Raw genomic sequence first — 55,365 nt, 5'->3', positions numbered from 1 at the left:
TCGGTACCGGCCCGCATTCCCAGCGCTGCCGCGATCTCGCGCCCGAACAAGTAGCCGCGCATCGCGTGGTTGTAGATGAACTCCGGTGACACCGATCGGGCCAGTTCGTCGGCGGCGACTGCCAATTCCGTTGTCGGCACGCTGAATTCCGATCGCGCGTCAGCGTCGATGGTCATGATTTTTCCTCCGATGTCAGTGGTTGAAGAACGGGTGGTCGACCGCGTAGAGCCATCGACCGTCGGGCTGGCGGCGTGCGACCTCCGTGGTCGTCGTGACCAGCGGATGTTCGCCGAAACCGACCACCGTGGCATTGCTCGACATCAGCGCGATGTCCTCGATCACCGCGATCCTGTGCAGGTCGAGGGTGATCCGAGCACCGGCACCGACGTAGTCGGCCAGCTGCTCACGGATCGCGGCGCTGCCGCTGACCTCCGTCGCCGGGTTCGGCGCGAACAGCGCCCCGGCTTCGTACAGCTCGACCAAACCGTCGAGATCACCGGTGGCCAGGCGTTCGACGAAAAGTTCCGCGAGCTGTTGCGGCGTTTCGGCGAACTTCGCGGTCGGTGCACTGTTCGCGGTGTGTTGACCTGTCACGTGAAGACTCCTTTTCCGTTCGGCACCCTCGATTCTGGTGGGATCGACCGCGCCTCGACAGTGGCCAGAAAGACGGATATCGCTATAATCTGGCCATGAAGATCGTGGCGGTTCTCGCGCTCGACAACGTGGTCGGCTTCGAGCTCGCTGTCCCCGGCCAGGTGTTCGGCGCCGCCAATCTCCTCGCGGCAGTGCCCACCTACGAAGTCCGCATCGTCGCCCCCGGACGCCGGGCGCGCACCGATTCCCTGTTCGGCGCAGTCGATTTGCGTACCGACTGGGACCTGGACGCGCTCACTGAGGCACACACCATCGTCGTTCCCGGCCGCGCGCCCACACACGCCGATCCGCCGCCGAAGGTGCTCGACGCGCTGCGAGCTGCGCACGCGCGCGGCGCACGCATCGCGTCGGTGTGTACCGGCGCGTTCATCTTGGCCGCCGCCGGTTTGCTCGACGGCCGCCGTGCCACCACACATTGGGAACACGCCGACACCTTGGCGCAGCGATATCCCCAGGTCGATGTCGATCCCGCGGTGCTCTATGTCGAAGACGGCACGGTGTGTACATCCGCGGGCGTGGCCGCCGGACTCGACCTGTGCCTGCAGTTGGTACGCCGCGATCTCGGTGCCGCGGCCGCCACCGATACCGCACGCCACACCGTGATGCCACCGCAGCGCCAAGGCGGGCAGGCGCAGTTCATCGCCCACCCCGCCCCGGCCGACACCGACATTCTGCTCGGCGACACGCTGCAATGGATGAACGCCAACCTGCACCGTCCCCTGACCCTCGCCGACATCGCCGACCACGCGTCACTCAGCGTGCGAAGCCTCAACCGGCACTTCCGATCCCACTGTGGGACCACCCCACTGCAGTGGCTGCTCAACGCGCGCGTGCGCTACGCCCGCGAACTGCTCGAAACCACGGACACGACCGTCGAAATCGTCGCTCGCCATGCGGGATTCGCCAACGCCACCGCCATGCGCCCCCACTTCGTACGCCAGACCGGCGTGCCACCCCTGAGCTATCGAGCGAATTTTCGGGCCGCGCATCCGCCCGCTCCGACGTCAACACCGGAACCCGCACGCACCGTACCCCCGATCACTGCGGAACCTACCTGGACTCGGCGAGCCAGCCCCCCGGGAAAGCGATGACATGCGTTGCGGCCCTGGGCAATCTGTCCGTTCTCGTTACTCCGAGATGACCTGGCGCCCGCAGCTCGGACACCTGGGGCCAGATCTGCGTGGTCGCGATCACCGCATGACCCGCCCGGGCAAGCCCGATCGCGGTCCCCTTGCCCAAACCGCTTCCCGCACCGGTTATCAGGACCTTCTTCATCACTTGACCTCCTGGAAGAGTCGGGCAACGCTGGCCCGGGCGACGTCACCGTCTTGCACCGGCAGCCCGCCGGACACGCCGATCGCCCCGAGCAGGGCATCGCCCTCGTCGTTGATCGCCACACCACCGGCGTATGGAATCAGGCCACCGTTGGTAAGTTCGGTGGCCGGCGCGGGCCCGCCCGGTTTGCAGAATTCCCACAGGTTCTCGCTGGGGCCGTTGAAGAGAACCGACGTCTTCGCTTTCGTCAGCGCAATGTCGATCGACCCGAGGATCGCACGGTCCATGCGCGCGAACGCGAGCAGATGACCGCCGCCATCTACCACCGCGATATTCATCGGCACACCGATCTCGCGCGCCCGCTCCTCGGCAGCGGCCACAAGCAACTGCGCCTGCTCGAGTCCAATAGGCACTCCATTCTCCAATTCTGTTCGCGCCCAACACCTTCGATTGGGATCGATTCGATTCTGCGGGAGATCTCACGCTCTGAGAAGCGGCTAAAAGGTCCCATATCGCTAGGATCTGGCCAGTCCAGAATCTGAGTGACACCGCGTACGCGCGGTCATACCTCGCTTAGCGTGGTGCTCTAGTGCTCCCGTTCCCTCAGGCCGGAGACGCCGTGGTCGATACTCGGCGTACAGAAGCCGACCATCAGGTGTTCGTCGAGCTCGCACCCAGCGACCGAATCCGGGGCGACCCAGGCACGCTCTACTCGGCATTCCGTGCATCGTCGGCGTCGAGCACTCGGTCTAAGTGGGGGTTTCGTTTGTACGAATCAGGCGGCTGTCCTTCGCCTCAGCGACGCGGCGTGGGCACGCTCACCCCGAACGACGGCGCTAGCATCCGCCACGCACAACCGCTGGTCAGCACGTACGCCACCGCTGTGAACACCGATCGTTGGTCGATCGGGACGACCCCGCTGCCCTGCGGACGCGGCGTGAACTTCGGCAGCAGAGGCCGACCAACTCCCACAACTCGTCCGGCACCAACTGCCGCGACAACGCATCCACCACGACCGAACGTCATGCAACACAACCACATTCAGCGCATACTTCACGAATCGCATTCATGTGAGACACGGTCTTAGGCAGTTGACCGGCCCCGCTCCTTCAGGAATGAACCGCGGAAAAGCGCGCACCGGGATTCAGCCCGGCAGGTCGCACCCCTCCTCACATCCCAAGGTAGTCGACCGGGTGGGCGGTTCCTCCCTGGATCGGATTTATGCGGGGCTTGGATTTGGGCTGACATAGGTCCCCTGCGATGTGGGCCGGATTGCCCTGGCCTGCGCGTATGCCGCCGGACACGCTATGTGTGGTAGCTGAATCGGTGTCCCGGTGAGGCTCTGCATTTTGGGTGTCAGTTGAGACATCTGCCAGGTTTCGAAGTCGCCTTCAGGGCGATTTTCGAAGTTCTCTTCAGTGATTGCTAGGAATGCGATGACCACAGCTACTCTCCGCCCGCCCGCCATCCGTCGGTCCGCCGGGACCCGACCGCGCGAGGTCGGTGTGATCGCTCGGGTGCAGGATGCGGTGCGCGCACTGCCTGCCCCGCTCCTCCCGGGGGACACCGTCCGCGCCGCCACCGTGGGCGACCTGGCTTCCATCCACGTCATCGATGTGCGCACAGTCGCGGTCGTGGCCAGCCGTGACCGCCATATTCAGCCGATCGCCGCGATGATCGCTCGGCATATGCCTGATCTCATCGTCACCGTCATCCGCAGCGCGATCACCGTCTCCATCGCCTGACCGACCCTGGCCACCAGCAGCACGGCAGATGCCTGGCCACAGACCGGCACCGGAACCGAGGAAGTGCTCCAGGGCAGCACCGAAATCGCCGGTGGGCAGCCCGTGCAGATACAGCAGCGGCAACACCTCGGTCATCTGCGGCGACTTGCGTGCCCAGCCTTGCTGCGGCCAGCCCGCCGGACTGAAGCCGGCGGCATACGTCCACAACGAGCCACCGGGAAGCTCGGCGGCCTCGTCCCCGCTCGTGCTCGATCAACCGGGCACGAGCGCATCGGCTCAGCTGCCGATGACGGAGTTCATGATGGTTCCGGCGCTGGTGACGGTGGCGCCGCCGATCATCGCGCCCGCCACCATCTTCGGCGACTCGAGGCTGCCGCCGTTCCACTTCTCCCAGGCGAACCGGCCGCCGCCGTAGGTGACGGCGCTGACCCCGGACAGCAGAGTGAACCAGGTGAAGTAGTGGACCATCTTGAGCAGCTTGTCCGCCACCGGCGGGGTCTCCGGGGTAGGGTTGCCGATCTGGGCAAGCACAGTCGTGTACATCTCGTGTGCGGCGAGAACCATGCTCACGTTCGTTGTCCTCTCGGGATGCTGAGGTGATGTGGGCGCGATCACCGGCCCGAATGACACTCAGAACCGGCGGGAGCATGCAGGTAGAACTCGTCGATCACTTTTATTGAACCGCATGTGCCGCCCACTGCGCGGACAGACACGCCCGATCCGACGCCTTCCCTGCGCGTCGAACGACCATGTGAACCCCGCCCCAGAAGGGCGTGAGCGATTCACGCCTCTGGTGCGGATACCGGCCCGAACTCAGGCCAGTTCGGCGAGTGCGCCGGTGATTACGGCGGCGACCTCGTCAGGGTGGGTCTGCATAACCAGGTGGGGTGCATCGAGCTCGACGACCTTGCGCAGGCCGGCCCGCTGGTAGCCGAAGCGCTCGACCTCCGGGTTGATGGTGTGATCGGCCGCCGAGACGATCCCCCAGCCGGGCTTGGTCTTCCACGCGGCCGCCGAGGCGGGCTCGGTGAAGGCGACTGCCGACAGCGGGCGCTGGGAGACGGCGAAGACCCGAGCGCGTACTGGGTCGACCCCGGCGGCGAAAACCGCTGGGAAGGCGTCGATCTCGACCGATACATCGGTGCCGGGTTCGGCCGCTTCAACCGGGTACGGGGTGTAGACCAGGTGTGCGGCCAGATCGGAATCCGGGAAGCCGCCCTGCAATTGGCCCAAACTCTCCCCCTCCTCGAGCACGTAGCCGGACACGTACACCAGCCCGACCACGTTCTCGGCGACACCGGCGACGGTGATGACCGCACCGCCATAGGAGTGACCGGCCAGCAGCACCGGACCGTCGACATCCTCGGCCACGGCGCGGATGGAGGCGGCGTCGGCGGACAAGGTGCGGTTGTAGACGGGCGGGACCAGCACCGACACGCCCTGCGCGAGCAGCCGTTCAGTGACCGGGGCCCAGCTGGCGGCATCGGCGAAGGCGCCGTGGACGAGGATGACCGTGGGGGCGGGCATGGGTTTCCTTTCGTCGGGACACGGCAGGTAGCGCAGTGCCCCTTCGAGTTTCGAGCGGCGACGGGGATGACCGCCCCGCTTCACCGGCCAGGAATCCGCCCGATCAGGACACCGCCAGCTCCACGTCGTCGGGCAGCATGCCCGCCGTGGTGCCCGTCGTGCGGAATCGCTGCTGGTATTTGCGCGGCGAGATGCCCAGCCGTGCGATGAAGGCGCGACGCAGGGCCTCACTGTTGCCGTATCCGGCGGCGACGGCGGCCTCGGTCACGGAATGCCCGGCGTGCAACAGGTCTCGGGCGCAGCTCAGCCGCCTCAACGCGCCGCGCGCCCGCCTGCACGACATCGCCGAGGTGTCCCTGGCCACGCTGCCCGCACACTGGGCCGATCACCGCGAGCCCCGAGCAGCACACGCGCGCTAGCCGGGCGGGCCGTGTCCCGATTTCAGGGAATCCTGGCCGCTGAGGCGGGGCCGTCACCCACTCCCACGGCGAACACTGAAGTGGTGTGCGCAGTGTCGCGCGCACCTTCGACGCGACCCTAGGGAGACAACACATGGCAGGTAATCCGCACGGCATCTCACTCGAACCCGCCGCCCAGGCCTTCGTGGACGCGACCTCGGAACCGCCCTTCCTGTACCAGCTTTCACCGGAGGAGGGCCGCAAGACCGTCGACGGCGTGCAGGACTCCCCGATCTTCAAGCCGGAGATCGACGAGGAGTGGATCACCGTCGAGGGCGGACCGACCGGGCAGGTGCGAGCACGCATCGTCAAACCCAAGAACGCCACCGGCACCCTGCCGGTCATCATCTACACCCACGGCGCGGGCTGGGTCTTCGGCGATGCCCACACCCACGACCGCCTCGTGCGCGACCTCGCGGTCGGCGTGAACGCGGCCGTGGTGTTCCCCGAGTACGACCGTTCCCCCGACGTGCACTACCCTGTCGCCAACGAGCAGTCCTACCGCGTGGCCCAGTGGGTCACCACCGACGGCGCCGCCAAGGGCCTCGACACCACCCGCATCGCCATCGCCGGTGACTCCGTCGGCGGCAACATGGCGATCGCGCTGACCTTCATGGCCAAGGAGCGCGGCGACGTGTCCTTCCGTCAGCAGGTGCTGTTCTATCCGGTCACCGACGCGAACTTCGATACCCCGTCCTACCGGAAGTTCGCCACCGGCTACTTCCTGACTCTCGAAGGCATGCAATGGTTCTGGGATCAGTACACCACCAGTGAATCCGACCGCGCCGAGATCACCGCGTCGCCGCTGCGCGCGTCGCTCGACCAGCTGACCGGCCTGCCGCCCGCCCTGGTCATCACCGCCGAGAACGACGTCCTGCGCGACGAGGGCGAGGCGTACGCCGCCAAGCTGCGCGCCGCCGGCGTCGAGGTGACCGCCGTCCGTTACGGCGGTATCGTCCACGACTTCGTCATGCTCAACACCCTGCACGACACCAACGCCGCCAAAGCCGCTGTGGCGCAGGCGGTCAGCGTCCTGACCCAGGCCCTGCGGGACTGACTCCAGCCCTGACCCCGGCGGGCCACCTAGGGCGGACGAAGGTGGCCCGCCGGTCGCCGCACGCCCGCATTAGATCGAGCCCGCTGCCCGACAACAGAATCCGAGGGACCACCAATGACGCCATCGCAGACCGTGTTCGATCCGTCCCGATTCGAGATCGTCCCGCCCCGTACCTTCGAACAGCTGCGGATCGGCGAGGTGTTCCGCGCTCCCAGCCGCACCCTGACCGATGCGCACGCCTCCGCTTTCCAGTCGGTGTCGGCCGACAATCATCCGGTCCATTACGACGTCGAATGGGCACGCGCGCTCGGGCATTCGGCACCCGTGGTGCACGGCCTGCAGGTGCTGGCCTACACCGCGCCCGGCGCTACCCTGTTCCCGCACGTGATCGGCGAGGTGTTCATCGCGTTCACCGGCCTGTCGTGCGCCTTCCACGCCGAGGTCCACAGCGGGGACACCCTCTACTCCGAACTCGAGATCATCGAGCTCACACCCGAGGGCGACAACGGGGTCGTCACCGCCAAGGTGACCGTCCACAATCAGCGCGCCGAACTGGTGCTCTCGGGACAGCACACCTATCTGTTGCGCCGCACCCCCGCCCCGGCCACCGAGAACGGCCGGCACTGATGGGCGCGCTGCGCCGCGCCGTGGCCGACGACCTGGTCGAGGTGCTCGCCCGCGGGCCCGTGGACGGGTCGTGACGCACTGACCGTGGTCCCCGAAGCGGCTGTGACACAACCCATGTCGCCAGCCGCGCGAGCCAATGCCTTCCGTGCGTTGCGGTCTCGGCCGCTCCGGCTGTACTTCGGGGCCAGATCACTTCCGCCAGCGGCACCTTCGTGCAGGCGACGCCTGGCTGGCTGGTACTGCAACTCACCGGATCTCCCGCCTCGCTGGGGATGGTGCTGGCGGCCGGCGGAGTGCCGCAATTGCTGTTCGGGCCGTGGGGCGGTGTGGTCGCCGATCGGGTCGACCTGCGGCGGTTGCTGATCGGCACCCAGATCGCCTACGGCCTGCAGGCGGGACTGCTGTGGCTGGCGGCGGAGACCGGGCGGGCGGGAGTGCCGCTGGTCATCGGAATCACTGTGTTGGGGGGACTCGTGCAAATCGTGGACTCACCGGCCCGGTAATCCTTTGTCGCGCAACTGGTTCCGGCTGCGGACCTGGCCAGTGCGGCCAGCGTCAACGCTGTCGTGATGAACAGTGCCCGCGTTATCGGCCCCGCACTGGCCGGGGTGCTGATCGCCGCCTCCTATCTCGCGGTGGTCATCGCGCTGGCCGCGGTGCGCCCGCTCACCGCCACTGCCGCGACCCGCGCCCCGAGGGGCGGCGTGTGGTCCGCGCTGCGGTATGCCGGGACCCGCCAGCGAAACAGCCGTCCATATGCTGCGCATCGTCTACGGCGGTGCGTTTGTGACGACTAGCAGGCGTGCTCTCGCCCTCGTCCCTGTTCGCTGCTCGTCAGCGGTTGGGATTGATCGAGGTGATCCAGTCGTCGATGGTGAGGACGTCGGCCTGCACGGGGAAGACTTTCTCGGTGAGCGCCCAGTGCACCTCGGCGTCGGTGTCGAGGCAGCCGTCCTCCAGCACGGTGAGGCCGAAGTCCAGGTCGGAGGCTTCACGCAGGGTGGACAGCACCACGCCGCTGGTGGCGATGCCGGTGAGGACCAGCCCGTCGATCTCGCGAGCGCGCAAGAGCAGGTCGAGGTCGCTGCCCGTGAAGGCGCTGACACGCGTCCGCGTCACGACGAGATCGGAGGGCAGCGGCGCGACGTCCGGATGGATCTCCGCGCCCGGGTCCTGGTCGGTGAACCAGACACCGTTGCCGAGGCCACGGAGCATCTTGTTGCGCGCGCTGGCTTCGGGGTGCCCGGCGCGGAATCCGACGACCACGTAGATCACCGGTATCTCCGCGGCGCGGGCTGCCTCGATCGCACCGTGCAGGCGTGCTAGATATCCGGCACCCTCGCCGAAGCGGTCCACGATGCCTCGCTGGACGTCCATCACCAGCAGGGCGTTCTGCGCCATTGTTTCCGCCCTCTCATCGCGTCGGCCCACCGGGCAGGTAGGAGGCGAGGTTGGCAAGCACGGCGTGCGGATCGGCCGGAACCCCGTGGGCAGCCAGGTAGCCGTCCGGACGGATCAGGAGAGGCGTCTGCAGCCTGTCGACGAACTGGAAGCTCAGAGGACCGATTCGGCCGCTGTCAGTCGGTCCGGTGGAGGGATTCGGCAGGGCCAGGGTCCAGTCGAGACCTGCGGCTGGGACGAGCGTAGGGGAGACACGTTGCCCGACGTGGCTGGTACCGTCGGCCGGCTCGGGCGAATAGCTGACGTCGAGTTGGGACAACCGCCTCGCCAGCCAGTCGGTAATGCCCGGTGCCTTGGCGGCTGCGGCGATGATGTCGTTGCGCCGCTGGCACAGTTCCGGATCACGCATGGTGGCGACATTGGTGATCTGACTGGTGAAGGCGACCAGACCGGAAGCCACGGGATGGCGCTCACGGTGGTAAGTGTCCAGGAGACCCTCAGGGGCCAGCCCGGTGAGCACGGCATGCAGCTTCCAAGCCAAGTTGCCGGCGTCCTGAACCCCGGTGTTCATGCCCTGGCCCCCGGCCGGGCTGTGGGTGTGCGCAGCGTCCCCCACGAGGAAGACCGGACCGTCGGAGAGCCTCTCGGCCACGCGCTCCTGCACGCGGTAAGTGGATGCTGTGCTGACCTCGACGACCTTCGGCCCACCTTCCCGCGGGCCGCGGGTGGCCAGCAGCGTCTCGGTCTCTTCGGCAGTGGGCGCCGTCGAACCGGGAGCAACGGATGCAACCACCCGGTGCTGGCCGTCGGCCAGCGGTATCGTCACCAGCATTCCCTCGGAAGAGAAGAAGAAAGCGGTGTCCTCCAGTGGCACGGAAGCCGAACCCGGCTCGAAGCGGACATCCGCCAATGCGAACAGCTGCTCTCGTGTCTTGCCGGGGAAGCCAATCCCTGCCGTGGAGCGCACCCTGCTGTGAACGCCGTCGGCTCCGATCACGTAGCGGGCGTACACGGCACGCACCGAGCCGTCGGGAGCGGCGACGGCGACGGTCACACCGGGAAAGTCGGGGCTGAAGGTGATGAACTTGTGGCGGCGGTGGACCATGCCGCCCAGCTCGGTCAGGCGGCGATCGAGATGTTCCTCGGTGGTCTGTTGGGATACCAGAAGCATCATCGGAAACGGCGTGTCCAGGTTGTCGTAGGACCCACGCAGCAGAGTGCGCGAGTCGTCGTACATGCTGAAGTGGTGGCCTCGAATTCCTGCGGCCACCAAGCGGTCGGCAACACCCACACGGTCGAGGTACTCCAAAGCGCGGGGCTGGACTAAGGCGGCCTTGGTGCCGGGCTGGACCGAATCGGTGCGTTCGATGAGCACGTGCTCCACGCCAAGCTGGGTAAGGCTGGCGGCGAGGGTGAGCCCGGCGGGGCCTGCACCGACGATCAGGACATCGGTCTGCGTGGGCAGTACGTCGTTATGAGAAGGAGCCATGACCTGGTCCTCCTTCGGTGTGGAAGCGGGGACTCAGCACATCTCACGCTACGGTCGGCGGGTCATCCGGCCGCAGAGTCGGAAGTCCTCACTGGCCCGCGCCCGGATCGATTATCACCGCTGAAGGTTTATAAGGCCCGGGTGACATGTTCGGCCTGTCAGACGAGCGTAATGCCTTGTGCCAGCGGTGGATCGTGGCCTCGGGAACGCGGTTTCGACGGTTCGCTGCGTGAGCAGCCATGCAACTAGAGGTAGGAGCCGCTGATCAGTAGGCTCGGTAGGCAGCCGCTCTCATAACGGCCTCACCTTCGAGGGAGAGGTATTGATATGCGCGCCATCCAGATTGAACAGTTCGGCGACCCTGCACAGGTGCTCCGCGTCGTCGACATCGAGGAGCCGCCGCCACCAGGTCCGCATGAGGTATTGGTGAGCGTTGAGGTCTCGCCGTTGAACAAACACGACCTGCTGGTTGTCAGGGGTGTGCTGACGCAACCACCCCTGCCCCACATACCAGGCGCAGAGGGGGTCGCCCGCGTGCTTGCCACTGGCCCCGAGGTTGATGGACTTCAGGTCGGCGATCTGGTCGTGCTACCCCTGTATGCCGGTGCGTGGCGTGAGCGGCTCGTCGTGGCCGCCGACGGCCTGTTCGCAGTCCCCGCCGGCGACATCGAGCAGTACTCGATGCTGGGCAGCAACCCCCCGACGGCAGGGTTGATGCTCAGTGAATGTACCCCCCTGCAGCCCGGTGACTGGGTGGTTCAGAACGCCGCGAACTCCGGTGTGGGGCGGTCTTTGATCGCACTAGCCAAACTTCGTGGACTGAAGACGATCAACCTGGCCCGTGACGACGCAACGTTCGCCGAGCTCACAGAGGCCGGGGCCGACGTGGTCCACGGCGATGACCCCGATGCGGTCGGCGATGTTCGAGCAGTGATCGGCGACGCGCGAGTCGCGCTGGCAGTGGACTCCGTGGGTGGTCCGGTGGTGGCGCGGCTGCTCGAATTGCTGTCCGACGGTGGATGGTTGGTCAGCTATTCCTGGGCCAGGGACGAACCCATGTGGGTCGACACCTCGACACTGGTCGGCAAGCACCTCACCGTCCGCGGATTCTTTGTCGGCGACTTCGACTACCGCGACAAGGTGGCGCCTGTCATTCGTGAGGCGGCACCGCTGGTGGCCGACGGCTCCCTTGTTGTCCCCGTGGCGGGCGTGTACCCCCTCGAGCATATCCAGGACGCGGTGCAGCATCTCCTCCGTGGCGGCAAGATCCTGCTGAAAGTGGCGGGGTGATGAAGGTGCGTCGACGAACGCGGGGCAAACGCAGGTCGGCCCCGGCATCCAGCCCGGCCGGTGAGGCGAAGCGGTGTGACGCTGACCCTCACTGGATCGGCCCACGCCCCCGCCGAACCGGTGACCTGCCTGTCGAATCGGCAGGTGGACGGGCAGGCCACCTGTGCGGTGTGCGGCTAGACCGCGTCGGCGGCGGTGCGGATGAGGTTTGCGACGACTTCCGGCCGGGAGACGTAGATGGCGTGGCTGCCGGGAGTGTCGGCGACGGTGGCGCCGATCCGTTCGGCCATCGACAGCTGTGCGCCGGGCGGGATCATCTTGTCTTCGGTGACGTGCAGGTACCAGCTGGGCTTGCTGCGCCAGGCGGGTTCGCTGATCGCTCCGCCGAGAGCGTCCAGCCCCCAGGGGACCTGGGAGTCGGCCAGGAACGCGGCATCCTGCGCGGGGAGATCTCCGGCGAAGGAGTAATGGAACTTGGCCCGGTCCAGGAACAGGTAGCCGTCGACCGGCGGCAGGATCGGTGGCTGCGGGCCGTCCTGCGGGAAGCCGGTGATGAGGCTGTTCACCGATTCGCCCTTGTCGGGGGCGAATGCGGTGATGTAGACCAAGGCGGTCACCTTGTCGTGGGTGCCGGCCTCGGTGATGACCGCGCCGCCGTAGGAATGTCCGACCAGGACCGCGTCGCCGTCGATGCCGTCGAGGATCTGGCGGGTCGCCGCAGCGTCATCGGCCAGGGATTTGGTCGCGTTCTGGACCACGCGCACGATGAAGCCGTCGCGGGTGAGTTCGTCATAGACGTTGCGCCATCCGGCTCCGTCGACGAATCCGCCGTGGACCAGCACGATTGTCGGTTTGCTCATGGCAACCTCCCTCATTGGCGGGGTGGCGCGATAGCACACCCCGGAACTGCCGGTCACATCGTCGGTCACCGAGGATCGTTCTGACGCGGACGACCGTGCACTTGATGTGGACGAGAGCGCATCACTGTCTCGTCGGCGGCGTGGGTACGCCCGGGGTTGAGCCGGGCTCGGAGTGGCCTCGCCGCATCTCGCCGGGGCTGATTCCGTAGGCAGCGCGGAAGGCCCGGTTGAAACCGCTGATGTCGCCGAATCCGCTGCGGTGCGCCAGCGTTGTGATGTTCAGATGGGCAAGTCGGCGATCGAGTAGTTCCTCGCGGACACGCGCCAAACGACGACGGCGGATATAGAGCGCGACCGACTCGTTCTCCGCCTGGAACAGCTTGTGCAGGTAGCGGGTCGAAATGTTGGCTGCCGCAGCAATTTCGGTCGGAGTCAACGCCGAATCCTGAAGGTGCTGCTCGATGTAGGCTTTGATGCGCGTCATCAGGCTCCGCTGCGCGGCATCGGCATGCCTGGCCTCGTCGGGTTCCGCGAGCAGGCACACTGCCAGATCGGTGGTGCGAGCCAGTATCTCCTCGGACTGGGACTCCGCCACATCGGCACCATGACGAATCAGGTCGAGTACGAATCTGCCGACGACTCCGGATAGTCCGTGCTGTCCCGACAACACGCGCCCGCTGACGGTGCGGCGCTCTCTATCGCTGAGCGGCACCGCATCCGAGGGCACCGAGAGCACCGATACCGACCACGGTCGGGTGAACGTCCAGGTGAACGGCCGTGAGTTCTCGTAGACGACGAAGTCGCCCGGCGTGAGCTCGGCGATCCGACTGTCCTGCTCCAGTGACGCCGCACCGTCGGTGAGGACCGCGATCTGGAAGAACGCCGTATCCGACTTCTGGATGCAGCGCGGAGTCCGCCGATGTATGTGCGAGCTCGCGGTCAGCTCGGCGAACAGCAATCGCCCGCGGACCGTTCCTTCCAGCCGCGCCACCGGATCGGGGGAACGATCCCAGCCCTCCAGATTCACCGGTGCGAAGGTGTCGCCTAACACATGATGCCAATAGTCCTCGCGCTCAGGAGGATTGACCTCATCGGTCGATGCAACAATATCGGGCACAGCTCCCCATCTTCCTCGCCGCCGCGCGATGACGTCGGGTTTGGAAGTGACGAATCCATGACGCCCTCGACGGGCACTCGCCATCAACAACTCGATCCATTTCGCGCCCTGGAATCGGCTACTTAAGACTTGATGCCAGGGCTTGATCCCGGCCAGGATCAGTCCCAATGAGTTCGACCCAGCGCCCAAAGTCACGAAGCAGATATTCTTTGACTTTCGGATGCATTTTTGACTCCTTGTCGACTCCTCTTAAATTCTGACACCTGCCCTGCTTTATTCGAATCCCTACGAATTCCGGGCCAGCCCAGCGGTAACTGGAGATGTCCCCAGCGTATTTCGTTCACCATGTCCGCATAGCCTTCACGAGCCTCGCTCAGATGGAACCATGCCCGGTGTCGCGTCTCACCGTCGGCCGAATGCAGCACTGTCCACCATGCCTCGGTATACATTTTGGCTATGCGGCTGATCACCTCGCCGAGCGTATGAGTATGATGGCGCGCACCTTTCGTGCGTGGTATATTGCGCGCGGTCCAAGCATCGATTTCATTGACAGCATGATCGATGGCTGCGCGAATTTGCTCCTCAGCAGGATTTCTTTGCCGCAGCGTATCCTCCAGCTTAAACGGGATGAGTTCGGCATGCATATCAGCGAGTTCTCGCGCCCACTCGGCCAGGGGAGAGATACACGAGCTGCGTCCCGCGATTGCCTGGAATAGATGTGCAGGTTCCAACAGCGGCAACGGCTTGGTCGGAGAAGACGGGTAGTTCGGTTGTTTTATCGTCGGTCTGTATCCCTTCAAGTACCTCGATCATCATCCATACCGATGCCTCTTGTGTGGCTTCGAGTTCACGCATATCTTCCCTGCACACGCACGGCGGTCCCAGTCGTGCACCCAGCCCGGTACCGATGACACCGCAGCGACCTTACGAACAGGTTCGCGGAGGAAGCCGAGTTGCAAGGTCGCTTCCGCCGACGGTGGCCGTACCCTGCTGAATATGCGCTATACGACATCTATTTAAGTGCCGGTGTATCGACATCGGGATGCCAGCGCACCCCCGGACTCGGCTGACCGAATGTGCGACCTCACACCGTCGTCCAGAGATCACGAGACGTTGCACCGCTCAGCGCTACGCTCGCGCGAGCCAAGATTGTGCAGGCAGTGGGCGAAAATCCGGCCAGTCGCAGCCGTTTGGCATCGAAGGGCCGGCGATGAGCCGAGGTCCGCCGCGCCCCACTGTCGTTAACATGCATGTAACAAGGCGTCGACACTGCTCAGGACAAGGCCAGCAACGCCAGTGCCGCGTCCCCGGGGATAGTGACGTCGAGTCCGGTGAGGTCCCGGAACCGCTGCAGGCGTTTGAGCACTGTGTTCCGGTGGCGGTAGAGCCGGGTCGCCACCTGTCCGACGTTGCCGGACTCGAGGAATGCTTGCACGGTTTCGACTATGCGGTGGCGTTCCTCGTCACCGAGGATGTCGAGTCCGTCGGTCACACGGTCGACCGGATCGGCTCCGCCCTCGAGTTTGCGGCGGGCAACTCGCGCCCAGACTTGTGGAAAAGTGACCAACTCTGACTCGTCATCTGTCAACACGTGTGCGATGTCCAGGGCGGAGTCGGCGGCCGACGGTACCTTACCGAGTCCCGCGACCTCCGGGACGAACCCGGCACGCACTCCGGACAAGAGCCGGTACTGCAATTCGGTTTGCGGCCCTTTCGACTTCCGAGGGGCCTGCCAGAACCCAACAATCCCGCCATTCCATTCGACGGTGAACAGTTTCTCTGCGCTGGCGCGGGCCTGTGATTCAGCCCGGTGGATCGCATCCGCCTCCGGCATGAGTGCCATCACCACGCGATAGAACGCGGACTCGTCGGTCCCCAGTGCCGCGGCGAGTCGAGAAATATTCGAAGGCAGATGCGGGGGCCGGAGCAGTTCGAGGAGGAAGCCGCGCTGTTGATCGCTCTCTTCCCGGGCAATGATCGCCATCTCCTCCAGGTAGCTCTGCTCCGCAGTGCGGGCGTAGGTATCGACGGCGCCGCACAGGTCTTCGACGTGCATCGCCAGCACCATCGCATCGCGGTGGTGGCTGCGCCACAGGATGTACGACCAGATCACACCGAAGCACTCGCGGACGGCGGCCACCAGGCTTTCGACCGGCAGGCCCTGGCGTGCGCGGCGCCGCCCGAGTTCAACCGGCAGGTCACCCATGCAGGTCGTGCTGGGTGCGGTGGTGTTGCGCAGGATCAACTGCAGCGACTTCCATGCATCATCACGGACTTCGTCCCGGTCGACCAGTCCGCTGTCGTAGGGGGGGATTTGCATGATCTGTTTGAGGTAGGAATCGGCGAGTTGATCGATTTCGGCGGCCGCGCCTGCGAGCAGTTCCCGCCACCGAGGCTGAGTGTCCACTTTCAATTTCGGTAACCCCTGCACGGTGTCACCACCTTCCCGCGATCGCGGCTGTACACGCGGCTTGATCGCCTGCGTCGACAGAGGGCGCCCGCGTCGGCCTCGATCGAAATAGCGCGCAGCAGGCGTATACGCCGTCAGGATAGCTCGCAGGAGGCGTAAGCCGCATGGAGGAGTGTGAACAGCTTGGGACTGCGCCTCCACAGCATCAGGCAACTATCGGCACGGAGTCGTCCTTTGTGCTGTGTTCACCTGACACGCACGACACCAGGTGCAGCCGGAGCAGTACACCAGCTAGATCGCTTCTCGAGCTCACTGCGGGCGAGCAGCTGCTCAAATCATCGCGTTGCACGCAGTCAGCTATTGGTGCGAGTATCGCCATGTTTGCGTGTCTATAGTTGCTGCGCATTCGGTGCTGTGCGGGTGATCGGCAGCGGGTGCGCGGTCGGGCTCCGTTGGATTTCACCGGGCACGAGCGGGCGACTAGTTCGAGGTCGTCGATGTCGACCCGCAGCAGTTCCTCTGCCCCTACCAGGACCACGCCGCTGCGCCCGGATCGAGGAAACCGAATAGTTTCAGCTCAATAAGCATGTGCGAGTAGAATAGTCACGGTGCCCATGTTTCGTGGCAGGCAGTCGACGTGCCGCCGACCGCAGGGTCGGCGAGACAAAGATGTCGCGCTCCATACTTCGTCGCGGAGCCTCCATCAAGACCAGGTGACCGTTGGACGGTGCCGAGAGTCGGCATGAGAAATCGTGTGCCAGGGCCCGATGAGACGCGATCAATAAGAAGCAACCTAAAGAGGTGAATCGTGCCCGAGAATCTTCCCCGCAAGGCTCTGATCGCCATTAGTAGCTACCATGGGGTAATCTATCCTGACGGTACAAAAACCGGTCTCTTCTTCACCGAGGCGCTCCATCCATTCGAAGTGTTTACGCTTGCTGGGTTCGAAGTGGATCTAGCCACAGAAACAGGCACATACGGTTTGGACGATCTCTCGCTTACCGAACGATTTCTGAAAGGTGACGACAGGGCGATCTTCGACAACCCGGAGCATCCGTTCAACGTAGAGTTGAATTCGAAATTGAGGAAAGCATCCGATTTGAAGAAAGAGGAGTACGGATTGTTCTTCGCTTCTGCTGGGCATGCAGCACTCTATGATTATCCGAGCGCCCGAGGGCTTCAGGTGATCGGCGAAGACGTCTGGGCTCGGGGAGGTATCGTCGCCGCTATCTGCCATGGGCCGGTGATCCTGCCCAAGATGATCGACTCCGATACCGGTAATTCGGTTATCGAAGGGAAAACCGTGACCGGATTCACGATCGAGGGCGAGATTGTCTTGAGTGTCCTCGAGAAGCTCGAGTCCGACCGGGTAATCCCCGTCGTCGAAGCAGTAAGCACCGTGGGAGCAGACTACAGCTCTCCCATGAATCCGTTCGACGACTACTCCATTACTGCCGGCCGAGTCATTACTGGAGCCAATCCGGCAAGTGCGCGTAGCGCAGCTGAAAGGGTCGTGAAGGCCTTCGACAACCTTCCGAAGGCATAGGGCGAGGCAGCCGTTCGCCTCCTTGGTGAGAGGGATGATGGAAGAAGCGGCTTCGTTCTTCGGCAGTGTGGGGTCGGGCTCTGGAGGTGATATCGCCTCGTGGGCGAGCGTTCCCACATGGGCTAGCACGTCGATGACACGCCAGCCCGCGCATGCCGACGGCAACTCCCATTGGTCGTCGCCGATCAATTTCAAGATATCGGCGAGTTGCGCGTTGCTCTGTCTTGCCGCGGCGAGGCCGGCCAGGGTCACCGTGTTCTCCTCGAGTCGGCCCACCGCAGAGGCGTGTTCAGTCAGCTGGCCGGAACGCGACGCGACAGGCGGTAAGTGGCTGCCACATCAGTCCGGCCGAGCCCTTCACGCACGCCCGCGTGCAGGCGTTCGCGCACGGTTTCTGCTATGCCGAGGCGTAGGCCCGCGGCACGGGCGGCGTCGGTGATCAGCCCGGCGTCTTTCGCCGCGGCCTGTAGCGGGAATGAAGGGGTGTCGAGATCGTCGCTGATCATTCTCGGTCCCTTGGTCTGCACGTAATCGCTGTTCACTCCGCTGTGGCCGATGGCGTCGATCACGAGCATCGGATCTACGCCCAATGCCTCGGCGAGCGTGAGGGATTCGGCAATGCCCTCGACCGTCGCGAGCACCCACGCGTTATAGGCCAGTTTCAGCGCGCTGGGCTGGCCGACGTGATCGAGCCACAGTGTGCGCGATCCGATGGCGTCGAAGAGCGGCTGGACTCGTGCGCGTGTATCGGCTTGCGTGGAGGCGGCCAGGACGGTCAAGGTGCCGGCGATTGCCGGCTCCTTGGTGCCGAGCAGCGGGGCCTCCACGTATTCGGTGCCGAGCCGGTGTGCCTGTTCGGCGAGTCGACGACTGCCCTCTGGTGCGACTGTGGCTGACTGCACCCAGGCCACGCCCTCGCTCAATCCCTCGCGGGCCTTGTCCATCACCTCGGCGACGATCGCTTCGTCGGCGAGAGTGGTGAGCACCGCGTCGGCGCCTCGGACGGCGTCAGCCGGGGAGTCACACACCACCGCACCGACATCGGCCAGGGGCTCCGCGAGCTCGCGGTTGCGGTTCCACACCCGCAAGCCCATCGCGGCGCCGGCGATGTTGGCCGCCATCGCGGCTCCCATCGTCCCGGTGCCGAGTACGGCCACCGTTATACGATCGTCAGGCACCGTTCTCACCAACCCATACCGTCTTGGCGTTCATGAATTCGCGCATGCCGAGGTCGGCCAGTTCGCGTCCGTAGCCGCTGCGTTTCACGCCACCGAACGGGATCTCCGGGTAGCTGGTCGTATGCCCGTTGATGAAGGCCATACCGGACTGTATGTCGCGGATGAATAGCTCGCGTTCAGCCTCGTCTTCACTCCACAGATTGGAGCCCAGGCCATAAGGATGACTGTTGCTCAGCTCGAGTGCCTGCTGCAATGAGGACACCCGGAAAACCTGGGCGACCGGGCCGAAGACCTCTTCGTGGTACATCTTCATCTCAGGGGTGATCTCCGTCAGGACGGTGGGCGGATAGAACCAGCCGGCTCTGTCCGGCTGCTTGCCGCCGACCAATGCTTTGGCGCCCTTGGCCACAGCGTCGTCCACGTAGGCCGCCACGTCGTCGCGACCCGACTCGGTGGCCAACGGGCCGATATCGGTCGCATCATCCATCGGGTCCCCGACGACCAGGGCGCCCATCTTCGCCACGAACTGTTCGAGGAACGCATCGTAGATCGCGGCATGGACGAAGAACCGCTTCGCGTTGATACACGACTGGCCGTTGTTGAGGGTGCGGGCCTGGACCGCGACGTCGGTGGCTCGCTCCACGTTCGCCGAGGGCATCACGATGAACGGGTCCGAACCGCCGAGTTCGAGGACCACCTTCTTGATCTCGTCACCCGCGATGGTTGCCACGGAGCGTCCGGCGGGTTCGCTGCCGGTCAACGTCGCGGCCTTCACCCGGTCGTCCCGCAACACCTGCTCCACTCGTCGGGCGGAGATCAACAGGGTCTGGAACACGTCGTCCGGGAAACCCGCGGCGCGGAAGAGTTGCTCCAAATACAACGCGGTCTGCGGGACATTGGACGCATGCTTGAGCAGGCCCACGTTGCCTGCGGTGAGGGCAGGGGCAGCGAAGCGCATGGCCTGCCACAAAGGCAGATTCCACGGCATGACCGCGAGCACTGGACCGATCGGCTGATAGGTCACATATGATTTCTCGGCTCCGACACGCGACCCGTCGGCAGGAAGATTCTTCAGGAACGTCGGGCCCTCGGCGGCGTAAAACCGCAGCCCGTGCACGCACTTGGCCACTTCCTCCTGCGCGGCTCGGTAGGTCTTGCCCATTTCCATGACGATCAGCCTGCTGACGGAGTCCGCGTCCTTCTCCAGGTGATCGGCGGCGCGGGCAAGCCATTCGGCGCGTTGCTCTATACTCGTCAATCGGTACGACGCGGCGGCTGCGGCGGCGCGGGCAAGTCTATCTTCGAGCTCCTCGGGCGTGAGTTCGTCGAAGGTTTCGAGGATCACGCCAGTCACAGGATTGATTGTTGAGATAGCCATGAGGTAACCATATGGCATCCCGGTGGTTGAAACTGCGGTGTGTGCGCGAAATGGGCACGAATCGAGACGGAATGCGATATCGGACGTCCGCGTATGCCGGGGCCTTGTTCGCTATCCCTGGCGTGAGTTGCGTGACTCTCAACAGGTTCCGACCTCGTCCATCCGTGCATGCCAACGCTGCCAGAACCTTCTCGCTGTCGACGAGGTTATCGCGGTGCAGAACCGCGCGGCAGGCTCGGTTCCCGCGGCTGCTCGGGTGAATGAATTGCGCAATCGTGTGCCACGTGCGCGTCGCGGCTCCAGCAGTAGGTCGCGCGCTCGGTTGAGCCGCATCTCTTTGACGAACTGCCACGGTGAGCGCCCGGTCACTTGACGAAACAGCTGCGAGAACGCCGATGTGCTCAGATTTGCCTGCGCAGCCACCGTGGCCACACTCAAGGGTTCGCCCAGGTGAGCGGCAATGTAGCTGAGTGCAGCGGCCACAGAATCGCCCGCAGCCTGCTCCGCGGCTATCTGTAACAGCCGCGTGGACTGCTCGCGTCGTAAGACGCGATACACACCACCTCCTGCAGGTACAACGGCGCCAGCACGCGTCGATCAGGCTCGGTTGCCAACGATCGCAGAAACCGCAGGATGCCGCCCATCAACTCGCATCGCCATCCAGCGCCGACACTGCGCACCTCGTGATGTTGCCGGATCGCTCGGTCGGCGCTGGCATGGCCCGGCCACCTCTGTCGAGGATGTCCGCCGAGACCTTCCGGACCAAGGCTGGTTGAATCTGTAACGTGAAAGACAGGAATGGCTCCTGCGGGGAAGCTTTCAGAATTTGGCATTGAAAGTCCAGGTAGCTGCTGATTACCGAATAACTAAACTGGTCGTACAAATACCAGGTATCATCTGCCATGACTGCCCCGCGTCCTCGTGCAACGACGCTGAGCGACAACGATTGAATTTCTTCCCAGAGCGGTTCGGTCGGCTCGCTGTAGCGGTAGATACTCAGGCCTGGCCACAAAAGTGAGGCGCCCGATGGAACTCACCGAACACACCACCACCGCCGCGGTTCAGGCCAGCTTCGCCGCCACGCCGGACGACCGGCTGCGCACCGTCATGACCGCACTGACCGCGCATCTGCACGCGTTCGTCCGCGATGTCCGCCCGACCCACGAGGAATGGGAACAGGCGATCGAATTCCTCACCGAGGTCGGGCACACCTGCACCGACACCCGGCAGGAGTTCGTGCTGCTGTCGGATGTGCTCGGCGTATCGGCACTGGTGGAGACGATCAACTGTGACGAGGCCGGCGCGACGGAGAACACCGTGCTCGGGCCGTTCCATGCGACGGTGTCCCCGCCGCGGGCACTGGGCGACACCATCGACATGCTCGGCGAAGGCACCCCGTGCGTGGTGACCGGCCGGGTGCTCGGCGTCGACGGCACCCCGCTGGGCGCCGCCGTCATCGACGTGTGGCAGTGCGACAAGAACGGCTTCTACGATGTGCAACAGCCGGATCGCCAGCCCGCGGGTAACGGCCGCGGCCTTTTCCACACCGCCGCCGACGGCCGCTACTGGTTCCGGACCGTGGTGCCCAGTCACTACCCGGTCCCCGATGACGGTCCGGTCGGGCGGCTGCTGCGCGCCACCGCCCGGCATCCGTACCGCCCGGTGCACATTCACTTCATCGCCGAGGCGCCCGGACATCGGCCGGTCACCACGCACGTCTTCGTCGCGGACAGCCCCTACATCGACGGCGACGCCGTATTTGCGGTGCGCGACAGCCTGATTCGAGTATTCGCCGAGTCCGACGACGCCGCACGGGCCGAAAGTCTCGGGACCACAGCGCCTTTCCGGCATGTCGAGTTCGATATCGTGCTCGCCGAGAGCGACGGCACACGATGACCGAAGGCTTCACCTACCAGGCCGCTCCGATGCGAGTCGTCTTCGGCGCGGGCAGCATCGACCGGCTCCGGGCCGAGGCCGAACAGCTCGGGTTACGCCGGGCGCTGGTGCTGTCCACGCCCAGTCAGGACGCCCTGGCCCAGCGGGCCGCCGAACAGCTCGGTGATCTGGCGGCCGGCGTCTTCGGCCAGGCCCGGATGCACGTTCCCGTGGAGACGGCCCACGCGGCCGCGGCCGCCGCCAAGGCCGCCGCGGCCGATGGCTGCGTGGCCATCGGCGGCGGCTCGACCATCGGCCTCGGCAAGGCCGTGGCCCTGGATCTGGGCCTGCCGGTAATCGCTGTTCCCACCACCTATTCCGGCTCGGAGATGACACCGATCTGGGGACTCACCGAAGCGGGCCGCAAGCGCACCGGCCGCGACCCGATCGTGTTGCCGCGCAGCGTAATCTACGACCCCCAACTGTCCGCCGGTCTGCCCCTGGCGATTTCGGGCACCAGCGCCCTCAACGCCATGGCACACGCGATGGAGGCACTGTACGCCCCGGACGCCTCCCCGATACCGTCGGTGATGGCCGAGCAGGGCGTGCGCGCCCTCGCCGCCGCGATCCCCGCACTGGTGGCCGACAGCGCGGATCCTATGGCCCGCGCCGACGCACTACAGGGTGCGTGGCTGTGCGGAGCGTGCCTCGGCGCGACCACCATGGGCCTGCACCACAAACTGGCCCACGTCCTGGGCGGCACGTTCGACCTGCCACACGCCCAGACCCACGCGGTCCTGCTCCCGTATGTTGCCGCCTTCACCCTGCCGCGCGCACCCCGGGCGTGCGAGATCCTGCGCCGCGCCCTGAACACCGACTCGCCCGCCCGCGCCTTCGCGCATCTCGGCGAACTGTCCGGCGCACCCGGATCCCTTGCCGCGCTGGGACTGCGCGAGACCGACCTGGACGACGTCGTCGAGCAGGTGATCGGTGCCGCGTACTCGGCGCACATCCCGGTCACTCCACGAGAACTGCGGGACCTGCTGGCCCGGGCATGGCGTGGTCTCCGGGTCGAGTAGACCGAGTACGGCATATCACCCGCCCACAGCAGCGGAACCTGCACAAGCGGGCGATGACGACGAGATGCCAGAAATGATGAAAGCCATTGCAATGCAATGGCTTTCGTCATTCAGTGTCCGGAGAGGGCGTTCAGGGCGAGTCGGTGTGAAGCGCCGCGGATGGTGCGGACGGCGATATCAGGCCGGATGGGTGGTCACCGGTGTGAATGTACCGTCGCCATTGCCGTGCAGCACCGAAATCGTGCCGTCACCGCCGTTCGCGACCACGGCGCTGATCTTGCCGTCGTGGAAGAAGTCGGCCAGTCCGACCGAGAACGGCAACGCACCCACCGGAACATCGACACCACGGGTGAACGTGCCGTCCCCGTTGCCGAGGTACACGGTGATGGTGTTCGAGCCGAGGTTGGCCTGGACGATGTCGGTCCGGCCGATGTGCCGCAGATCGGCGAACTCGAAGCACTGCGGGAGCAGGCCGGTTGGATAGGTCCGTGGCTGGCCGTATGTGCCGTCGCCGTTGTTCAGCAGAACTGAGATCGCGCTGGAACCGAGGCTGGAGAAAATGATGTCCTGCTTGCCGTTGTGCCGCAGGTCCTGGAACCGGCCGTACCACGGGGTGAGCGCGCCGGTCGAGTAGTACACCGGAGGCCGGAAGCTGCCGTCTCGGTTGCCGCGGTACACCTGGACCGTGTCGTTGACATAGTTGCCGCGCAGGAAGCTGAGGTTGCCGTCCCCGTACACATCGGCCGCGTCGGCCGACCCGGAACCCAGGCCGCCTTCGGCCGATACCGACTGGGCGGGCTGGAAGGTGCCATCGGGGTTGCCGCGAAGCACGGACAGGGTCGGCTCCTGGTTGGAAATGACCATGTCGAGGTTGCCGGTGTGCCGGAAGTCCCCGAGTGCCAAAGCGCCGGGCCCGATGCCGGTGGGGTAGTCGACCGCCGGCTTGAAGGTGCCGTCCCCCTTGCCCATCAGGACGGACACGGTGCTCGACGTCATGTTGGTCACGGCCAAGTCGAGGATGCCGTCGTGGTTGAAGTCGCCCACGCCGACGTAGTCGGCCTGGATGCCGGTGGTGTACCGCTTGGCCGGGGCGAAGGTGCCGTCGGCGTTGTTCAGGAACACCGAGATCGTCGCGGTGGCACCATAATCGGCGACGATGACATCGGAGCGACCGATGTGCCGCAGGTCCGCGACCGACAGCACAGCTGGAACCGCGGCCAACGGCGGAAGGTTGCCGGCGAGCTTGATCACTGACGGATCGACCAGCTTGGGTGGAACGTCGGCCGATGCCGGCCCACCACACAAAGCCACGCTGACGAAAGCGAGGGAAGCTGCCGCGATGGCGGCGAGCCTGGAGCGAAACATTCTTTCTCCTCAGGTTCGTCCTCCAGCCGGACTTCACGACCGGTGCCGCTGTTGAGCAGGCTGGAAGAAGGCGGCGACCGCGTAACCATGTCGTGTTCACCTGGGGCGCAGGTGAGTTGGCGGTAGCCGACAGTTAGCGTAGCTGCTGCCCAGCGGTGGGGAGGGTGAATATTTGACCATGGGAGCGCACGGTCACAGGGCCTCGGGCCGCCGCGCGCCGAGCTCGCCCGCCTCGAGGCCCTCGTCGAGCAGATGCGTGCGCTGGCGGACAGCGAGAGCGCATGGGATCTCCATCGAGAGTTCCACGCGGCCTTGATAATGCCGATGGCGGGCGAATGGGGACTGCGACTGCTCACACCGCTGTGGGATGTCTCGGAGCGGTATTCGCGGCTGACCTTCGACCCGCCGGGTGCCGCAACGGATCCACGACGAGGTGCGGTCACACCTGCTCGCCAACGAGGCCACCATGGTGGCGCGCCTGGAGGTGATCGCCACGGTCCGATGACCGCCTCGGCCCCATCTGTGCGACGCACGGAACCCGTTGTCCCGCACGAGGAAAGCTTCACCGCAGCTGCGCCCGGCTCGAATCCCGCTTCGAGCCGGGCGCGTACCGCGGTAAGGTAGCGGGCCGCGTGCGCTCTGTTGAGGGCACATGGATTCGGCTTCTGTGGTGTCGGGTCGGACTCAGTCGACGAGATCGAGGGCGGCGCGCACGATGCTGTCGGCGTCGATGCCGTGATATCGGTAGACGTCCTCGAGGGCGCCGACCTGACCGAATGTCGTGACGCCCAGGGCGGATGCCCGGACGCTGTTGATGGTGGCCAGGAAGGCCAGGGTGTGCGGATGGCCGTCCAGGACCGTGATCATCGGCGCCGCGCGGTGCGCCGGAAACGCCTGGTCGAGAATCCAGGAGGGCCCGTCGCCGAGTCCGCGGCGCGCCTGTAGCGCCTCGAACAACAGTCCCGGCGAGGTCACACAGACGACGTCGGACGCGATGCCCTGGTCGGCGAGACGGTCTGCCGCGCACAGGATTTCGGTCATCATCGCGCCCATCCCGACCAGGGTGACCTCGGGCGCCTCGGCGTGCCGCAATGGATAGGCGCCCGCCACGACCTGGCGGCGGCGCCGCTCGCGGGCGGCGGCATCGGCGGGGATCGCGGCCAGCGCCTGGTCGACCGGGCGGGTCGACAGCCGCAGGTACGAGGACTTGCCGTCCTCGCGTCCGAGCAGTCCGATGCAGGCCAGCAACGCCCACTCCACGTCGATGGCGAAGGCCGGTTCGTAGCTCACGCATCCCGGCTGTTCGAGCCCCACCGAGGGCGTCGTGATCGACTGGTGCGCACCGCCTTCGGCGGCCAGCGTGACCCCGGACGGAGTGCCGACCAGGATCGACTGGCCACCGGCGTAGATACCGTAGGACCACGGTTCCAGCGCACGCTCGACGAACGGATCGTAGAGCACCCCGATGGGGAACAACGGGTGGCCCCAGCGGCTCCAGGTTGCGCCGAGCTCCCCGATCAGCCCGACCAGATTGGTCTCCGCGATCCCGAGTTCCATATGCTGCCCGGTGGGCTTCTCCCGCCAGTGCATGATTGTCTCGGCATCGTCGGCGAACCAATCGTGGCGTTCGTGTGGTGACCACACACCGACCTTGTTCAGCCATCCCGCCAGATTCGTCGTGGAACTCACGTCGGGACTGACGGTGACGATGCGCTCGGCGGCATCGGGCGCGGCCCGGCTGATGTCGAGTAGCACGCGGCCCAGGGCGGCCTGGGTGGTGGCCCGGCCCGACGGTGTGCGGCCGAAATCGTCCGGAACCGTCGGTGGGGCACCGTATTCCGTGCGAGGCCGGGTGAGCCGCCCCGCCACGGCGCGGCAGAGCGTGGCCGCGGCGCTGTTCTCGGGGAACGGCGCCCAGGGATCGCCGGGATCGGCGCCGAGTTCGGTCGCGAGCTGCTGGTACTGCTCGGCGGTCAGCAGGGACGAATGGTTCTGTGGATGGCCCTGGGTCGGCAGGCCCCAGCCCTTGATCGTGTAGGCGATGATCGCGGTCGGCCGGTTGTCGTCGATCTCGGCGTAGGCGGCGCGCAGCGCGTCGAGATCGTGTCCACCCAGGTTGCGGATCGCGCGCAGTAGCGTGGCATCGTCGAGCTCGCGGATCAGCGCGGTGATCGCCGCGGCTTCGGTGCCGGTTCCCGGCAGCCGGTCGCGGACCTCGGCGGCCGAGCACCGCAGCAGGCGTTGATATTCCGGATTGGACATGCCCAGGATCCGGCTGCGCAGGGCGGGGCCGCGGTCGAGCTGGAACAGCGATTCGAGCTGGTGGCCGAACCGTACCGTGATCACCTGCCAGCCCGCCGCGGTGAACATCGATTCGAGCCGGGCCGCGGCGATATGGGGAACGATGCGGTCGAGGGATTGGCGATTGAGATCGACGATCCACACGATCTCGCCGATCTCGCCGACCGACGGGTCCAGCACCGCCTCCCACACCGCGCCCTCGTCGAGTTCCGCATCACCGACCAGGGAGTACTGCCGGCCGGTACCCGCGCGGCCGCCGGCGTGCGTGTTGACATAGCGGCGCGCGATGGCGCCCCAGATCGGCGCGGTCGCCCCGATACCCACCGATCCGGTCGAATAGTCCACGGGGTCGGGGTCCTTGGTGCGACTGGGATAGGACTGCAGCCCACCGAACTCGCGCAGCGTCGTCAGGTACTCGCGATCCAGTTCGCCGAGCAGATAGTTGATTGCGTGCAGCACCGGCGACGCATGGGGTTTGACCGAGACCCGGTCGCCGGGCCGGAGTTGCTCGAACCACAGCGACGTCATGATCGACACCATCGACGCACACGATGCCTGATGGCCGCCGACCTTGAGGCCCGAGGGGTTCGGCCGAATCCTGTTGGCGTGGTGGATCATCGCGGTCGACAGCCACAGCACCCGTTGCTCGATCTCGACGAGTGCACCGGTCGCGTCGGTGGCGGCCGGAATGCGGTCGAAGGTCACCGTGTCGTTCATCGTCTCTGTCCTTGCCGTCCGCGATCTTTGTGCATATCGATCAGCGAGTTGACCATAGACGCACAATAGTGACAATCTGTTGATGGAAATCTCAGCAATATGCACGCGCACGGCGATTGCTCGCTTCGGAAGGTTGGCATTATGCCCACGACATCCACCGTCGACGCGCTCGACGCCCGGATTCTCGACGCGCTGAGCGTGGACCCCCGTGCGACGGTGCTCGCGCTCGCCGGGTCGACGGGTCTGTCTCGCAATACGGTGCAGGCACGCCTCGCCAAGTTCGATAAGCAGGGTGTGCTGCGCACATTCGAACGGCGCATCGATCCGGCGGCGCTGGGCTATCCGCTCGATGCGGTGATCATGACCCGGGTCGTCCAGCGTGCGCTGTCGGCGATCGCCGTGGCGCTCGAGGACATCCCCGAGGTGACCGAGGTGCAGGGCCTCAGCGGTGTGACGGACCTGCTGGTGCATGTGGTGGCCCGCGACGCCGACGATCTCTATCGCATCGCGGGCCGCATTCTCGACATCGACGGCGTCGAACAGACCACCACCGCGCTCGTTATGCGCCAGCTCATGGAGTACCGGGTAAGGCCGCTCGTGCGGCGGCTCGCAAGCACGGAATGACGGTGATCGGCCGCCGCTGGTCCTTCAGGCGAACCGTTCGGCGAGCCAGCCGCCGATCTTGCCCGCCGCTTCGTCGATCGACGCGGCGACAGTCCCGGCGCGCCCGAGAGCGGGCCGACACCGGGGACAACGGTGCTCCCAGGACTCGTGGAACGCGCACCGGCGCGAGTGCATGGCGATTCTCGACGACGCGTTCGCCCGGCGCCCGCTCGCCGTGTGGAGCAAGCTCCTGGAGGAGACGGGCATTGTCTGGGAAGCGACTGGAAGCCGGCGGCGACCATCCGGAACAACTCGTCGATGACAACTGGTTCCGATTGAAACCTCATCGCATGACCAAATTGCCCGCCGGACAGTCTGTTCCACGGTACGCGGCGGCGCGAAGGCTTCTCGTCCGGTGAGCGTCAAGGCACGATGAGCGCCTTGACGACTTCTTGCCGGGCGACGGCTTCGAGCGCGGATTGCGCCTGGTCCAGGGAGTACTCCCGGCTGATCAGCTCGGTCCACGGAAACAGGCCGGCGTATCGTGCCATCACCCGGACCGATCGCCACACGTGCCCGGCATCGCTGCCCCAGCACCCCCGTACGCACAGGTGCTTGCGGTTCAGATCCAGGTGCGGATTGAGCGAGGTGACACCGGCGTCGGTGTACTGGCCCACCACGATGTATCGGCCCGCGTCCCGGGTCAGTCGCATCCCCTCGGGCACCGCGCCGGGTATGCCGGTCGCCTCGATGGTCACATCCGCTCCTCTGCCACCGGTCAGTGCACGGACCCGCTCGATCCGCTCCTCGGCGGTACTCTCGCCGATATCGATGACGGTGTCCGCGCCGAATCGGCGCGCCGCAGCCAGGCGCACCTGCGGGCCGCCGATGACGATCACTCGGCCTGCGCCGCGTAGTTGCGCCAGCACCGCCGCGCACAACCCGACCGGCCCCGCGCCCTGCACCACGACGGTGTCCCCGAAACCGATCTCGCCGAGGGTGATTGCATGCAGGGCGGTGGGCATGCCGCAGCCGCCGGCCAGGAACGCGCGCCAGTCCAGTTCCTCCGGCAGCGGCACGATATGCACCCCCGGCGCGAGGTAGATGTATTCGCCCCAGCCACCGAACAATCCGTCGTCGGCGCACATCGTCACCCCATACACCTGGCGTTGCGGGCACCGCGTGCTGGCGTGCGCGACGGTGCAGTACCAGCAGCGACCGCAGGTGCCATACACATCCAAGAAGGTAACGACCTGACCCGGTCGAACCGGCATGCCGTCCACATCACGCGGCGCCTCGCCCGGCCCGAGCGCGGCGACCTGTCCGACACTGACATGTCCGGGTGTGATCGGATACGGCACACCGGACAACTGGCCGTGCCACAGGTGCACATCGGTGCCGCACACCTCGCTGCCCAGCGTCCGCAACAGCACCCCGCCCGGCTCGACCTCCGGTAGCGGCGTGCTGCGCACCTGCAGGGGCGCTTCGGGTCCGGGCATGACGACGACGGAGATCGCTGCGCTCATCCGACCGAATGTACCGCCTCCGCATCCGCCTGATTGCCCGAATCTCTTGGGCCCGAACGGCCATACGGCCGCAGGGAGTGCACTCTGGGCGAAGCAGCGCGCATTCATCGGCAGCAGCGTGACCGCGCGACTCCTGTTCGGCGCGGACCGTAACCGCCCGGTGTCCGCCCGCATACGGTGACGGCGTGGGCGTGCCCGTGCACGGCCAGTTCCCGGCGCTCGCGGCGGTCGAGGTGCCGCCGGTGGACGATTGCGGCTGGGTGTGCCTGCACGGGCTCGCCGTACCCGCCGCGGAACCCGGAAAAACCGGGTGCCCATGCCACTGTTCGCCCGCTGTTTGCGGTGGTAGGACGGTAGTGAAGCGGTTCGATCGAGAAGACGAGTGGGGGTATCCGAGAGCCGGGGACACCGATGACGCATCTCGACGATGGAGCGACTTCCGCCGGTGCCGGCGCGCATGCGGCACCGGCGGGCGGGGCGAGTTCGGGGGCGGTGGTGGCGGGCCTGTTCGAAGTCGACGGTGTCCTGACCGATACGCGCGACGCGCACCGCCGGGCATGGGCCGCGGTCTTCGATGTTTATCTCGACTGCGTGGGCGGGCCGCGGGGGTCGGCGTTCACCGAGGCGGACTTCCGCCGGTATGTCGAGGGCCGTTCCGGGGAGGACGCGGTGCGGGGATTCATGGATTCCCGCGGTATCGAGCTACCCGAGGGCGAGCTCGGGGACCATGCGACGCGATCGACCGTGCACGGGCTCAGCGAGAGCAAGGATCGTCTGCTGCTGTCGATCATCGAGCGCGAGGGTGTTCGCGCCTATCCGGACGCGGCCGGCCTGGTGGCAAGGGCCCGGGCGGCCGGATCGGCGGTTGCGGCGGTCGCATCGTCGACGACCGCGCGCGCGATACTGAGCGCCGCCGGTCTGGATGGCTGCCTCGACGCCTGCATTGATGCGATCGAGGTCCAATCGCGCCGATTGCGCGGTGAACCCGCACCGGACGCGTATCTGGCGGGTGCGGATGCGGTGGGCGTCGCTCCTTCCCGGTGCGCGGTTTTCGCGAACGCCGTTGCGGGGATAGCGGCCGGTCGCGGCGGCGGATTCGCTCTCGTCATCGGGGTCGATCGCATGCGGAGCGAGGTCCGCTCGGCGGAGTTGCGGCGGGCCGGTGCCGACCGAGTCACCTCCGATCTGGCCGAACTACGTTGGCCATGACGGGGTTTCGATACGGCGATCAGATTCGATTCGATGGTGCGGGCGTTCCGGTGGAGCCCGTGCGGCCGTGCTGCGCACGGAACTGGAACGCGATTTCCGGATCGCGTGAGCGCGTCGCACTCGAGGCCCGGCCTGGCGGACCTACTATTTCGCCTGGTGCCTCGGTGGAGTAGGCCGATCGCCTCTTGTGTCGGAACGACCGTGCGGGGTAGTGCGAGAACGAACACCTGGACGAATCATCGAACCGTAGGAGGAACCATGTCCGACCCGACAGCCGGGACCTCGGGTCCGGTGCCGCCGGCCGGTCCGAATATCGCATCGGACACCGACGCCGCGCGCAACGCCACGCCCGAGACCGAAACCGCTCCCCGACGCCGTCATGCAGGTGCGCGGCCCGCCCGCGAGCAGGCCGCGGCAATGGGCACGATGGCGGCCGCGGTGCTGCTGATTGCCGCCGGGGCGGTGCAGATCCTGGAGGGCATCTCGGCGGTCGAGGCCGACGCCATCGTCGTGGTCGGCCCCCAGTACACGTATCAGTGGAATGCCACCGGCTGGGGGGTGGTCCACATCGTGATCGGGGCTCTGCTCGTACTCGTTGGCGCCGCCTTGTTCACCGGACGGACCTGGGCCCGGGCCACCGCGATCGTGCTCGCCGCGTTCTCGATCGTGGCGAATTTCCTGTGGCTGCCCCACAATCCGTGGTGGTCAGTCCTGATCATCGCGCTCGACGTATTCCTGATCTGGGCCGTGGCGACCTGGCACCAGCCTGGCCCCGGCGCCGCGGCACACACCCCGTAATGAGCGGCGCCCCGGCCGGCCCAGGACCCACCACGCCGACTGCCCGGACTGCAGTGGGAGGGAGCGGCGCGTCGACGGCTGTCGGATCCGAGGGCTCTGTCCGCCCTCTATCCATCCGACCCGAGGAATGGGCGCATGAACGAGCGCTCGTACCGCAGCACGCACCTACTCTCGTCGCGGATGCGGTCGGCGGCTATGAATTCGGGGTCGACGCCGAAAAGCTGCCGGTACTGCTCATACGCTGCGAAGCTGGGAAAGCTGAACAGTGCCAGCGCCTTATCGCTCGCCCCTTCCGAAGGCATGAAGTATCCGTGGTGACGACCGCCGTGTTTGTTGACCAGGCGAATCCATTCCGCAGCGAACTCCTCGAACGCTTCGATCTTGCCGGGGTCGATGGTGTAGTCGACGACACAGGTAATCATGTGAACTCTTCCGGGGTCTAGGAAATATAGCCGAGGTCGCTGAGTCTGCCGCTACTCGTAGTATCGGTGCACCATCTGGGCGATGCAGACGGGTTTGGCCCCGAGGTGGTGGTGAATCGCCGGGTCTACTCGACGGAGGTGGCGGCAACCCTGCTGGCATGGTCGGAGTCGGCGCAGCTGGTGGTGTCCGGCAGCAGGGGGCGCGGCCGTCTCGGGAGTCTGCTGTTCGGCTCGACCTCGAATGCGCTTGTGCAGCATGCCCGGTGCCCGGTGATGGTCGTGCACGATAACAGCGGATCACAGTCGTTGGCCGGGGCCCAAGGACCCGAACGTGGCCGACACGCGGCCCTACTGGCCGAAGAGCGGCGCGGCGACTATATGTGATCGGCACCCGGCACGAGAAGGAGGTAATGATGCATGCCGAATCCGGAGACTGGCTCGTGGTGGAGGGGCGATCCATCGGCCAGGGCGTACGGCGCGGCCTGATCGAGGAAGTCCACGGTCAGGATGGCGCACCGCCGTATCTGGTGCATTGGAGCGATACCGGGCATCGGGCGCTGACCTTCCCCGGCCCGGACAGCTATGTCTTGTCCGCCGACGCACTCCGCGCTCAGGAAGAGGTTGCGACGGCACGGTTTTCGTCGATGCAGCACACCCCGGAGCCGCATGGTCCGGCGGAGTAATTCCCAGCCGTCCGGCGGTCACGCCGGTCGCCGGGCTGATAGCACGGTAGGCCGGCGGAACCGAGGCGCCGGGTAGTCTCGGTGCATCGTTCAGAGTTTGTAGCCGATAACGCGTAACAGCCGTTTGCGGTCGTCCTGGTCCTCGAGAGTCTCCGCACCGAGCGGTGGCTGTCCGTCGATCACGCCGATGATGCCGCGGCCGCAATCAGTCTGGGCGATGAGCACCTGAACCGTATTCGAGGTGGCACAGAAGATCCCGCAGACCTCGGGCACGTGCCGGATCGCGTTGAGCACGTTCACCGGATAACCCTCGCGCAGGAACACGACGAACGCGTGGCCTGCCGCGATCGCCATGGCGTTTCGCGTCGCGAGCGCAACCAAGTCGGCATCGTTGCCGGAGTACCGGACCAGTCGCGGACCCGACGCTTCACAGAATGCCACGCCGAACCGGAGGTGTGGTCCGGCCCCGGCAAGCGCCTCGTGCAGGTCCTCGATGGTCTTGATGAAGTGGGCCTGGCCGATGATCACGTTGAGGTCGTCATCCTTGTCGATGCGCACCGCTGTCAGTTCGACATCGGGCCGTGCCGTTGGTTCCGCCGAGTTCATTCGCTCCTCCTCGCGTTGGACTCTTCCGCCTATTTCTCGGCCTCGTGAACGACCATCACCGGGCAATAAGCGTGCTGCACAAGATAATTCGAGGTCGATCCGAACAGCAGTCCGCGGAAGCCGCCGCGACCACGACTGCCGACGACCAGCAGTTGGGCCGTGTTCGACCATTCCCGCAGGCGTTGCCCGGGCGCGGAGAGATATGTCTGGCGCACGATCGGGACGTCGGGGTATTTCTCCTGCCAGCCCGCCAGTCGTTCGGCGAGTATCGCCGTCTCGGCCTCAGTGGCGGCGTCGGGCAGCGGCGCGACCATCCCGGCGAACTGGCCGAAATCCCAGTCGGAGTACGCATGGACGGCCACGAGTTCGGTGTCGCGTTCGGCCGCCTCGGCGAATGCGGCGGCGATCGCGGGCTCGCTGACGGGGCTGCCATCGATGCCGACGACCACCGAGCCGCCGGCGCGATCGGCCTCGGAGTAGCCGTCGGGGACGACGATCACCGCGCCATGCGAGTGCGCGCTCACCGCCAGCAGCGTCGAGCCCAGATGGCCCAGGGTGCCGGTCGAGCCGGTCGAGCCCAGCACGACCGCGTACGCCCCGGCGCTGTGGTAGACGAGCAGAGTGGCCGGACTCTCGCCGGCCGTCAGGGTCGCTACCTGCACGTCGGGCGCGGTGCGACGGGCCAGCTGCTCGGCCTTCTCGACGACGGCGGCGCCGCGGGTGCGGGCGGCGTCGATGACGTCCTGCTGCCACACCGCGTACGGACCGGTTAGCGCGGAATCGCCGACCAGCCCCATTCCGTGCACGATCAGCAGTTCACGGCCGCGGCCCGCGGCGTAGCCGGCGGCCCAGCGCACCGCGGCGTCCGAACCTCGTGAGCCGTCGACGCCTACGATCACCTGCGCCGATACCGATTGGCGGGGATCGGTCTCGTCGTCCTGCGATGTCACCACGACCTCCCAAGATGTGGCCCCGGCCCTAGGAATTACACGGTCGGTGGTTGTCACGGTAGGCACCGCCGCGGGCATTGCGATGCTGCCGATCGTCACGGGGGGCAGGGCAATACGGCCATCGGGCCGGTAGATGACTCGATGGTTCCCGACGGCCCGGTTCCCGGTGACATTCGGCCGTCTCGCCTGCGTGCCCCGGCGCGCAATTCTGAACACGAGCATCCGAGAGCACCGAAAGGGTATGTGTCGTGAGTGAATTCGCGGGCAGAAGCGCGATCGTCACCGGAGGCGCGCGAGGCATTGGTGCCGCGCTGGCCAAGGAACAGCTGGGCGTGATGATCGCGGACCTGCTCGAGCCCGACGGGACGGCGGTCGCCGCGGCCCTGGGCCCCCGCGCCGCCTTCCGTCATCTGGATGTGACCGACGAACACGAGTGGCAGCGGGTGATCGACGTCGACCTGTACGGCGGCGCCACCGCGGGCCAATTCCTCGCCCTGCCCGGCGGGAATGAGGGGAGTTCCGGCGATGCCGAGCCATGAGCCCGATCACGATACCGTCCGCGCCGCCCTGGCGCTGGCCGTGCGGGCGCCCTCGGTGCACAACACCCAGCCCTGGCTGTGGCGCCTGGGCGATGAGACCCTACACCTGTACGCCGACCGGAGCCGGCAGCTGCCGCACACCGATCCCGATGGGCGCGACCTGATCGTGAGTTGCGGTGCGGCCCTGCATCATCTGCGCGTCGCGATGCGGGCGTCCGGCTGGGAGACCGTGGTGCACCGGCTGCCGAATGCGGGCGATCCCGATCACCTGGCCGCGATCGAATTCGCCCCCGATACACCGACGGTCGAGGCGGCGCGGCTGGCGCGGGCGATATCCCGACGGTGCAGCGATCGCCGCCGGTTCACCTCGTGGGAGGTTCCGCAGGCATATCTGGAGACCCTCGCGGCCGCGGCGGGAGCACACGGGGTGTTCGTGAGCGCCGTCGAATCCGGTTACGCCCGAACGCAGTTGATGCGCGCCTTCGAGGACGCCGCGCGAGCTCACGCACGCGATTCGTCCTATGGCGCAGAGCTGGCGCGGTGGAGCGGGCACCATGCCGCGCCGCAGGGCGTTCCATCCCGCAGCGCGGTCGTGGCCACCGACGTGACCATGCGGCCCTTCGCCGATCCCGGTCTGCCGCAGGAGGTGCTGCACGGTACCGATGCCGCGGAGCGGCTGGTGGTGCTGACCACCACCGGGGACGACCTGTTGTCGCGGTTGCGCGCCGGTGAGGGCGCCAGCGCGGCGCTACTGACGGCGACGGTGCTCGGACTGGCCGGCTGCCCGCTGAGCGAGCCGCTCGAGGTTCCCGAGACTCGAGTGCGGATCCGCCGCGATGTGTTGCAGGACAGCGGTTCTCCGCAATTGATCATCCGGATCGGTTGGGCCGCAACGAGTGCCGGACCGCTGTTGCCGACCCCGCGACGCCCGGTCTCGGAGGTCCTGCTGCCGTTGCCCGACGAGCAGGGCGAGGAGGTCTGAGCGATGGTGAGCGCACCGCCGTCGAGGGCACTGCGGGCGAGTCTCATGACGGAAGAATCCGCACCGAATGAGCGGAAGGCGCCGATCGTCGCCGCGGTCGACGGCTCGATCGTGGCCTACCACGTGGCCACCTGGGCCGCTGCCGAGGCCATCTGGCATGCGCAGTGCCCCGTTGCCGTGGCGCACTGGTCGGTCACCGATCCGGTGTCGGCGGTCGAGTCGAACGAGAGGATCCGATCGTGACCGGCGCGATGCTGCGGGCGTGGGCCGTGGACCGGCCGGGGCCCATCGAGTCGAATCCGCTGATCCGGGTCGAGCGGGCGATTCCGCAGCCCGGCCCCGGACAGGTGCGGGTGCACGTGCGAGTGTGCGGGGTGTGCCGGACCGATCTTCACCTGGCGGAAGGGGACCTCGAGCCCAGGCGCCATCTCGTCGTTCCTGGTCACGAGGTGGTGGGCATCGTTGATCGTGTCGGGGAGGGGTGCTTCCGGTTCGGCGAGGGTGACCGGATCGGGGTGCCGTGGCTCGCCCGGACGTGCGGTCGCTGCCGGTACTGTATCGCCGGGAGGGAGAATCTCTGTCTCGCCCCGCTGTTCCGGGGGTGGGACCTGGACGGGGGATACGCCGAGTACGTGGTCGTCGACGAGGCGTTCGGTTACGCGATACCTGACGCCTTCTGTGACAACGAGGCCGCTCCGTTGTTGTGCGCCGGAATAATCGGCTACCGCGCGCTGCGTCGTGCACAGCTTCCGCCGGGGGGCAGGCTCGGGATCTACGGATTCGGCGGATCCGCCCATATCACCGCCCAGGTCGCTATCGCCGAGGGCGCCGAGGTCCACGTTCTCACCCGTTCGCAGGAGGCCCGGGACCTCGCTCTCACGCTCGGTGTGGCCAGCGTCGGTGGTGCGGCTGATCCTCCGCCCGAACGACTCGACGCGGCCATCATGTTCGCGCCGGTCGGTACCTTGGTGCCGCCTGCCCTGGAGGCTCTCGATCGCGGGGGCTGTCTCGCGATTGCCGGTATCCATCTCACCGACATTCCCGCGATCAACTACGAGCGTCACCTCTTCCAGGAGCGGACCGTCCGGAGCGTGACCGCGAACACCAGGCAGGACGGGATCGAGTTCATGGAGCTCGCCGCTCGTATTCCGGTACGAGTCTCCGCGACGCCGTATCCGATGGACCGTGCGAACGAGGCGCTCGCCGACCTGGCCGGCGACCGGGTCAACGGCGCCGCCGTGCTCGTGAACGACCGGGCGGTGTGAGGCCGGCGACTCGCCCGCGGTAGGTGCGGAAAGGGCCGAAGCCTTCCCGAGGTCCGGCTGCTGTGCTCGCGCCGGTGGGCCTTTCGGCACTGTGGGGCCGGGAACGGCCGAACGAGGCTGGGACGTAAGCGTCATCCGGTGCGTGGGATGGTGACGGTTCAGCGGGAGCAACTATGCATGCGATGGTTTATCACGGGCCCGGCAGCTCGGCGTGGGAGCAAGTGCCCGACCCGGTGATCCAGGTGGACACCGATGCGATCGTGCGGGTGGACGCGGTGCCGATCTGCGGCACCGACCTGCAGATCCTCAAAGGTGATGTGCCGGTCGACACCAGTTCGATCCCGACGCTGATCGAGCTGATCCGCAGTGGCCGGCTGGACTCGTCGGGGCTGGTCACCCACCGCTTCGGCATGAGCGAATTCCCGCTCGCCTACGAGGTTTTCGAGCATCCCGGCGACTCGGGCGCGTTGAAGGTCGTGCTGTTCCGGAACGAGGAGACCGGGAGCGAATCATGAGCACCCACCACAGCGACGATGTGCGTCATCTGGCATCCGCGCCGATCGTGGTCGGCGTGGACGGGTCCGCGGCCGCGGACGCTGCCGTGGCCTGGGCCGCTGAGACGGCGGAGCGCCGCGGCAGGACCCTGTGCATCGTGCACGGGATGAACCTCGCGGGCATGACGCGGACGCTCGAGCCATACGACCTGCTGGAGCCGCCGGTACTCGACGCGGTGCGGGCCCGGGCCGGCGCCCTGGTGGAGCTGGCCGCGCAGCGGGCCGTGCAGCGGGCGCTCGCGGCGGCGCCCGGAGTGCGCGTGCAGACGGAGGTATCGGCCGCGGATGCGGTGCGGCTGCTGCTGCGGTATGGGCCGACGGCCTATCTGATGGTGCTGGGCGCCTCGGGCGCCGGTGGCCTGGCCGCACACCTGGGCTCGACAGTACTGTCGGTCAGCTGCCGCGCCGAGGGCGTGGTGGTGGTCGTGCGCCCCGACTCCGACCCCGGCCGGCGGGTGCGGCGCGAGGGGCCGGTCGTGGTCGGCGTGGACGGCGGGCCGATGAGCGAGGCCGCCATCGGTGCGGCATTCGAGGAGGCGGCCGAGCGGGGCGCGGAGCTGGTGGCGGTGCACGTGTGGGACGACGCGAAGTTCGGGCACTACGCTGGCAACCCCTATCTGGTGTTCCCCACGCCCGAGATCGAGGTGACCGAGCAGGCGTTGCTGGCCGAGCGGCTGGCGGGGTGGCAGGAGAAGTACCCCGAGGTGCTGGTGAATCGCCGGGTGTATCCCTCGGACCCCGTGCGGACGCTGCTGGCGTGGTCGGGGTCCGCGCAGCTGATGGTCGTGGGCAGCCGCGGCCACGGCTGGATCCGCGGTGCCCTGCTCGGGTCGACATCGAATGCTCTTGTCCAGCACGCGAATTGCCCGGTGATGGTCGTGCATCCCGACGAGCGGAGCGAGTCGTGACCGGCGCGCCGGTCACGGTACCGGCCGGGACCGGGGAGCTGATCGCGGACGTGGACGCGTGGTGGCGGGCGGCGAACTATCTGGCGGCGGGACAAATCTCTTCCTGGTGATTCCAGGCGAAGCCTGATCGGAGACGAGCAATGTCCACTATTCACCCCGACATCGGGACCGTGCGGGCGGCGCTGGAACTGGCGATTCGCGCGCCCTCGGTGCACAACACACAGCCGTGGCTGTGGCGCGTCGGGGACAGCACCGTGCACCTGTACGCCGACACCACGCGGTGGCTCTCGCACACCGACCCCGACCAGCGCGACCTGCTGATCAGCTGTGGTGCGGCACTACATCATCTGCGCGTCGCGGCGCGGGCGCTGGGCTGGGAGACCACGGTGCACCGGTTGCCGAACCCGGCCGACCCCGAGCACCTGGCGGCCGTCGAATTCCGGGCGGCGACGCCGGATACGCAGGGGCCGGGACTGGCGCGGGCTATCACGCGGCGCCGCACCGATGGCCGTCGCTTCACCTCGTGCGAAGTTCACCCGACCCACCTGGACAAGCTCACCGCGGTCGGGCGCGCGTACGGCGTGCAGGTGCACGACATCGAACACGGCGGCGAGCGAACCGAACTGCTGCGCGCGTTCGAGTGGGCGGCCCGCGAGCACGCGGCCGACTTCGGTTACGGCGTGGAGCTGTCCCAGTGGAGCGGCCGGCACGCCGCGCCCACGGAGGTTTCCGCGCGCAGCGCCGTCGCGTCGATGGACGACACCGTGCGCCCGTTCTCCAATCCCGGTCTGCCGGAGGCGGTGGTCCGCGACATCGATGTGGCCGAGCGGATGCTGGTGCTGAGCACCTCCGGCGACGATCGGATCTCACGGCTGCGGACCGGGGAGGCCATGAGCGCGGTGCTGCTCACCGCGACCCAGATGGGCCTGGCCACCTGCGCGCTGTCCGAACCGCTGGAGGTCGCGGACACGCGCGCGGCGATTCGCACGGATGTGCTGGGAGACAGCGGATTTCCGCAGATGATCATCCGGCTCGGCTGGGCCGCGACGAGCGCCGATCCGGTGCCCGCCACGCCCCGGCGGCCGCTGGAGGAGGTGGTGAAGCCGTAATGATCGATCACTCCGGGGACCGAATTACCCGCTACCCATCGATGCCGGTGCGATGGCTGCGGATCCTGCCGTGGAGCCGCAGCCCGCTCATGCGGGGCTCTGACCGGATCGAAGCCGTTGTCCGGGTACTCGCGGTGGTGCTGCTGCTGGTCGCGGTGCCGGTCGCGGCCGCGGCGGGAACCGCGTCCTATACCGCGGCCGCGGACCACATCCGCTCGGAAAACTCGACCAAGGTGGCGGTTCAGGCGACGCTTGTGGCCGACCCGGTCGTCACCGGCTCGCAGACGCCGAGTGCAGCCGCCGACAGCGGCCGTACCATCACGACGGCGCAGGCACCGGTGCGCTGGGTCCGGAACGGCCGCGCCGCACAGGCGACGGTCGAGGTTCCCGAGAGCGCGGTGCGCGGCGGCGCGATCGGGATCTGGCTCGGACCGGACGGGCGGCCCACGCCCGCACCGACGCCCTCCCAAACCGCCGGATTCGTCGGCTTCGGCGCCGGATTCACCCTGCTGGCGGCGATCTGGGCGGTCGTCGCCGGAGTCCTCGTCGCCCTGCACTGGACACTGAACCGATGCCACAGCGCCGCCTGGGCCAGGGAATGGCTGCTGGCGGCGCGTCCCATGGGCCGAGACCACCGTTGAGAAGGAGCACGATCATGACCGAACACCTCGATTCGACTCGGCGCGAGCCGAATCCGCCGATACTCGCGGCCGTGGACGGCTCGGCCGCCTCGTATAAGGCCGCGACCTGGGCGGCCACCGACGCCGCGCTGCACGGCTGTGGCCTGCACCTGGTCACCTCGGTGTCGGTGCCTGCCGGGTACGGCCCCGGGGCGATGCTCACCGGCACCGACACCGACTGGCTGCAGGTCGAGGGGGAGCGGATCGTCACCGAGGCCACGCGGATCGCGCGGGCCGCCATGCCGGGCGCGGAACCGCCGGTCACCACCGAGGTCAGCTGGTCGCCGGTCATCCCGGATCTGATCGAACGATCCCGGCGGGTGCGGATGCTGGCCCTGGGCAGCTCCGGGGCCGGCGCACTGCGCCGGGGACTGGTCGGCTCGGTGACCAGCGCAATGGTCCGGCACGCGCACTGTCCGGTGGCGGTGATCCACTACGAGCAGGCCGCCGATCCGATGGAGGTGATACAACCGGTCGTCGTCGGCGTGGACGGCAGCCCCAACAGCGTGCCCGCGCTGGTCGCCGCGTTCGAGGAGGCCTCCCTGCGCAAGGTCGGGCTCACCGCGGTACACGCGTGGGCCGATACGGCAGTTTCCTACCTGTCTATGGACTGGGAGAACGCGATGCGCGAGAACGAGGACATGGTGCTGGCCGAGAGCATGGCCGGCTGGTCCGAACGGTACCCGGAGGTGCCGGTGCGCCGAGTAGTGGTGCGGGACCGGCCCGTTCGTGCGCTGCTCGAGGAGGCCCATGGCGCGCAGCTGGTGGTCGTGGGCAGCCACGGCCGCGGCGGATTCACCGGCATGCTGCTCGGCGCCACCAGCAATGCGCTGGTCCATTCGGTGGAGTGCCCGATTCTGGTGGTACGCCAGTCAGCAGCGGACCAGGAGTGAGGTAATGCGGCGGGATGCGGCCGCCGCGCGATGTTGCGTCGCGCGTCCGCGAATGGCGGTACAGGCCACTGAGTCTCGGGTTACCAGTGTCTAACTGGTCTGGCCCGCTTGGATTTTCGAGACGAAGACCGCGGCCTGGGTGCGCCGCTCCATCCCGAGCTTGGCCAGCAGCCGGGAGACGTAGTTCTTGACGGTCTTCTCGGCCAGGAACATGCGCTGGGCGATCTGCCGGTTGGTCAGGCCCTCGCCGAGCAGGTCGAGCAGCGTGCGCTCCTGTGCGGTGAGATCGGCCAGCGGACCGTCGGGCTCGGTGCTGCGGCGCAGCCGATCCATCAGGGCGGCCGTGGCCCGGCTGTCCAGCAGGGACTTGCCCTCCCCGACCGCTTTGACGGCCTCGGCGAGTTCCTTGCCCTTGATGTCCTTGACGAAGTAGCCGCTGGCCCCGGCGAGTATCGCGTCGAGCATGGCCTGCTGATCGGTGAAGGAGGTCAGGATGAGGCAGTGCAGGCCTTCGACGCGCGAGAGCAGCTCGCGGCACAGCTCGATGCCGTTGCCGTCGGGCAGGCGCACGTCGAGCACAGCGACGTCCGGGCGCAGGGCGGGGATCCGGGCCAGGGCGTGGGTGGTGTCGGAGGCCTCGCCGACGATGGTCAGGTCAGGGTCCGACTCGAGTAGGTCGGCCAGACCGCGACGCACGATTTCGTGGTCGTCGACCAGGAAGACCGTGGTCATGATGGTGTCCAATCCGCACAGTAGATCGTGAGATCACGGGATGGGCCCAAAGTCATCGGGCGACGGGGCTGGGTGGCGCCCCGGGGTTCGACGTTGGTCGCCGTGTCCTACAACTCAGGGTACGCCCGCGATCAGTCCCGGAACTCGAGCGTTTCGGTCAGCGGCCGACGGGGCGTCGGGTCTGGCTGTTCGATGCCGGGGGCGGTGCCGATGCGGATGATCACCTGGGGAAGCGTGCGTTCCGGCAGCAGCGAGGCGACGGTCCGGCGGCCTGCGGGCAGTTCGGTGATGTGGGTCAGTGGGCAGGTGGCCAGACCGGCCGCCGTGCATTCCAGCAGGACCACGGATAGGGCCTCGCCCGCATGCAGCCACTGCAGGGCGGATTCACCGTCGGTGCCCAGCACCACGAGCGCCGAGCGATCGCGCAGTTCGGCCCGGCGATCCGAATGCGGCGGCCGCGGGAAGGACCGGCCGATATCGACGCGGGCGAATTCCGCATCGGAGGCCAGCGCCGCCGGGGGGATCCCCTCGGGCATCTCCGAATGCCCTGCCCACCACTGTAATTCGTTCTGATAGTACATGTCGTCCCGGCGGTTCGCGTCGGCCTGGTCCGAGACCGCGGCCAGTCGCGGCCGGATCTCGTCGCCGACGGCGTCGAGTGTGACATCGTGTGGTGCGGTCAACCGCCGCAGCCGGGACAGTATCTCCTCCCAGCCGTCGGGCGGCAGCATGGGCAGCCGGTCGGTGCGGCGCGCGTCGATGGCGGCGGCGCGGTGCCCGATGCCCTCGGGTGGGTCCGGCCAGCGCCGGAAGTCGATGACGGCCAGAAGATCCGGCTGGTGCGGATCGGGAATATGTTCGGTATCGGTGTGCCAGCCGTGCGCGGCGAACATCGTGCGCGCGTGATGCAGGGCCGCGCCGCAACTGATGATTCGCTGGCGACCATGCGGATCCGCGGCGAGCAGCTGCCGGTCCGGATCGGTGTGCAGGGACAGCCGGACGCCGTCGAAGATCCAGTGCCAGGGCTGGGTGTTGTGCACCGACGGCGCGCGGCTCGCCCGGCGCATGACCTCCAGAATGGTCCGGTGGTCGGGAACTGTCGTCAGGGGCTCGTGTGTTGTCATGCACCGAGCGTGCCCGCCGGAGCCGGTCGCGCAAACGGCCTTTCGGGCTCGGCGCCGTGCCGATGGTCCTCTCCGATCACGCGGCGGACCCGGCGCGCACCGCGGCGAGCACGTCGGTCAGCAGCTCGCGAAGCTCTCGGGCGCGGTCCTGCACCTCCGGAACGCAGGACTGCGCGAGCGTCATCGGGTCCGTCGCCGCGATCGTGACCGCGGAATCGATCCCGTGCACCGTCACCGTGGACGATGCCAGCCAGCCCGCCTGGGGGTCCGCCGCGACGGCCTGGCCGGTGAGCCGGGGATGGCAGGCGATGATCAGCAGATACTCGCCGAGATGTCCCGCGGGAACGGTGTGGAGCAGCGACCGCATATCGGCCTCGGAGATCAGCTCGAATTCGCGCTGAGCAAGTTCCCGCAGAGTGTGCCGGACGACGTCGGCGAAGGGGGCGTGCACCCGCTCGGTCATGACAGGCGCCGGTATCACCGGGATGCGAATCTCAGTGACCAGCAGGTTCGGATTGCTCACTTCGTCGGGCCCGATGAGGTAGACCTCGGCCGGCGGTCCGACCTGCCGGTAGTCCGATGCGCGCAGCCACTCGTGCATGGCCGCGTATGCCGAACCGAGCCGGTCGTATCCGCCGCGATGACAGGTGCGCGCAACCAAGCCGCCGGGCCGCACGACCACCTCGGCGTCCGAGCGCGGCCCCAGAGAGGTGCCGAGATCCACCGGAACCTCGAACTCGATCTTCAGCGCCCCTCCCGGAGCCGGTTCGTCCGCATACGTGATGGCCGGCGCGCCGCATGCGGTCAAACCGGCGCGTCCGGTCGTCGCTGTCAATTCCCGCATCCCGGCGGCGATGTCGGCGCCGAGCCGATCCGGCCGGATCTCCCACCACAGCCGCAGCACGGACAGTGGCGTCGATTCGCACACGTCCACCCGGTACTCCATCGCAACCCTCTCTTCCGCGTGTGCATCGCCGCCGCTGAGGACACACCAGCGCGGCACGGACGCCCGTTCACTCGGAATTCAACGCGCGGATGCCGCCCGCGACACAGGGCTTTTCGTCGATTTCGCCGGGATCTTCGGTCCATGATCGCCACCGCGATCAGGACCGGCATCGCATTTGGGACAAAAGTCCCCAAGGCCGGGACAGCGTACGGGTCGGCTACGCGCGTGGCGTCCCATGCCGATGGACCGCTCGGCGTGGGCCGTGCATGGTTCCGGGATCGGTCGATCGAACGTTGGAAACCGCTGTGCGATACAGCGATTCGGCACCGTCCAGATGAGATGTATTGGCCCACCGTGGCCGGACGGATCGTGGAGGTACTCCTCCGTGCCCTCAGGGCAGCGGCGCGGTCCAGCGAAGCCGGGTGCCGGGGCCGGTCGCGCCGGGCGTTGCGGCCGGGAGGATCTCGAAGCTGCCACCGCATTCCTCAGCCCGGTCCGCCAGGTTCACCAGGCCGCTCGAGGCCGGATCCAGCGGCATGCCTCGCCCGTCGTCCTCGACCACGACCGTGATCTCGTCCCCGACATGCACGTCCACGCTGAGGTGATCGGCGCCCGAATGCCGCACCGCATTGCTGATCGCCTCACGGACCACGGCCTCGACGTTGTCGGCGACGGTGATCCCCAGCTTCGAGAGCGGGCCGGTGATACGGACCGTGGTGGCGATCGGCGCGTCGGTGGTGTGCTGGCGGATCACCTCGTCGAGCCGCTGGCGCAGCCCGCTCAGTACGGGATGGTCGCCGTGCAGGTCGAAGATGGTGGTGCGGATCTCCTGCACCACCTCCTGCAACTCCGCCACGGACGTGGTGATCCGCTCCTGCACATCGGGCCTGCTGCTGCGCGGCACTGTGCCCTGCAGGTTGAGCCCCACCGCGAAGAGCCGCTGAATGACATGATCGTGCAGGTCGCGGGCGATGCGATCGCGGTCGGCCAGCACGCTCAACCGCTGCACCTGCTCGCGGCTCGCGGCCAGCTGCATGGCCACCGCCGCCTGCGTGGCGAAGGCGGTGGCCAACTCGAGAATTTCGTCGGCGTACTGCGGTGCGCCCTTCGGCCGCGCGGTGACCAATACACCGAGGGCTGCCTCCGCGGTACGGACGGGAAGCATCAGGACCGGTCCCTCGCCGACCCATTCGCTGCCGTGCCCGGCCGCGAACCGCCGCGCGGTCCCGGTCCGGAATACCTCGCCGATATCGGTATCGGCCGTCGGAAGCTGTCGAGGGGCAGAGGCCGAAGGCACGGCCGCGGCGATATCGAGGAATTCGACGTTCTCGGCCGGGACCTCGGGGTCCTCGCAGATCGCCACGAGTGCCTGCTCGGAGGCGGTCAGCTTCCGGACGTGCTCGACCAGGTGCTCGAGTACCTCGTGCGATCCGGCGCCGGCGAGGAATTCGGTGGTGAAGTCGCGGGTGGCAGCGATCCACGCGTTGCGGGCGCGGGAGGACTCGTAGAGGTGAGCGTTGTCGATGGCGATGCCGGCCGCGGCGGCGAGGGCCTGCACGACCACCTCGTCGTCCTCGGTGAACGGCTGCTCGTTGTCCTTGTCGGACAGATAGAGGTTGCCGAACACTTTGGCGCGGATCCGGATCGGCACGCCCAGGAAGGTGCGCATGGGCGGATGGTTGGGCGGGAATCCGACCGAGGCGGGATGATCGGAGATGCGGTCCAGGCGGATCGTCTTCGGTTCGTCGATCAGGATGCCCAGCACGCCGCGTCCCTGTGGGAGATCGCCGATGAGGGCCCGCTGGTCGTCGTCGATGCCCTCATAGATGAACTGCACCAGTTCGTGGTCGTGCCCGCGCACGCCGAGCGCCCCGTAACGGGCGCCGGCGAGGGTGATCGCGGTGTGCACGATGGTGCGCAGCGTCTGGTCGAGTTCGAGCCCGGCGGTGACCGTCAGCATGGCCTCGACCAGCCCGTCGATGCGGTCCCGGGAGTCGCGGATCTGGTCGATGCGGTCGCGCACCTCGTCCAGGAGTTCCCGCAACCGCAGCTGCGAGAGGGTGTCGCGGACCGAATACTGGCTCGTGTCGGACGGGTGAACCATTGCTGCGCCTCCCTCCATGGCTCCCGTAGTCGCTGAGCCGTGTCGGCGGACTCGGGAGGACGAAACCAGTTTATCCGCAGCGGGAACTTGCTGGTACGCGAACGTTTGAACCGTGGATTGTTGGGTAATCAACACGATCGGCCTGGTTGCGTTCGATTCGGAGGGCGCCGTGCCGTCACGACGAGCGCTGCGTCAACGCACGATCCGCAGGATTTCCCGCAAAGGCAGCAGACGCAGGTGGCCAATCCGTCGACGGTGCACTCGAGCAGGATGGTCGACATCGCGTCGCCGCAGCACAGGACGTCGCGGCGATCGTCGGAATCGGTCGACAGCACCAGTAGGGTCGCTCGATCGATCACGGTGTCCCGGCGTGCCTGTTCGTGGGTGACCGGAAAATCGCGGCCGATCGGCACCCGTGCGCGCTCGGCCGAGGTCACCAGTGCCGAGCGGGGGATCCCCGCATCCGGACCGGATCTCCTGTCCACCATCCGAGCTCGGCCTGGTACTCGACATCGCGGTGGCGCAGCGCGCCTGTGAGCCGGCTGGCGTGCGCCAGCACGGGTTGCGCGGCCTCGGGCAGCACGTCCAGCATCGTGTCGGCGGGATCGAACATCGAGCGCAGCACCGTTTCGACATCGTCTCACTCGGCCGGCGGCAGCACGGGCAGCCGATCGGTGCGCCGTAGGCGAATGGCCTCGGCGCGTTCGCGTTCGGCGGCGGTGACCGCCGGATGCGGTACGAAACGGACGATGGCGGCATGCGTGTACCGATTCGGGTCCGGGCAGTGCTCCACGACGGTGTGCCAGCCCTCGGCGTCCAGTGCAGTGCGGAGATGCCCGAGCGCGATGCCGCAGCTCAGGAACATCTGACGTCCGGTGGGATCGGTATCGGGCAGCATGCGGTCGGGCACCGCGAACAGGTCCAGCCGGTCACCGCCGAAAACCCACCGCCAGGGCTGCGAGTTGTGCAGGGACGGCGCGCGTCCCGCGGTCTGGACAGCCGCTTGGACGGTATCGACCGGGATCTGGTCCATGGTGTTCACGCTATTGCGGCACAGGCGATTCGGGCAGGGACGAATGTCCCCGGAACGGCGGTCCGGCGCCCCCCGGACGAGTGTGTCGATCGTCGACCTGCGGCCCTATGCGCGGCGCCGCGTCAGGACGAGGCTCGGAGTGTGCACGACCAAGATGTCAAGGGCCCGATCATCGATTCCCGCGCGTTCGACGCGGTGATCTTCGATATGGACGGGGTGGTCACCGACAGCGCCTCGATCCACGCGGCGGCCTGGACCGAACTGTTCGACACCTTCCTGGCCACTCGGGCCCCGGGCCGCGGCGAGGACCTGTCGCCCTTCACCGAGACGGACTACGAGCGTTTCGTGGACGGCAAGGCGCGATCCGACGGCGTCGCGGATTTCCTTGCGGCGCGGGGGATCTCGCTGCCGCACGGAGAGCTGTCCGACCCGGCCGACGCGGTCACGGCCTGCGGTCTGGGCAATCGAAAGGATCGGCTGTTCCTGCGGCGGGTCGCGCGGGACGGGGTGCCAGCGTTCGAATCCACCGTGGCGCTGGTGCGCGGACTGCGGGCCGCGGGGCTGGGGACCGCGGTGTTCTCGGCCGGCCGCAATGCCGCGGAGGTGCTGGCGGCGGCCCGGGTCGGGGACCTGTTCGCGGTACGGATCGACGGCGTCGTGGCCCACGAGCTGAGCCTGCCCGGCAAGCCGGATCCGGCGATGTTGCTCGAGGCCGCGCGCCGGCTCGGTGCGCGGCCGGAGCGCACGGTCGTCGTGGAGGACGCCGAGGCCGGCGTCACGGCGGGTCGTCGCGGTGGGTTCGGTCTGGTTATCGGAGTGGACCGGGTGGGGCATGCGGATCGGCTGCGGGCGGCCGGAGCCGACGAGATCGTTGCCGATCTGGCGCAGGCGCAGCTGCGAAGCGGATTCCCGCGGATGTCGGAGATTCCGGACGCGCTGGGCTATTACCCCCGCATCATCGACCGGCTGGCGGCCGGCAGGCCCGCGGTGCTGCTGGATTTCGACGGCACGCTGTCCGATATCGTGCCCGATCCGGCCGCGGCGGTCGTGCACGAGGGTATCGCCGGGGCACTGGCGCGGCTGGCGGAGCGGTGCCTGGTGGCGGTGGTCAGCGGTCGCGACCTCGACGATCTGCGCAAGCGGATCGACATCCCGGGCCTGTGGTACGCGGGCTGTCACGGCTTCGAACTGTTGGCGCCGGACGGGATCCCGCACGCGCACGTGGCGGCCGAGGCGGCCATCGCCGACGCGGCCCGGCGGCTCGATCGGGAGCTGCGGGGGATTGCCGGGGTTATGGTGGAGCACAAGCGATTCGCGGTGGCGGTGCACCACCGCGCCGTGGCGCCGGCGCGGGTCGCCGAGGTGGTGGCCGCCGTGCACCGCGTGGGGCACGAGGGCGGGCTGCGTGTCGCGGCTGGTCGCAGGGTCAACGAACTGCATCCGGATCTGCACTGGGACAAGGGTTCTGCCGTGAAGTGGCTACTCGGGCGGTTCGGTGCGCCGGCGGTCCCGGTGTACATCGGCGACGACCTCACCGACGAGGACGCGTTCGACGCCGTCACCGCTGACGGCATCGCGATCTGCGTGCGCCACCGCGAGGACGGTGACCGCCGCACCGCGGCCCAGTTCACGGTCGAAAACCCCGCCCGCGTGGCCGATCTGCTCGATCGGTTGACGAACCTGATTGCCGCCGAGGGCATCTCGGCGGTCCCGCGGGACTGGTTGCTGGACTTCGACGGCTACGACCCGCCCACCGAGAAGCTGCGGGAGGCGCTGTGCGCCACCGGCAACGGATATCTCGGCGTCCGTGCCGCCGCACCGGAATCGAGGGCCGGGACGCACCACTACCCGGGCACCTACGTCGCCGGTATCTATAACCGCCTGGACGACGAGATCGCCGGGCGCACGGTGGACAACGAAAGCCTGGTCAATCTGCCGAACTGGCTGCCGCTGACCTGGCGCGTCGGCGACGGCGACTGGTTCGATCCGGATGCGGTCGAATTGCTCTCCTACCGTACCGAATTCGATCTTCGGTACGCGGTGCTGACCCGGCGGTGGCGGTACCGCGACCCGGACGGCAGGATCACCGCGGTCACCCAGCGCAGGTTCGTGTCGATGCACGCACCGCACCTGTGCGCGCTGTGCACGACCCTCACCGCCGAGAACTGGCACGGCCGCCTGACGATTCGGTCCGCGATCGACACCGCCGTCCGCAACGATCTGGTCGATCGCTACCGGGCGCTGTCCGGGCAGCATCTCGCCGCGGCGGAGGTGATCCGCCCCGGGGAGGACGGCGTGGTCGCCCTGACATCGACCGTTCAGTCCCGCATCCCCATCGCCACCGCGATCCGAACCACGATGCGTAAGAACCGGATACGGTACATCGGCCCCAGTTCACCGTTCGGTGAGCCAGGACTGGCCGGATACGACACCGAGGTCGAGCTGGCCGAGCGGGAGTCGGTCACGGTCGACAAGATCGGCGCCCTGTACACCGGCCGCGACCCCGCGATATCCAGCCCCGGCGACCAGGCATGGCGGGAACTCGCGGGGATCGACGACATCGATACCCTGCTCGGGCCGCACATCGTCGCATGGGAACACCTGTGGGCGCGGCTGCGGATCGACCTCGACGGAGACGGAGTCGCCCTTCGCACCGTGCGGCTGCACCTGCTGCATCTGATGCAGACCCTGTCGCCGCACACCGTCGCCGTCGACGCCGGGGTCCCGGCGCGCGGCCTGGCCGGGGAGGCGTACCGCGGCCACATCTTCTGGGACGAGCTGTTCGTCCTGCCCGTCCTGACCCTCCGATTCCCGGCGCTCACGAAATCCCTCCTGGGATACCGGCATCGCCGCCTGCCCGAGGCGCGCCGCCTGGCCCGCGACATCGGCTGTGCCGGTGCGCTGTTCCCGTGGCAGTCCGGCAGCGACGGCCGGGAGGAGAGCCAGCGCATGCACCTCAACCCGCGATCGGGACGTTGGACCCTCGATCCGAGTCCGCGCGCTCATCATGCCGGAATCGCCGTGGCCTACACCGTATGGCACTACTACGAGGCGACCCGGGACCGCGAATTCCTCTCCGAGACCGGCGCGGAATTACTGATCGAGATCGCCCGCTTCTGGGCCGACCGCGCCGTCCATGATCCGGGCGACGACCGATTCCATATTCGCGGGGTCATCGGGCCCGACGAATTCCACGCCGGCTATCCGGACGCCCCGGGCGAGGGCATCGATGACAACGCGTATACCAACATCATGGCCGCCTGGGCGATCCGGCGCGCGCATGATGCGCTGCACCGGCTCGCCCCACGGGTCCGCGCGGAACTCCTGGAATCCCTGGGGATTCCGCCGGGGGAGCCCGAACGCTGGACCGCGGTGGCCGACCGCTTGTACGTCCCGTTCCACGACGGGGTGATCAGCCAGTTCGCCCGTTACGAGGAACTGTCCGAACTCGATTGGCCCGCCTACCGCGAGCGATATGGCGACATCGCCAGGCTGGACCGCATTCTCGAGGCCGAGGGCGACACCGTCGATCGCTACCGCGTGGCGAAGCAGGCCGACATCCTCATGCTGTTCTACCTGCTGTCCGCGGATGAGCTCCGAGACCTGCTGGGCCGCATGGGATATCGGCTCCCGCCCGAGATGATCACGCGCACCGTCGACTACTACGTGGCCCGCACCACGCACGGCTCGACGCTCAGCGCCGTCGTGCACGCCTGGGTCCTGGCCCGCTCCAACCGCGACCGGACCGTGGCGTTCTTCCGAAGCGTCCTCGAGTCAGATGTCCACGACATTCAGGGCGGCACCACGGCCGAGGGAATCCACATGGCCGCCATGGCCGGAAGCGTGGATCTGTTGCAGCGCTGCTTCACCGGGCTCGAAATTCGCGGCGGCAGGCTGATATTCGACCCGTGCTGGCCGCCGGAACTGGGCCGGCTGAGCTTCCCCATGGTCTATCGAGGCCACCGCCTCACCGTCCGCATCGACGCACGGACCCTGGAGATCGCCTCCGAGCCGGACCGGGCGCCGGGCGTCGACATCGAATGCGGAGGGCTCCGGTATCGGCTCGCCGCGGGCGGTACGGTTCGAGTGGCCCTGGCGGGCGACACGATTGCGGCACCGCGCGAGAGCGCCGAGTAGGCGGCGGTATCGGGCGGACACGGTGATCATCGCCAAGTCGTTCCATGTGCGTCCCGCCCGCCGCGGTGGAGGTCGAGGTCCAGGACGGGGTGGTCACGCTCACGGGCGTCAGGATCCGGGGGCGACAGCGTGTGCAGCAGCGCGAAACACCGTGAGACTGATTGTCTTCCGCCCGTGTTCCCGAGGTCGCCGGGATAGGTGACTTGCGGCCCTGGGGCCGCCTTCCGGTCCTCCGGTTGGCTCGGAGGGGACGACAGATCACACACAACAGGAGGCGATCGCCATGTACGCCCGCGATATCTTCAGTCGCCCAGTGGTGACGGTGCATCCGCGGACACCGCTGCGGGAGGCCGCGGCCCTGCTGACCGAGCACGGTTTCGCCGCCCTCCCGGTGGTCGACGAGGCAGATCACGTCATCGGGATGCTGTCGGAGTCCGATGCCCTCGCCGCCGCCGCCGCCGACGACGACGCTGCGCAGCTCGCGACCACCGTCGATGCGGTGATGGCAGTGCCGGCGGAGGTCGTCGACCCGGGCGCCGACACCGGCGCCATCGCCGCCCGGATGCTGGCGCTGCACGTGCGGTCGATGCCGGTCGTGGAGGCCGGGGTGCTCGTGGGCATCGTCGCTCGACGCGACCTGCTGCGCGCCCTGATCCGCGACGACGCCGCGACCGAATCGAAAATCCGTGCGCGGCTGGACAATTACGCCGGCAGCCGCCGCCAGTGGACCATCACGGTGGCAGACGGTCATGCGACCATCCGCGGGCGCTTCGCCGACGCGATCGAGCAGCGCACGGTGTCGGGTCTGGCCATGACGGTCCCGGGCGTCGACAAGGCGGAGACCCTGCCCGAAGCGCCGGTTTCCTCCGGTGGTGCGCCCGCGCCGCTCTCGGAGTGGCTGCAACGCAAGGCGGAGGAGACCCGCGGGTAGCGGCCGGATCTATCATACTGGCCGTCCGGGAATCGGGGTGCCTCCGGCGTAGTCGGCGCTGTCGCCTGACGCCTGGAGTCTTCATCGCGAGGCACCGACCGGAGAGCACGGATTGCGCCGTGCCCGTGGTCTTTTCCGGCGACATCGGAAACCGCGTGCAGTGGCGGAGGTTTGGCGGTGCACGACGCTGGCGGGCCCACGTCGGCGGGGGCACTGTGGTACCGCGCCAACGACTTTGGTCTCTGCCAGGCCCTGGGCGGGTATCGGCGGCTGCTGGACGAATACGGTCCGGAGATCAGTGTGGCGGTGCGCAACGGAGTCGATCACGGCTCATCCGCTGGCCCTCCTGCATGCGGACCTGGTCACGGATCCTGGTGTGCGGGCCCGGCTTACGCAATTGACCCGCGGCGCTTTGGGGGTACGGTTTCGCAATCACCGGCGCGAGACGATCAATCCGTAGTGCCCGTCGTAACGGTGATACAACACGCAGCCGCGGTCCAGTGCTGGGTCGCGGTAGAACAGGAACGGTGATCCGCTCAACGACAGCCGGTGGAGTGCTTGCCGCCGGTTCAATTCCGGGGCCGGAGCGTCGTCGACGGTGATCCGCAGATGACCGGGGATGACGGCCCGTGGCGGCGGATCGAGCCGGGTGAGGCGGTAGTCGCCGTGAGCGGTCCGGTACAGCAGACTCTCGGCCTCGGCGCCCGGTTCATGGAACATCTCGAACGGGTAGTCCATCAGTGTTATGTAGACCGCGGCATCGGCCGCCATGTGATCGTGGAGACGAAAGGCCTTGGTCCGCATTATGGTTCGCTGATGCGTGGGCCGCACGAAGAGCAGCGTCGGCGCCTGTGGTCCACAGCGTTCCCACGCAATCGGCCCGGAGCGGGCCAGGGCCTGCAGTCGTGTTCGCGTGCGCGCCTGCAGTGCGTCCACCACCCCGGGGACGCTCGCGCCGGTCACCTGCACGCGGATCGCCCGCGAGGTGGCGATGTCCACCTGGGCGACAAAGGGATCGGCCGCCGCCGTGTCGTGGTGGTCCGTCACACGTACGCGTACCGACGTAATAGGCGAGGGGTGGCGCTCGACTGCCCTGCGGATACGTTGCCGCGCGTAATCGCCGAACATGCGCGGAATTCGAGCATCGAGACGAACATCGACGACGGGCGCGGCTGGACGGCCGGCGGCGCGGATGCCCCCGCGCGGGAATGGCCGTGGGTCGGCCTCGGGAGCGCCGGTCATGGTTACCGTCGCTGTGCAGGGCCGAGTTCCAGTACGACGCTGACGACGCCGTTGTCGCACTTCGCGTTGATCGGCATGTCGGCATCCATCAGCAACTGCATCGTCGTCGAGTTGGTGGACAGGATCTCGGCCACGAAGCGCTGGATATCGTACCGGCGGGCCTCTTGCGCGAGACCGGCGAGCAGCGTGGTGCCGATGTCCGAACGCTGGTCCTCGTGCGCCACGATCATCGTGACCTCGGCGCAGCGGGGATCCTCGAGCACGACGTAGTTGGCGACGCCGATAAGCCAGCGGCCCAGGAAGGCGCCCACCGCGAAATGCTTCGGATCGTGCGCGGCGATCTGCGTGGCGACGTGGTCGAGATTCTTCGGGCGCGGTCCGAAAAACCGGTAGTAGCGGTCGCGTTCGCCGAGCCCCGCGTGTAGATCACGGACCGTCGCCGTATCGCTCGGCATCAGCGTGCGATACGTCACCTCCGTCAGGTCGATGGCTGTATTCGCGGTCATGGTGATCCTTTCGGTGTTGTTCGCCGCTAGATCCGCAGTGCGGTGGCGGCGGTGTCTTCCGGTGGCGCGGTGGTGTCCGCCGTGGCCGCGCGGTCGATCGCCGCTCCCCGGGGAGCCCGGTCGTGCCAGGTCGCCACCTGCCGGACCAGTGCGGACAGCGCGCCGTGAGCGACGGCAGGGTCGTCCAGCCGGTGCGACAGGCGCGTGGTATCGGGCAGCCGGCGCATGACCAGCACCGGCTCGTCCGCGCCGCCGGCCGGGTCGCTCAGGTGTGCGCCGCCGAGATGGACATCGGGTGCGAAGCGGCGGTTCCCGAACAGCGCGACCACCGCCGAATGGGTTTCGGCGAGTGTAGCGAAGGGGGTGGTGGACTCCATGGCCAACAGCTTGGCGGATCATCGCCCGTTCCGTGATGGCCGAAAGTCCCCTGACCACTGGGCTTGTGACCCGGCAGGCCGGTCGCGCCGGGGCAGCCCGGCCGGCGCCGGGGGACTTCCGTCACCTCGGTGTGAAGGCGCGATGCCCTAGGAGTTCGAACGCGGGAACGATGAAATCGACGGGGTAGGAACCGGTACCCACACAGCTGAGGAGTGACCATGAACCTGCTTCCTGCCCATCATCGCCCGGGCTCACTACTACCCGATTTCACCGACCTGTGGAGTGCGCTCAAGCCGGGCCTGGCGCCCATGTTCGGCAGTCACATGCTGCGGGTGGAGGAGTCCATCGACGAGGGCCATTACGTGGTCCGCGCCGAAGTCCCCGGCATAGATCCGGTCAAGGACCTGGAGGTGTCCGTGCACAGCGGGCTGCTCACGATCAAGGCCGAGCGCAGCGAGACCGCCGAGGAGAAGGGGCGTTCGGAATTCAGTTACGGCGCGTTCGAGCGCACCGTATCGCTGCCCGAGGGCGCGAAGGACGAGGGTATCGATGCCAGCTATGCCAAGGGGATCCTCACCGTCAGCGTTCCGCTGGGCAAGCCCAAGGAGAAGGTCACCAAGGTCGACGTGAAGTCCGGCGACTAGCGGTGGATTCTCGGCCGGGGCCGCCGTCTGGACGGCAGCCGATCGGGTGAAAGGAGCAGCTCATGACGCAGCAAGACCTCGGGGTCGCGATCGTCACGGCGACCGATGGCTCGGCCGGGTCGTATCAGGCGGTGGCATGGGCGGCCGCGGACGCGGCGCTGCACGGCTGCCCGCTCGAGGTGATCGCGTCGATGGCGTTCGAGGGGCCTTACGGTCCGGCGCCGTACGTGACCGCGGAGGTGGTCGAGCAGCTGCAGCACAGCGGTGAGGAGATCGTTGCCGAGGCGGCGCGCATCGCGGCGGCTGTCACGGGCTCGAGCCCCGTCGAGGTCCGCCGGGAGGTGACCTTCAATCCGATCATCGGTGTCCTCATCGAGCGCTCGCGCACCGCGCGGGCGCTGGTGGTCGGCAGCCGGGGCCGGGGCGCGGTGCAGCGTGCGCTGCTCGGCTCGGTGAGCTGGGCGATGATTCACCACGCGCACTGCCCCGTCGTTGTGGTGAGCGTCGCGGCC

The 55,365-nt window shown here is 67.4% G+C and carries 56 protein-coding genes and 5 pseudogenes (2 of these 61 running past the window's edge); 28 read left to right on the top strand and 33 right to left on the bottom strand.

Annotation, left to right across the window (positions count from 1 at the left end; genetic code table 11):
• Positions 1 to 176 carry the 5' portion of an HD domain-containing protein gene (locus ABH933_RS23370; protein WP_429419735.1) on the bottom strand. Its footprint begins 502 nt before the window's first position, so the window shows 176 of its 678 coding nt (coding positions 1–176); it begins with the start codon at positions 174 to 176; the stop codon falls past the left edge of the window.
• 16 nt (positions 177 to 192) lie between these two features.
• Entirely contained in the window at positions 193 to 594 is a 402-nt protein-coding gene (locus tag ABH933_RS23365) for a YybH family protein (RefSeq protein ID WP_429419738.1), read from the bottom strand.
• Between the two features lie 95 nt (positions 595 to 689).
• On the opposite strand from ABH933_RS23365, the gene ABH933_RS23360 reads away from it, so the two are divergent.
• Positions 690 to 1,745 (top strand): GlxA family transcriptional regulator, encoded by a 1,056-nt coding sequence (locus ABH933_RS23360; protein ID WP_429419741.1) that lies wholly within the window; start codon positions 690 to 692, stop codon positions 1,743 to 1,745.
• Positions 1,746 to 1,928: 183 nt separating this feature from the next.
• On the opposite strand, the gene ABH933_RS23355 is transcribed toward ABH933_RS23360, so the two are convergent.
• Together ABH933_RS23355 and ABH933_RS23350 are read right to left on the bottom strand one after the other, a co-directional pair.
• Entirely contained in the window at positions 1,929 to 2,342 is a 414-nt protein-coding gene (locus ABH933_RS23355; RefSeq protein WP_429419743.1) for a GlcG/HbpS family heme-binding protein, read from the bottom strand.
• Positions 2,343 to 2,727: 385 nt separating this feature from the next.
• Positions 2,728 to 2,942: pseudogene (locus ABH933_RS23350) on the bottom strand (transposase); the annotation flags it as partial.
• A 423-nt stretch (positions 2,943 to 3,365) separates the two neighbouring features.
• Between ABH933_RS23350 and ABH933_RS23345 the strand changes: the two are divergent.
• The gene (locus ABH933_RS23345; protein ID WP_429420212.1) at positions 3,366 to 3,674 is read left to right on the top strand and encodes a hypothetical protein; all 309 of its coding nucleotides are present in this window, start codon (positions 3,366 to 3,368) and stop codon (positions 3,672 to 3,674) included.
• A 276-nt stretch (positions 3,675 to 3,950) separates the two neighbouring features.
• Here the strand turns inward: ABH933_RS23345 and ABH933_RS23340 are convergent, their stop codons facing one another.
• The 3 genes from ABH933_RS23340 to ABH933_RS23330 form a co-directional block, all read right to left on the bottom strand.
• On the bottom strand, positions 3,951 to 4,238 hold the full coding sequence (locus tag ABH933_RS23340; RefSeq protein WP_040825353.1) for a hypothetical protein: 288 nt from the start codon (positions 4,236 to 4,238) through the stop codon (positions 3,951 to 3,953).
• Between the two features lie 249 nt (positions 4,239 to 4,487).
• Positions 4,488 to 5,201 carry an alpha/beta fold hydrolase gene (locus ABH933_RS23335; RefSeq protein ID WP_429419746.1) on the bottom strand — a complete coding sequence of 238 codons (714 nt, stop codon included), beginning with the start codon at positions 5,199 to 5,201 and terminating at the stop codon, positions 4,488 to 4,490.
• Between the two features lie 103 nt (positions 5,202 to 5,304).
• On the bottom strand, positions 5,305 to 5,565 hold the full coding sequence (locus ABH933_RS23330) for a helix-turn-helix domain-containing protein (protein ID WP_429419748.1): 261 nt from the start codon (positions 5,563 to 5,565) through the stop codon (positions 5,305 to 5,307).
• 188 nt (positions 5,566 to 5,753) lie between these two features.
• On the opposite strand from ABH933_RS23330, the gene ABH933_RS23325 reads away from it, so the two are divergent.
• The 3 genes and pseudogenes from ABH933_RS23325 (at position 5,754) to ABH933_RS23315 (ending at position 8,140) form a co-directional block, all read left to right on the top strand.
• A complete protein-coding gene (locus ABH933_RS23325; RefSeq protein WP_429419749.1) occupies positions 5,754 to 6,716 on the top strand; it encodes an alpha/beta hydrolase in 963 nt (320 codons plus the stop codon).
• A gap of 114 nt (positions 6,717 to 6,830) precedes the next feature.
• A complete protein-coding gene (locus tag ABH933_RS23320) occupies positions 6,831 to 7,343 on the top strand; it encodes a MaoC family dehydratase (RefSeq protein WP_429419751.1) in 513 nt (170 codons plus the stop codon).
• 188 nt (positions 7,344 to 7,531) lie between these two features.
• Positions 7,532 to 8,140 (top strand): annotated as a pseudogene (locus tag ABH933_RS23315) (MFS transporter).
• Between the two features lie 37 nt (positions 8,141 to 8,177).
• Here the strand turns inward: ABH933_RS23315 and ABH933_RS23310 are convergent.
• Positions 8,178 to 8,744 carry a cysteine hydrolase family protein gene (locus ABH933_RS23310; RefSeq protein WP_429419752.1) on the bottom strand — a complete coding sequence of 189 codons (567 nt, stop codon included), beginning with the start codon at positions 8,742 to 8,744 and terminating at the stop codon, positions 8,178 to 8,180.
• Positions 8,745 to 8,757: 13 nt separating this feature from the next.
• Positions 8,758 to 10,233 (bottom strand): FAD-dependent monooxygenase, encoded by a 1,476-nt coding sequence (locus ABH933_RS23305; protein ID WP_429419754.1) that lies wholly within the window; start codon positions 10,231 to 10,233, stop codon positions 8,758 to 8,760.
• A gap of 327 nt (positions 10,234 to 10,560) precedes the next feature.
• On the opposite strand from ABH933_RS23305, the gene ABH933_RS23300 reads away from it, so the two are divergent.
• Complete coding sequence (locus ABH933_RS23300; protein ID WP_429419756.1) at positions 10,561 to 11,523, top strand: zinc-dependent alcohol dehydrogenase family protein; 963 nt, start codon at positions 10,561 to 10,563, stop codon at positions 11,521 to 11,523.
• Positions 11,524 to 11,699: 176 nt separating this feature from the next.
• On the opposite strand, the gene ABH933_RS23295 is transcribed toward ABH933_RS23300, so the two are convergent.
• From ABH933_RS23295 to ABH933_RS23280, 4 genes are all read right to left on the bottom strand, one after another.
• A complete protein-coding gene (locus tag ABH933_RS23295) occupies positions 11,700 to 12,383 on the bottom strand; it encodes an alpha/beta fold hydrolase (RefSeq protein WP_429419758.1) in 684 nt (227 codons plus the stop codon).
• A 121-nt stretch (positions 12,384 to 12,504) separates the two neighbouring features.
• Positions 12,505 to 13,695 carry a helix-turn-helix domain-containing protein gene (locus ABH933_RS23290; RefSeq protein ID WP_429419759.1) on the bottom strand — a complete coding sequence of 397 codons (1,191 nt, stop codon included), beginning with the start codon at positions 13,693 to 13,695 and terminating at the stop codon, positions 12,505 to 12,507.
• Entirely contained in the window at positions 13,692 to 14,300 is a 609-nt protein-coding gene (locus tag ABH933_RS23285) for a hypothetical protein (protein WP_429419761.1), read from the bottom strand. Before ABH933_RS23285 ends, ABH933_RS23290 begins: the two co-directional genes overlap by 4 nt.
• 473 nt (positions 14,301 to 14,773) lie before the next feature.
• Positions 14,774 to 16,111 (bottom strand): PucR family transcriptional regulator, encoded by a 1,338-nt coding sequence (locus ABH933_RS23280; protein WP_429419763.1) that lies wholly within the window; start codon positions 16,109 to 16,111, stop codon positions 14,774 to 14,776.
• Between the two features lie 607 nt (positions 16,112 to 16,718).
• Here ABH933_RS23280 and ABH933_RS23275 point away from each other — a divergent pair.
• Entirely contained in the window at positions 16,719 to 17,456 is a 738-nt protein-coding gene (locus tag ABH933_RS23275) for a DJ-1/PfpI family protein (protein ID WP_429419765.1), read from the top strand.
• A gap of 105 nt (positions 17,457 to 17,561) precedes the next feature.
• Here the strand turns inward: ABH933_RS23275 and ABH933_RS23270 are convergent.
• The 5 genes and pseudogenes from ABH933_RS23270 to ABH933_RS23250 all read right to left on the bottom strand — a co-directional run.
• A pseudogene (locus tag ABH933_RS23270) lies at positions 17,562 to 17,708 on the bottom strand (maleylpyruvate isomerase N-terminal domain-containing protein); the annotation flags it as partial.
• A 41-nt stretch (positions 17,709 to 17,749) separates the two neighbouring features.
• Entirely contained in the window at positions 17,750 to 18,613 is an 864-nt protein-coding gene (locus ABH933_RS23265) for an NAD(P)-dependent oxidoreductase (protein WP_429419767.1), read from the bottom strand.
• A 13-nt stretch (positions 18,614 to 18,626) separates the two neighbouring features.
• Complete coding sequence (locus ABH933_RS23260) at positions 18,627 to 20,012, bottom strand: NADP-dependent succinic semialdehyde dehydrogenase (protein WP_429420193.1); 1,386 nt, start codon at positions 20,010 to 20,012, stop codon at positions 18,627 to 18,629.
• A gap of 138 nt (positions 20,013 to 20,150) precedes the next feature.
• The gene (locus tag ABH933_RS23255; RefSeq protein WP_429455085.1) at positions 20,151 to 20,495 is read right to left on the bottom strand and encodes a helix-turn-helix domain-containing protein; all 345 of its coding nucleotides are present in this window, start codon (positions 20,493 to 20,495) and stop codon (positions 20,151 to 20,153) included.
• 160 nt (positions 20,496 to 20,655) lie between these two features.
• Positions 20,656 to 21,024 carry an AraC family transcriptional regulator gene (locus ABH933_RS23250; RefSeq protein WP_429419771.1) on the bottom strand — a complete coding sequence of 123 codons (369 nt, stop codon included), beginning with the start codon at positions 21,022 to 21,024 and terminating at the stop codon, positions 20,656 to 20,658.
• A gap of 14 nt (positions 21,025 to 21,038) precedes the next feature.
• On the opposite strand from ABH933_RS23250, the gene ABH933_RS23245 reads away from it, so the two are divergent.
• Both ABH933_RS23245 and ABH933_RS23240 read left to right on the top strand, forming a co-directional pair.
• On the top strand, positions 21,039 to 21,908 hold the full coding sequence (locus ABH933_RS23245) for a dioxygenase (protein ID WP_429419773.1): 870 nt from the start codon (positions 21,039 to 21,041) through the stop codon (positions 21,906 to 21,908).
• On the top strand, positions 21,905 to 22,966 hold the full coding sequence (locus ABH933_RS23240; RefSeq protein ID WP_429419775.1) for a maleylacetate reductase: 1,062 nt from the start codon (positions 21,905 to 21,907) through the stop codon (positions 22,964 to 22,966). Before ABH933_RS23245 ends, ABH933_RS23240 begins: the two co-directional genes overlap by 4 nt.
• A gap of 177 nt (positions 22,967 to 23,143) precedes the next feature.
• Here ABH933_RS23240 and ABH933_RS23235 read toward each other — a convergent pair whose 3' ends face one another.
• Positions 23,144 to 24,331, bottom strand: a complete 1,188-nt coding sequence (locus ABH933_RS23235; RefSeq protein ID WP_215917217.1) for an FG-GAP repeat domain-containing protein — start codon at positions 24,329 to 24,331, stop codon at positions 23,144 to 23,146.
• A gap of 252 nt (positions 24,332 to 24,583) precedes the next feature.
• On the opposite strand from ABH933_RS23235, the pseudogene ABH933_RS23230 reads away from it, so the two are divergent.
• Positions 24,584 to 24,685 (top strand): annotated as a pseudogene (locus tag ABH933_RS23230) (hypothetical protein); the annotation flags it as partial.
• A 330-nt stretch (positions 24,686 to 25,015) separates the two neighbouring features.
• On the opposite strand, the gene ABH933_RS23225 reads toward ABH933_RS23230, so the two are convergent.
• The gene (locus ABH933_RS23225) at positions 25,016 to 27,349 is read right to left on the bottom strand and encodes a transketolase-like TK C-terminal-containing protein (protein ID WP_429419777.1); all 2,334 of its coding nucleotides are present in this window, start codon (positions 27,347 to 27,349) and stop codon (positions 25,016 to 25,018) included.
• 141 nt (positions 27,350 to 27,490) lie between these two features.
• On the opposite strand from ABH933_RS23225, the gene ABH933_RS23220 reads away from it, so the two are divergent.
• Positions 27,491 to 27,973 carry an Lrp/AsnC family transcriptional regulator gene (locus ABH933_RS23220; protein ID WP_429420195.1) on the top strand — a complete coding sequence of 161 codons (483 nt, stop codon included), beginning with the start codon at positions 27,491 to 27,493 and terminating at the stop codon, positions 27,971 to 27,973.
• 401 nt (positions 27,974 to 28,374) lie between these two features.
• Here ABH933_RS23220 and ABH933_RS23215 read toward each other — a convergent pair whose 3' ends face one another.
• A complete protein-coding gene (locus ABH933_RS23215; RefSeq protein ID WP_429419779.1) occupies positions 28,375 to 29,478 on the bottom strand; it encodes a zinc-binding dehydrogenase in 1,104 nt (367 codons plus the stop codon).
• Between the two features lie 411 nt (positions 29,479 to 29,889).
• Here ABH933_RS23215 and ABH933_RS23210 point away from each other — a divergent pair, with 411 nt between their 5' ends.
• Both ABH933_RS23210 and ABH933_RS23205 read left to right on the top strand, forming a co-directional pair.
• Positions 29,890 to 30,687, top strand: a complete 798-nt coding sequence (locus ABH933_RS23210; protein ID WP_429419781.1) for an HAD family hydrolase — start codon at positions 29,890 to 29,892, stop codon at positions 30,685 to 30,687.
• A 258-nt stretch (positions 30,688 to 30,945) separates the two neighbouring features.
• Positions 30,946 to 31,485, top strand: a complete 540-nt coding sequence (locus tag ABH933_RS23205) for a DUF7144 family membrane protein (RefSeq protein ID WP_429419783.1) — start codon at positions 30,946 to 30,948, stop codon at positions 31,483 to 31,485.
• Positions 31,486 to 31,592: 107 nt separating this feature from the next.
• Here ABH933_RS23205 and ABH933_RS23200 read toward each other — a convergent pair whose 3' ends face one another.
• Complete coding sequence (locus ABH933_RS23200; protein ID WP_429419784.1) at positions 31,593 to 31,907, bottom strand: NIPSNAP family protein; 315 nt, start codon at positions 31,905 to 31,907, stop codon at positions 31,593 to 31,595.
• 66 nt (positions 31,908 to 31,973) lie between these two features.
• Between ABH933_RS23200 and ABH933_RS23195 the strand changes: the two genes are divergently transcribed.
• Both ABH933_RS23195 and ABH933_RS23190 read left to right on the top strand, forming a co-directional pair.
• Entirely contained in the window at positions 31,974 to 32,291 is a 318-nt protein-coding gene (locus ABH933_RS23195) for a universal stress protein (RefSeq protein ID WP_429419786.1), read from the top strand.
• 29 nt (positions 32,292 to 32,320) lie between these two features.
• The gene (locus tag ABH933_RS23190; protein WP_215917229.1) at positions 32,321 to 32,590 is read left to right on the top strand and encodes a DUF1918 domain-containing protein; all 270 of its coding nucleotides are present in this window, start codon (positions 32,321 to 32,323) and stop codon (positions 32,588 to 32,590) included.
• Positions 32,591 to 32,680: 90 nt separating this feature from the next.
• On the opposite strand, the gene ABH933_RS23185 is transcribed toward ABH933_RS23190, so the two are convergent.
• Positions 32,681 to 33,196 (bottom strand): adenosine-specific kinase, encoded by a 516-nt coding sequence (locus ABH933_RS23185; protein ID WP_429419789.1) that lies wholly within the window; start codon positions 33,194 to 33,196, stop codon positions 32,681 to 32,683.
• A gap of 29 nt (positions 33,197 to 33,225) precedes the next feature.
• The gene (locus tag ABH933_RS23180; RefSeq protein ID WP_429419790.1) at positions 33,226 to 34,146 is read right to left on the bottom strand and encodes a universal stress protein; all 921 of its coding nucleotides are present in this window, start codon (positions 34,144 to 34,146) and stop codon (positions 33,226 to 33,228) included.
• A gap of 248 nt (positions 34,147 to 34,394) precedes the next feature.
• Between ABH933_RS23180 and ABH933_RS23175 the strand changes: the two genes are divergently transcribed.
• From ABH933_RS23175 to ABH933_RS23135, 9 genes and pseudogenes are all read left to right on the top strand, one after another.
• Positions 34,395 to 34,685 (top strand): hypothetical protein, encoded by a 291-nt coding sequence (locus ABH933_RS23175; RefSeq protein ID WP_429419792.1) that lies wholly within the window; start codon positions 34,395 to 34,397, stop codon positions 34,683 to 34,685.
• Positions 34,672 to 35,667: an Acg family FMN-binding oxidoreductase gene (locus tag ABH933_RS23170; RefSeq protein WP_429419794.1), complete on the top strand. Its 996-nt coding sequence runs from the start codon at positions 34,672 to 34,674 to the stop codon at positions 35,665 to 35,667. Before ABH933_RS23175 ends, ABH933_RS23170 begins: the two co-directional genes overlap by 14 nt.
• A gap of 45 nt (positions 35,668 to 35,712) precedes the next feature.
• On the top strand, positions 35,713 to 35,910 hold the full coding sequence (locus ABH933_RS23165) for a hypothetical protein (protein ID WP_429419795.1): 198 nt from the start codon (positions 35,713 to 35,715) through the stop codon (positions 35,908 to 35,910).
• The gene (locus tag ABH933_RS23160; RefSeq protein WP_429419797.1) at positions 35,907 to 36,932 is read left to right on the top strand and encodes a zinc-dependent alcohol dehydrogenase family protein; all 1,026 of its coding nucleotides are present in this window, start codon (positions 35,907 to 35,909) and stop codon (positions 36,930 to 36,932) included. Before ABH933_RS23165 ends, ABH933_RS23160 begins: the two co-directional genes overlap by 4 nt.
• 173 nt (positions 36,933 to 37,105) lie before the next feature.
• Positions 37,106 to 37,255: pseudogene (locus ABH933_RS23155) on the top strand (alcohol dehydrogenase); the annotation flags it as partial.
• Between the two features lie 188 nt (positions 37,256 to 37,443).
• Positions 37,444 to 38,394: a universal stress protein gene (locus tag ABH933_RS23150; RefSeq protein WP_429419799.1), complete on the top strand. Its 951-nt coding sequence runs from the start codon at positions 37,444 to 37,446 to the stop codon at positions 38,392 to 38,394.
• A gap of 140 nt (positions 38,395 to 38,534) precedes the next feature.
• Entirely contained in the window at positions 38,535 to 39,503 is a 969-nt protein-coding gene (locus ABH933_RS23145; protein WP_429419801.1) for an Acg family FMN-binding oxidoreductase, read from the top strand.
• Entirely contained in the window at positions 39,503 to 40,144 is a 642-nt protein-coding gene (locus tag ABH933_RS23140; RefSeq protein WP_429419803.1) for an Rv1733c family protein, read from the top strand. The genes ABH933_RS23145 and ABH933_RS23140 overlap by 1 nt, the downstream gene beginning before the upstream one ends.
• Positions 40,145 to 40,158: 14 nt before the next feature.
• Complete coding sequence (locus tag ABH933_RS23135; protein ID WP_429419805.1) at positions 40,159 to 41,076, top strand: universal stress protein; 918 nt, start codon at positions 40,159 to 40,161, stop codon at positions 41,074 to 41,076.
• Between the two features lie 90 nt (positions 41,077 to 41,166).
• Here the strand turns inward: ABH933_RS23135 and ABH933_RS23130 are convergent, their stop codons facing one another.
• From ABH933_RS23130 to ABH933_RS23105, 6 genes are all read right to left on the bottom strand, one after another.
• The gene (locus ABH933_RS23130; RefSeq protein WP_429420197.1) at positions 41,167 to 41,808 is read right to left on the bottom strand and encodes a response regulator; all 642 of its coding nucleotides are present in this window, start codon (positions 41,806 to 41,808) and stop codon (positions 41,167 to 41,169) included.
• Between the two features lie 131 nt (positions 41,809 to 41,939).
• The gene (locus tag ABH933_RS23125) at positions 41,940 to 42,932 is read right to left on the bottom strand and encodes an Acg family FMN-binding oxidoreductase (RefSeq protein ID WP_429419808.1); all 993 of its coding nucleotides are present in this window, start codon (positions 42,930 to 42,932) and stop codon (positions 41,940 to 41,942) included.
• 76 nt (positions 42,933 to 43,008) lie between these two features.
• Entirely contained in the window at positions 43,009 to 43,878 is an 870-nt protein-coding gene (locus tag ABH933_RS23120; protein WP_429419809.1) for a GyrI-like domain-containing protein, read from the bottom strand.
• 391 nt (positions 43,879 to 44,269) lie between these two features.
• Positions 44,270 to 46,000, bottom strand: a complete 1,731-nt coding sequence (locus tag ABH933_RS23115; RefSeq protein WP_429419811.1) for a GAF domain-containing sensor histidine kinase — start codon at positions 45,998 to 46,000, stop codon at positions 44,270 to 44,272.
• 415 nt (positions 46,001 to 46,415) lie between these two features.
• Positions 46,416 to 46,595, bottom strand: a complete 180-nt coding sequence (locus ABH933_RS23110; protein ID WP_429419813.1) for a hypothetical protein — start codon at positions 46,593 to 46,595, stop codon at positions 46,416 to 46,418.
• 27 nt (positions 46,596 to 46,622) lie between these two features.
• A complete protein-coding gene (locus ABH933_RS23105) occupies positions 46,623 to 47,015 on the bottom strand; it encodes a hypothetical protein (protein ID WP_429419815.1) in 393 nt (130 codons plus the stop codon).
• A 141-nt stretch (positions 47,016 to 47,156) separates the two neighbouring features.
• On the opposite strand from ABH933_RS23105, the gene otsB reads away from it, so the two are divergent.
• Together otsB and ABH933_RS23095 are read left to right on the top strand one after the other, a co-directional pair.
• Entirely contained in the window at positions 47,157 to 51,152 is a 3,996-nt protein-coding gene (gene otsB / locus ABH933_RS23100) for a trehalose-phosphatase (protein ID WP_429419817.1), read from the top strand.
• 283 nt (positions 51,153 to 51,435) lie between these two features.
• Positions 51,436 to 52,083, top strand: a complete 648-nt coding sequence (locus ABH933_RS23095) for a CBS domain-containing protein (protein ID WP_429419819.1) — start codon at positions 51,436 to 51,438, stop codon at positions 52,081 to 52,083.
• 432 nt (positions 52,084 to 52,515) lie between these two features.
• Here ABH933_RS23095 and ABH933_RS23090 read toward each other — a convergent pair whose 3' ends face one another.
• The 3 genes from ABH933_RS23090 to ABH933_RS23080 form a co-directional block, all read right to left on the bottom strand.
• Complete coding sequence (locus ABH933_RS23090; RefSeq protein WP_429419821.1) at positions 52,516 to 53,211, bottom strand: sigma 54 modulation/S30EA ribosomal C-terminal domain-containing protein; 696 nt, start codon at positions 53,209 to 53,211, stop codon at positions 52,516 to 52,518.
• A gap of 116 nt (positions 53,212 to 53,327) precedes the next feature.
• Entirely contained in the window at positions 53,328 to 53,831 is a 504-nt protein-coding gene (locus ABH933_RS23085; RefSeq protein WP_429419823.1) for an N-acetyltransferase family protein, read from the bottom strand.
• Positions 53,832 to 53,857: 26 nt separating this feature from the next.
• Entirely contained in the window at positions 53,858 to 54,208 is a 351-nt protein-coding gene (locus ABH933_RS23080; RefSeq protein ID WP_429419825.1) for a hypothetical protein, read from the bottom strand.
• A gap of 219 nt (positions 54,209 to 54,427) precedes the next feature.
• Here ABH933_RS23080 and ABH933_RS23075 point away from each other — a divergent pair, with 219 nt between their 5' ends.
• Both ABH933_RS23075 and ABH933_RS23070 read left to right on the top strand, forming a co-directional pair.
• Positions 54,428 to 54,853: an Hsp20/alpha crystallin family protein gene (locus ABH933_RS23075; protein ID WP_429419827.1), complete on the top strand. Its 426-nt coding sequence runs from the start codon at positions 54,428 to 54,430 to the stop codon at positions 54,851 to 54,853.
• Positions 54,854 to 54,915: 62 nt separating this feature from the next.
• Positions 54,916 to 55,365, top strand: the beginning of a protein-coding gene (locus ABH933_RS23070) for a universal stress protein (protein WP_429419829.1). Its footprint extends 456 nt past the window's final position; only the first 450 of its 906 coding nucleotides appear in the window; its start codon is at positions 54,916 to 54,918; its stop codon lies off the right edge, out of view.

Source organism: Nocardia sp. GP40 (genome assembly GCF_050434125.1).
Classification (GTDB): Bacteria; Actinomycetota; Actinomycetes; order Mycobacteriales; family Mycobacteriaceae; genus Nocardia; species Nocardia albiluteola.
This window is presented reverse-complemented; position numbering and strand designations above follow the sequence as displayed.

What these genes read in the sequence shown, in the direction of transcription:
- ABH933_RS23335 (WP_429419746.1), bottom strand. Translation starts at nt 5,201, where the DNA reads ATGCCCGCCCCCACGGTCATCCTCGTCCACGGCGCCTTCGCCGATGCC.
- ABH933_RS23200 (WP_429419784.1), bottom strand. Translation starts at nt 31,907, where the DNA reads ATGATTACCTGTGTCGTCGACTACACCATCGACCCCGGCAAGATCGAA.
- ABH933_RS23120 (WP_429419809.1), bottom strand. Translation starts at nt 43,878, where the DNA reads ATGGAGTACCGGGTGGACGTGTGCGAATCGACGCCACTGTCCGTGCTG.
- ABH933_RS23170 (WP_429419794.1), top strand. Translation starts at nt 34,672, where the DNA reads ATGCCGAGCCATGAGCCCGATCACGATACCGTCCGCGCCGCCCTGGCG.
- ABH933_RS23240 (WP_429419775.1), top strand. Translation starts at nt 21,905, where the DNA reads ATGACCGAAGGCTTCACCTACCAGGCCGCTCCGATGCGAGTCGTCTTC.
- ABH933_RS23110 (WP_429419813.1), bottom strand. Translation starts at nt 46,595, where the DNA reads ATGTTCGATCCCGCCGACACGATGCTGGACGTGCTGCCCGAGGCCGCG.
- ABH933_RS23220 (WP_429420195.1), top strand. Translation starts at nt 27,491, where the DNA reads ATGCCCACGACATCCACCGTCGACGCGCTCGACGCCCGGATTCTCGAC.
- ABH933_RS23260 (WP_429420193.1), bottom strand. Translation starts at nt 20,012, where the DNA reads ATGGCTATCTCAACAATCAATCCTGTGACTGGCGTGATCCTCGAAACC.
- ABH933_RS23140 (WP_429419803.1), top strand. Translation starts at nt 39,503, where the DNA reads ATGATCGATCACTCCGGGGACCGAATTACCCGCTACCCATCGATGCCG.
- ABH933_RS23360 (WP_429419741.1), top strand. Translation starts at nt 690, where the DNA reads ATGAAGATCGTGGCGGTTCTCGCGCTCGACAACGTGGTCGGCTTCGAG.
- ABH933_RS23295 (WP_429419758.1), bottom strand. Translation starts at nt 12,383, where the DNA reads ATGAGCAAACCGACAATCGTGCTGGTCCACGGCGGATTCGTCGACGGA.
- ABH933_RS23075 (WP_429419827.1), top strand. Translation starts at nt 54,428, where the DNA reads ATGAACCTGCTTCCTGCCCATCATCGCCCGGGCTCACTACTACCCGAT.
- ABH933_RS23165 (WP_429419795.1), top strand. Translation starts at nt 35,713, where the DNA reads ATGACGGAAGAATCCGCACCGAATGAGCGGAAGGCGCCGATCGTCGCC.
- ABH933_RS23215 (WP_429419779.1), bottom strand. Translation starts at nt 29,478, where the DNA reads ATGAGCGCAGCGATCTCCGTCGTCGTCATGCCCGGACCCGAAGCGCCC.
- ABH933_RS23090 (WP_429419821.1), bottom strand. Translation starts at nt 53,211, where the DNA reads ATGTTCGGCGATTACGCGCGGCAACGTATCCGCAGGGCAGTCGAGCGC.
- ABH933_RS23105 (WP_429419815.1), bottom strand. Translation starts at nt 47,015, where the DNA reads ATGGACCAGATCCCGGTCGATACCGTCCAAGCGGCTGTCCAGACCGCG.
- ABH933_RS23345 (WP_429420212.1), top strand. Translation starts at nt 3,366, where the DNA reads ATGACCACAGCTACTCTCCGCCCGCCCGCCATCCGTCGGTCCGCCGGG.
- ABH933_RS23125 (WP_429419808.1), bottom strand. Translation starts at nt 42,932, where the DNA reads ATGACAACACACGAGCCCCTGACGACAGTTCCCGACCACCGGACCATT.
- ABH933_RS23245 (WP_429419773.1), top strand. Translation starts at nt 21,039, where the DNA reads ATGGAACTCACCGAACACACCACCACCGCCGCGGTTCAGGCCAGCTTC.
- ABH933_RS23135 (WP_429419805.1), top strand. Translation starts at nt 40,159, where the DNA reads ATGACCGAACACCTCGATTCGACTCGGCGCGAGCCGAATCCGCCGATA.
- ABH933_RS23115 (WP_429419811.1), bottom strand. Translation starts at nt 46,000, where the DNA reads ATGGAGGGAGGCGCAGCAATGGTTCACCCGTCCGACACGAGCCAGTAT.
- ABH933_RS23225 (WP_429419777.1), bottom strand. Translation starts at nt 27,349, where the DNA reads ATGAACGACACGGTGACCTTCGACCGCATTCCGGCCGCCACCGACGCG.
- ABH933_RS23130 (WP_429420197.1), bottom strand. Translation starts at nt 41,808, where the DNA reads ATGACCACGGTCTTCCTGGTCGACGACCACGAAATCGTGCGTCGCGGT.
- ABH933_RS23190 (WP_215917229.1), top strand. Translation starts at nt 32,321, where the DNA reads ATGCATGCCGAATCCGGAGACTGGCTCGTGGTGGAGGGGCGATCCATC.
- ABH933_RS23080 (WP_429419825.1), bottom strand. Translation starts at nt 54,208, where the DNA reads ATGGAGTCCACCACCCCCTTCGCTACACTCGCCGAAACCCATTCGGCG.
- ABH933_RS23150 (WP_429419799.1), top strand. Translation starts at nt 37,444, where the DNA reads ATGAGCACCCACCACAGCGACGATGTGCGTCATCTGGCATCCGCGCCG.
- ABH933_RS23310 (WP_429419752.1), bottom strand. Translation starts at nt 8,744, where the DNA reads ATGGCGCAGAACGCCCTGCTGGTGATGGACGTCCAGCGAGGCATCGTG.
- ABH933_RS23210 (WP_429419781.1), top strand. Translation starts at nt 29,890, where the DNA reads ATGACGCATCTCGACGATGGAGCGACTTCCGCCGGTGCCGGCGCGCAT.
- ABH933_RS23085 (WP_429419823.1), bottom strand. Translation starts at nt 53,831, where the DNA reads ATGACCGCGAATACAGCCATCGACCTGACGGAGGTGACGTATCGCACG.
- ABH933_RS23185 (WP_429419789.1), bottom strand. Translation starts at nt 33,196, where the DNA reads ATGAACTCGGCGGAACCAACGGCACGGCCCGATGTCGAACTGACAGCG.
- ABH933_RS23235 (WP_215917217.1), bottom strand. Translation starts at nt 24,331, where the DNA reads ATGTTTCGCTCCAGGCTCGCCGCCATCGCGGCAGCTTCCCTCGCTTTC.
- ABH933_RS23205 (WP_429419783.1), top strand. Translation starts at nt 30,946, where the DNA reads ATGTCCGACCCGACAGCCGGGACCTCGGGTCCGGTGCCGCCGGCCGGT.
- ABH933_RS23305 (WP_429419754.1), bottom strand. Translation starts at nt 10,233, where the DNA reads ATGGCTCCTTCTCATAACGACGTACTGCCCACGCAGACCGATGTCCTG.
- ABH933_RS23145 (WP_429419801.1), top strand. Translation starts at nt 38,535, where the DNA reads ATGTCCACTATTCACCCCGACATCGGGACCGTGCGGGCGGCGCTGGAA.
- ABH933_RS23325 (WP_429419749.1), top strand. Translation starts at nt 5,754, where the DNA reads ATGGCAGGTAATCCGCACGGCATCTCACTCGAACCCGCCGCCCAGGCC.
- ABH933_RS23340 (WP_040825353.1), bottom strand. Translation starts at nt 4,238, where the DNA reads ATGGTTCTCGCCGCACACGAGATGTACACGACTGTGCTTGCCCAGATC.
- ABH933_RS23320 (WP_429419751.1), top strand. Translation starts at nt 6,831, where the DNA reads ATGACGCCATCGCAGACCGTGTTCGATCCGTCCCGATTCGAGATCGTC.
- ABH933_RS23300 (WP_429419756.1), top strand. Translation starts at nt 10,561, where the DNA reads ATGCGCGCCATCCAGATTGAACAGTTCGGCGACCCTGCACAGGTGCTC.
- ABH933_RS23095 (WP_429419819.1), top strand. Translation starts at nt 51,436, where the DNA reads ATGTACGCCCGCGATATCTTCAGTCGCCCAGTGGTGACGGTGCATCCG.